The organism is Yersinia nurmii (assembly GCF_001112925.1).
Classification (GTDB): domain Bacteria; phylum Pseudomonadota; class Gammaproteobacteria; order Enterobacterales; family Enterobacteriaceae; genus Yersinia; species Yersinia nurmii.
Window position 1 is genome coordinate 345,722 of the sequence record NZ_CPYD01000002.1, and the last position, 57,671, is coordinate 403,392.

The following is a 57,671-nucleotide window of genomic DNA, read 5'->3' on the forward strand; positions in this document are numbered from 1 at the left end:
GCTGCCAAAGACGACTTTGCCTTCGCTTTGTCGTTGCTGTAAACCTGCGGCAAAAATATCGGCATCCAGACCGTAAGCACAATATTTAGCGTGGTTTTGTGCCACCAGCTCTTTAACGTGAGCCAGTACCAATACTCGCCCACGAGCCAGTTTAGCCAGTTCGGCAATGACCAGACTTTTACCCGCGCCGGTGGGCAGCACAATCAGAGCCGGTTCCGGGTGGCGACGAAAGTGAGCAATAGTGGCGTCAACCGCTTCTTGTTGATAGGGGCGGAGTGTAAAAGCCATAGCTTAGGCTACCCCAAGCGGAACGGTGGTCATTTGCAACATATCCTTAAGATTTTTAGCGAAATCGATCCGGTTAAACTCGAAATTATTTTCTATTATTATGCCTATTCGGTGCCATAGGTGCGAGAACCTCTCGGTCGAGCGTAACTGTTCCTAGGATGATAGGACAACCCCCGTTATACTGATGTGTCTCATAGGCAGCAAATGATGTTCCTCCTACACGATTTTTACTGCTTCATTTAATTTCCTGCGTTGCTACCCCTCAAAGTGGCAAGGCAACGTGTTGATTGGCAACACGACCAGACAAACAGGCAAAGTAGATTCAATGCGATTGGACAAGTTTTTATCTCAGCAATTAGGGGTTAGCCGTGCGTTGGTTGCGCGCGAGCTACGGGCAAAACGTGTGACCGTGGACGGCGAGATCGTCAAAACCGGCGCGATGAAGCTGACGCCAGAACAGGAAGTGATGTTCGATGGCAATCTGCTGCAGCAGCAGGTCGGGCCGCGTTACTTTATGCTGAATAAGCCCCAGGGCTATGTATGCTCCACTGACGATCCCGACCATCCAACCGTGCTGTATTTCCTCGATGAGCCGGTTGCCTATAAATTGCATGCGGCGGGGCGTTTGGATATCGACACCACAGGTCTGGTTTTGATGACTGACGATGGCCAATGGTCACATCGTATTACTTCACCAAAGCACCACTGCGAGAAAACCTATCTGGTGACGCTGGAGCATCCGGTTGCCGAAGATACCGCCGAGCAGTTTGCCGCAGGCGTACAATTGCATAACGAGGCTACCTTGACCAAACCGGCGCAGCTGGAAGTGATAGAGCCGCAATTAGTTCGTTTAACGATCAGTGAAGGTCGTTACCATCAGGTAAAACGCATGTTTGGTGCGGTAGGTAATCGCGTAGTCGAGTTACACCGCGAACGTATTGGTGCCATTGTGATGGATGAAGATCTGGCACCTGGCGAATACCGCCCGTTAACCGAAGAAGAAATTGCCAGCGTTGGCGCTCCGCATCTGAGTTAATCGCGCCATCGTTTATCAAGGCGGTTATGCGTGATTCCAAGAGAGGAACTCCCAGGTTTTAGGGGGAGGCCTGCGTCTTGGGCGTTGCCAAAACAAATCATTTTTCCCGCCATCGTGGTACGACTGTCCTGTTCGATCTGAATAATTCATTTGGATCGAACGGCTATTGAAGGAGTTGCAAAGCGTGCAAGAAAAACGAACATCCCATATTGGTTTGATCTTAATTCTGGGTTTGCTTTCCATGCTGATGCCGTTGGCCATCGATATGTATTTGCCCAGCATGCCGATTATCGCCAGAGAGTTTGGCGTGGAGGATGGTCGCGTACAAATGACACTGAGCGCTTATGTGCTCGGGTTTGCTATTGGTCAAATGTTCTATGGCCCGATGGCAGACAGTATTGGCCGTAAGCCGGTTATCCTGTGGGGAACGGTAATTTTTGCTCTGGCAGGCGTAGCCTGCGCCATGGCGCAATCGGTGGAGCAACTGGTCAATATGCGCTTCCTGCACGGTTTATCCGCCGCTGCGGCCAGCGTTGTGATCAACGCATTGATGCGAGATATGTTCACGAAAGATGAATTCTCTAGAATGATGTCATTTGTGGTGCTGGTGATGACCATTGCGCCACTGTTGGCACCCATTATTGGTGGCGCTTTGCTGGTGTGGTTCAGCTGGCATGCTATTTTCTGGAGTATGGCCGGCGCAGCGCTGGTTGGTGCGGTGCTGGTAGCGTTCTTTATTAAAGAAACGCTACCGCGAGAACGGAGACAAAAATTCCACCTTCGCACCACAATTGGCAACTTTGGTTCACTGTTCCGTCATAAACGCGTGCTCAGCTATATGCTGGCCAGCGGATTCTCCTTCGCCGGTATGTTCTCTTTCCTCAGCGCTGGGCCTTTTGTATACATCGATCTTAACGGTGTGTCCCCGCAAAACTTCGGTTATTACTTTGCGCTGAATATTGTCTTCCTGTTCCTGATGACGTTGATCAATAGCCGGAATGTGCGCCGCGTTGGAGCCATTAAGATGTTCCGTTTTGGCCTATTGGTGCAGTTGGTTATGGGCATCGGTCTGGTGGCAGTTTCAGCTTTGGGACTGGGGTTCTGGGCGTTGGTGTTGTGCGTGGCGGCCTACGTGGGCTGTATCGCTATGATTACATCCAACGCCATGGCGGTCATTCTGGATGATTTCCCGCACATGGCGGGGACGGCTTCATCTCTGGCTGGTACCTTGCGTTTTGGTATCGGCGCGTTGGTCGGAACCATTTTATCATTAGCTCCTTCCCGCAGTGCCTGGCCAATGGTTAGCTCAATGGCTTTCTGTATCATTGCCGCTGTATTCTTCTATTTATACGCCAGTCGTCCGGGCAAAAAGACGGCCTGATTTGGTTTATCGCGCTGCCGGTTGTTTCGCTGGCAGCGCAATGACCCACTTTATCTCAATGATATTTCCCCGCTCTACCTTCCCTTTCTTGTTCTTCTGCACTGAATATCGCTGTTTCCGAGAGTTAATCATTGGCTGAAATAGCCCAATAAGAAGCAAGGTGATATTAGTAAGCACGCTTATTATCATGTTGATTACTTGTTAAGGCTGGCTTGAAATAAGTCAAAATAAGGAAAATAACATCCCGAAGAATATGAAGTTTTCGCGATTATTTTGTATACATTAAATCTTCACTTAATAATATATTTATCAATGAGATGTCGTTGTTTTCTTCCTGGCTTTCGGTGAAGGAATGTTCCTTATTTGTAAAATATTAACGAAAAGTAGGTAACCGACTTGCAAGAAAAATGGTTGAGAAGACACGCAGAAAGGTATACATATAACGAAAAAATGAGATCTAAATCTCAAACTCGCTTTTTTGGTTAGTGTAAGGAAGCGGGGAAAACGTCAGAAATGGCCAAATAAACAACCTTGTTAGTGATAAGTTTATGTATTGTTATAAATTTACACTTTGATGAGATTCTAATCAGGCATAATGGCGCTTTAGCGGCTATAACTTAGTTAGCATGTGACTTTGTTGTGCTTTTGTAATAGTTATTGTTAATTTTTTTACTAGGAAAGACGCGTGAATAATATTCAACTTTCGGTGGTTCATCGCCTGCCGCAAAGTTACCGCTGGCTGTCAGGCTTTACCGGTGTCAAGGTTGAACCGATTCCGTTAGCGACGATAGATGAAAAGAACAACCTGATGGGGTTGAAATTACTGAGCCATGACGGTAGCGCCGCCAGGCAGGTAATGCAGCGCCTGCACCTTTCGTTACAAGAAATTCAGGTTGATTCTGCTATTGTCGAGTGGGAAGGAGAGCCTTGTCTGTTTGTCCACTGCCATGATGAAAGCGCCGCTATGTGCCGCTTGAAAAATGTCGGTGTGGCCATCGCAGAGAAAATGACGGCTTTCTATCCTTTCTAATCCTCCGCGGCAGAGCTGTCTCTGAGGAACTTTTGCATGTGCAAAGTTCCCGTGGCTTTTAATCGGCCAGTTGCAATAACTGTCGGGTATAAGGCTGCGCCGGTGCGGTGAGCACCCGTTGGCAATCACCTTGTTCTATCACTTCTCCCTGTTTCAGTACGATCAACTGGTGGCACAGTGATTTCACTACCTGCAAATCGTGGCTGATAAACAGATAGCTTAATTGATACCGTTGCTGAAGCGATTTGAGCAGTGTCAGAATCTGTGCCTGCACCGATTTGTCCAGCGATGAGGTCGGTTCATCGAGAATCAATAGCTGAGGTTGCAATATCAGCGCCCTGGCAATGGCAATGCGCTGACGTTGTCCCCCGGAAAACTCGGTGGGATAGCGGTGGCGGGTGGCAGGGTCTAATCCCACTTCTTCCATGGCGGCAATCACACGCTGTTGCCGATCGGCGGCGCTGAGCTTCTGATGAACCTCCAGCCCTTCAGCGATAATTTGCCAGACCGCCAAACGTGGATTGAGCGCCGAGTAGGGATCCTGAAATACCACCTGAATGCGGTTGCGGAAAGGCAACATCTGTTTGTTATTAAAGCGATGAAGTGGTTGACCGTCGAAACAGATCTCCCCGCTGGAGGGTAATAAACGCAGCAATGCTAGCCCGGTAGTGCTTTTTCCCGATCCTGACTCCCCGACCAAACCGAGACTTTCCCCCGGACGTAAATCAAAGCTGATACCTTTCACCGCGTAGTGATGACCAACCGTTCGGCGCAGTAACCCTTTTTTGATAGGAAAACCTACCTGAAGATTTTTGACTCGCAGCAGTGGTGCGGTCATCGGCGGTAGCGGCATGGGATCGCCCTGAGGCTCGGCGTCGAGCAATTGCCGTGTGTACGGGTGCTTAGGGTGGCTAAACAGCGTCTGGCGGTCACTCAGCTCCACTCTGCGCCCTTCGCGCATCACCGCCACGTTATCGGCTAGGCGGCGCACGATATTCAGGTTATGAGTGATAAACAGCAAACTCATTCCCATTTCTTGTTTTAACTCTTTCAGCAAACTCAAAATCTGTGCCTGTACCGACACGTCGAGGGCGGTAGTGGGTTCATCGGCAATCAACAGTTTAGGCTGAGTGAGTACCGCCATAGCGATCATCACTCGTTGCTGTTCTCCCCCGGAAAGCTGATGAGGGAAATCTCCGAGCCGCCCTTTGGCATTGCGAATACCGACGCGATCCAGGCAACTGATAATCTCGGCACGTGCGCTTTCCCGCCCCATTCCACGGTGGAGGGACAACACTTCCGCCAGCTGTTTTTCGATAGTATGCAGCGGATTAAGCGAGACCATGGGCTCCTGAAAAATCATAGCGATCTGGTTACCGCGAATTTTGCGCAACGTATTTTCATTGGCATGGAGCAGAGATTGACCGGAAAATAGAATGTCTCCGCTCGGATAAATCACCGGCGGTGAAGGGAGTAAACGAAGTACCGACAGGGCGGTGACGCTCTTGCCCGAACCGGATTCGCCGACCAGTGCCAGAGTTTCACCCGCTTCTACCTGTAGGGAAAGCTGGCTGACAACCTGACGTTCCTGTTGGTTCTGGCGGAAAGCAATACTGAGATCCTGAATATCCAGCAGAGGAGTCGCCATATCAATACGCCTTACTTGGGTCGAAAGCGTCACGCACCGCTTCGCCGATGAAAATCAATAGGGAAAGCAGCATCGCTAGGGCGATAAATGCGGTTAATCCTAACCAAGGCGCTTGCAGATTATTTTTCCCTTCCAACAACAGTCCTCCCAATGATGGCGAGCCGATCGGTAGGCCAAATCCGAGAAAATCTAGTGAGGTTAGCGTGGTAATAGACCCACAAAGAATAAACGGCAGGAATGTCAGCGTTGCCACCATCGCATTTGGTAGCATATGGCGCGACATAATCACCCGATCGCGCACGCCCATCGCGCGGGCTGCCCGAATATAATCGTAGTTGCGGGTACGTAAAAACTCGGCGCGCACCACGCCAACCAGCGCCATCCAGCCGAATAAAACGGTAATCGCCAGCAGCCACCAGAAATTGGGCTGAATAATGCTGGACAGCAGAATCACCAAAAATAACGTTGGCATACCTGACCAAACTTCAATAAAGCGTTGCCCCCATAGATCGATTTTTCCACCGTAATAGCCCTGTACCGCCCCGACGCAAATGCCTATCAGGCTGGAAAATAGCGTCAGGGTTATGCCAAACAGCATGGAAATACGAAAGCCATAAATAACCTTAGCCAATACGTCACCGCCGTTGCTGTCCGTGCCTAACAAATTGTGGCGGTCGGGCGGGGAAGGGAAGGGAACCTGCGTGGAGAAGTTTATGGTGTTATTACCAAAGCGAATCGGCGCCCATATTGCCCAGCCGTGGTCTTCGATACGGCCTATTACGTAAGGATCTTGATAGTCGGCGGCGGTAGTCAGAATACCGCCAAAGGCTGTTTCATCATAGTTCACCATAAAGGGCATATAGAATTTGCCCTGATAGCTGACCAGCAGGGGCTTATCGTTGGCAATAAGTTCGGCGAATAAACTGATGATAAACAGTGTGAGAAAAATCCACAGTGACCAATAACCGCGTCGGTTGTGTTTGAATCGCGCCCAACGGGCACGATTGATGGTGCTGAGTGGTTTCATTGGCGGCCCTCGAAATCAATGCGTGGGTCAACCAGCGTGTAAGTAATGTCACTGATAATATTCAGTAATAAGCCAATCAGTGTGAAAATATACAGAGTGCCAAACATGACCGGATAATCTCGTTGCAGCGTGGCGTCGTAGCCCAGCAGGCCCAGACCATTCAGAGAAAACATCACTTCGATCAACAGTGAACCGGTGAAGAACATACTGATAAATGTGGCGGGGAAACCGGCGATAACTAATAACATCGCATTGCGAAACACGTGACGATACAGAATTTTATCTTCGCTCAAACCTTTGGCGCGAGCGGTTACCACGTATTGCTTCCGAATTTCATCCAGAAAGGAATTCTTGGTCAACATGGTCAGGGTCGCAAAGCCGCCGATCACGGTAGCCAATACTGGCAGCGTGATGTGCCACAGATAATCAGTAACCTTCCCGTACCAAGGGAGGGTATCAAAATTACTGGATACCAGGCCGCGCAGCGGGAACCAATCGAGATAACTACCGCCGGCAAATACTACGATCAGCAAAATAGCGAACAGAAAGGAGGGAATGGCATAACCGATAATAATTAGCGTGCTGCTCCAAGTATCGAAGGCCGACCCGCTGCGCACCGCTTTTTTAATTCCCAGCGGAATGGATACCAGGTAAATAATCAGAGTGCTCCATAACCCCAGGGTTATGGACACGGGCAGGCTGCTTTTTATCAACCCCATCACGGTTTCGCCGCGAAACAGACTGTCGCCAAAATCAAAGCGGGCATAGCGCCAGAGCATATCGAAATAACGTTGATGTAGAGGTTTATCGAAACCGAAGCGCTGTTTAATTTCGGCTATGACTTCTGGGTCGAGTCCCCGTGAGCCGCGGTATTGTCCTTCCCCTAACGGCCCGGCGCTTACACCGACTTTCGCACCGCCCAGATTCCCGTCTGAAGCCGTGTTTAAACCGCTGTGCTGGCCAAATTCGATATTAGCAATGGCCTGATCCACCGGCCCGCCGGGAGCGATTTGCACAATAAAAAAATTGATAGTGATGATCGCCCATAGCGTTGGGATAACCAATAATAAACGACGTAATAAATAAGCGCCCATATGTTGCCCCTTAGCGCCGTTCAGCCGGCAAATGAGCCGCTTTATTTACGTCGAACCACCAGCTATCGAAGCCCAGAGAGTAGGTTGGGCGCACCGAAGGCATAGAGAACTTATCCCAATAAGCAAAACGGGTGTGATTGGAATACCACATGGGAATCATAAAGTTATTCCATGTCAGCACCCGATCCAGCGCGCGGCCAAGGGAGATGAGGGCTTCCGGTTGCCCCTGATGGCTAATAATTTGCTGAATCAGAGAGTCAATTGCCGGGTCGCTGACGCCGGGGCGGTTATACGTAGAATCAATATACTCTGAGCTCCAATATAGCCGCAGATAAGTGCTTGGGTAAGTGAAGGCTGGATAAACTGCCGGGAGCATATCGAAATCGCGGCTACGCAAGCGGCTAAGGTACTGTGAACTATCCACCTCACGAATATTCATGGTGATGCCCAAACGTTGCAGGTTATGTTTAAACGGCTGCACGTATTGGAAATTACTGCCGCTGAGCAACAGCATTTCGAAGACAAAAGGTTGCCCCGTTTTGCTGTTAACCAACTGCTGATTTTTCACTTCCCAGCCTGCCTGCTGCAAGAGTTCGCGCGCTTTCAGCAGGTTATCCCGATCGTTGCCGCTACCGTCGCTGGAAGGCGGTTGATAGATTTTGCTGAAAACTTCGTCAGGTATCTTGCCTTTTAGCGGTGCTAGCCAGGCTAATTCCGCGCTATCGGGATAACCGGTAGCCGCATAGTCGGTATTTTGAAAGAAACTGTTGGTGCGCTGATAACTGTTGAAATAGAAAGCTTTATTCATCCAGTCGAAATCAAAGGCTAGGGTGAGCGCTTGACGTACGCGCCGATCGCTGAACAGCGGACGTTGGATATTAAAAGCCATCCAGCGGGTGTTTTGCGCCGATTTGTCCTCTAAATCCTGCTTAATGATGTAGTTTTTGGCGAAATTGCCACCAACATACTGCGACGCCCAACTTTTGGGCGACGTTTCTTCCTGCAGGTCAAAGGCACCGGATTTAAAGGCTTCCAGTGCGACTTTATCGTCTAAATAATAATCGTAGCGAATGGAGTCAAAATTATACATTCCGCGATTGACGGGCAAATTGGCGGCCCAATAGTCCCGCACGCGTTGATAGGTAATATATTGACCAATACGGTAATCGCCAATGCGGTAAGGGCCACTGCCTAGCGGCGGCTTGCTCAACGGCTCTCCCAGTTTACGGTTCTGCCAGTCGTGCGCGGGTAAAACCGGCAGCCCCAACATACTCAGCAACTTATCTTTTCCCGGCTCAGGGAATTCAATACGCACTGTCAGGCGGGAAATAGCTTTAACCGTCACGCCTTTATAAGCGATGCGAAATTGAGGCACGCCTTCGGTCATTAACTTATTAAAGGTAAATTCCACATCGTTGGCGGTAATAGGAACATTGTCGTGAAAGCGAGCGTGAGGGTTGATATCAATTTCAACCCAGCGCATATCCGCAGGGTAGCGGGCCGATTCGGCAATCAGCGGATAATAGCTGCCGATTTCATCGTCAGAGCTGGCAAATAGGCTATCATACAGGCGTTCGGAGCCAACCGCAGGAACGCCGCGTAGGGCAAAGCGGTTGAAGTTATCAAAGGTGCCAATGGCGGATAGAGTAACATTACCACCTTTGGGCGCCGCCGGATTAACATAATCAAAATGAGTGAAATCGGCGGAATATTTTGGCTCGCCCAAAATTGAGAATGCTACGCCTTCGTTTAGCGTTTCTGCATGCAATCCTAGACTGAAAGTAGCAAATATTAGTGCGGTGAATGCCCGTAATAGCATGATAACGGTGAACCCCTGCGACAAACCTACATAGCAACTATTTCAAGTAAAACTACCAGTTGTCCGGGTACGAAGGCAAATATTAAAGAAATTAGTTTCCATTACAAAACTTCAGCAATTTATCCAGCGTTAACGGCTTACTGAGTAAATAACCTTGCATGAAGTGAACGCCGTGAGCAATCAGATATTGTGCCTGTTGCTCGGTCTCAACCCCTTCGGCCACAGTTTCAATTTTCAAATTCTTCGCCAGTATCAATACGGAGTCTAAAACGGGTGCGGTAATGGTTTCAAATCCAATACTATTGATAAATGCTCGGTCGATCTTAATATAGTCGAGCGTGAAGCGTTCCAGATAAATTAGCGCGCTGTGTCCGGTACCAAAATCATCAACGGCAATTTTTACGCCGTGCTCACGCAGCCAGGCGAATTGGGAGATAGCCTGTTCTTCTTCTACCATCCCACGTTCAGTTATTTCAAATATAGGATCGAAGGTATCTAAGGGTAACCGCGCCAACAAACTTAAAACATCTTCGCGGAATGTCGGTTCACCTAAATGAAGTGGTGAAATATTAAACGCTAGTTTGGTGCCAGTGGGAATGGAACCAACCATTCTTGTCGCATCGGCAATAATTAAATCAAACAAATGCTGGGTTAGTGGTTGTATCAAACCCTGAGCTTCGGCAAAGGGAATAAACAAATCTGGCGGAATACGACCTTCAGTTGGGTGCTCCCAACGCACCAGCGCTTCCAGCCCGGACATTTTTCGGCTGGTTGCTTCGAATACCGGTTGATATTCGATAAAGAACTCACCGCGCTTCATACCGCGCAGAATCTCGTCTTCTGGGCGTTGGCGGTTGGACATAATGTAATAGGCAGAAATTCCGACAAAGGCAGATAATAATAATCCGCCAAGTAGAATTATCCGAATGTCACTGGCCGTGAAATTGACGCTATACAATAGTAACTTGATGGGATAACCCGGAATCTGGATCTCGCGAGAGGCCGTATTGGGCAGTTGTTCAATGGGAATGACTTTGGCATTAAAGGTTGTCATGGCCTGGTCGCCAATAACAATCGCCATACCGTTGACGCCCTTATCATTAAAGTTGAGCAATAAATAAGGACGCAGGTTTAACTCTAAAGTTGTTAATACGCCGGTATTTCCACGTCCAGGCTGACGAAGCCAAACGGCGACCGCCGGTTTATCTGGCAGAATTGGCGTACCCTGCTGAAGCTTGAAATCCAGAGTCTGGTATAAATTAAGTTTTGGGTAAATAGCGTTACTGCTGACATGCATTTCGCCGGTAGCCGACGAGCAATAAGTGAAACCATCCCGTACCAGTAAGAATGCCCGTACGCCGTTCGTAAACGCTGCCTTATATTGCAGTACAGGTTCCGCTAACTTGCAGGATTTCTCCGTTAATGGAATCAGCTGGGACATGGTGGTGGTCAAGTCATTTAAGAAACGCGAGGAGTAAGCGACTATTTGCTCGCTCTGTGCAGATAATCTTTTCTCACTGCTACGATAAAGAAAAGACAGCGTAACGGTAACGAAACAAATAAAGAATATCAGAGAAATAATGGCACTTTTTTTTATCAGGCGGCGCGGGGATACAATATTGCGAAAGAACGCATTTTTTGAACCCATGATAACGCGACTCCCTGACCCGATGAAAAAAAGTAATTATTAGTATAAGTATCTTAGCGGTGAAGCGCTACTGGTTTGGTATTAGCCACGATGCTTCAGAGCAGATATTAAACTGATAAATAAAATGTAATATTTTAAACTGACTTAATGACAAAAACGTATTAAATAGACTTAATAATGTCTAACTTTAATTATTAATGTGATTTTTACCTGAGCTATGTTGGAACAATATGCTGCGGTTGGTTTAATCAAAATCAAATAAGGAAACAGAGTCAGCCCTAGCTGTTTCTTGTTGGCGATTCTACAAGAGAATGAGCGATTGTGAACCCCGTTGAGTAGAAAAAGGACGTTTCCTACAACCTAAGGGCGCTAGTCTGAAGGTGTCGCAGGTTCAACAACAAAAAACGCTGCGGCAAGGGCAGCGTTTTATCACTTCGTTTGGCATTTCTGAACCAGCAGGGAACTGTCTCAATTAGCTTTGCGTTCGGTTACTCAGTACGCGACGGCCATCTTGATAACGCTTATTCCAGTAAGTATCGGTCAGGTTCGAAATTGTCACACCGACGCTGGTCGAAGCGTGGACAAACTTATCGTTACCCAGATAAATACCTACATGACGTCCTGTCGAACCTGCGCGGAACAGCACAAGATCACCGGGGCGCAGTTTTGTACGCTGGATTTTTTTACCAATATCCTGCTGCTCTGAGGTTGAGCGCGGTAAATCCATGCCAAATTGTTCGCGGAAAGTCAGTTGTACAAAAGCAGAACAATCAATGCCGCGTTTACTGCTGCCGCCTAAGCGATAGCGAACCCCTTTCCAACCTGCGTACTGTTCTAAAATCTTTGACTTGATGTCAACGTTGCGAACCATTGCTTCGAATTCATCCTGAGAGGCTTGCAGTAAAAGCCCGTTTTTATCATTAACTGCACGCATCTCAGTTTGCGTATTGTGTAGATTCGAAGCGTTGTTCGAGCTGCACGCGGATAACATGACCGCCGCAGCTACTGCGGGTATTAACCGCAGAATGTATCTCATAATAGGTTGAGACTTGACCATTGTTATTGTTTTCCCTTGCTGTCCTTACGACGGATATCGCCACTAAAAAATGCCAAACGAAGTGAGACTAGGGTTCACACATCGATCAGACAATAACTTAAACGAATAAATGTGCAGAGCCGCACAATTTTTATTGGATTAAGCGCAAAATACTGATATTCGAGCGCAAACTTTTTCGAGGTTACCGGATTGACTTATAAAAGGCGAGTGTTTTTGCATAGATTCTTATAAGAAATCCTGATGTAACATAATGTTATATTTTCTTCCTTCCTCGATTAGCAATCAGGTACATCAAAAATAAATTTAACCTATTGTTTTAAAAGAAAATAATCGGATTGTCATCGGTGTCTTCGTCATGATGAACTTTTGTACGCTAATATAGCTCGCTGAAAATTATGCATGAATATGTGCCAAAACAATTTGGGTAAGGGAAAAGTAAATCATGACCAACCAGGCATTTAATGTGTAAACAAAAGTAGATATTTTTGGGAGTATTCCTAATTTATTGCCTCTGAACGTATTTGACGAATCTTCTATATTGCGCATTGTGTGCATTGTTTATCCTGATATAGATAAATTGCGTTGAGTCTCATTGGAAGGAGATGCGCGATCTAAGGGCTAATTAGGCTATCAGTAAAAGTGTCATGTGATTTATGTCGCATTTTCTGGGTTTAATAACGACTTAATTAACTTCAGTCATCACTGTGACTAGCCAGCAGGCGCAGTACGCGGCAGAGAAAGATGAGGCTGTAATTTACTTTATCGACGTCAATCCAATCATCACTCATCAGGACTATATGGATAATTGTCTTAACGGCATATTACCCATATTACGCTATGGGCGAAATTGTATTATTCAATCAGCTCGGTTGAATTGCGATCGATGATCACGCCCCATCTTGATAACGTAAGAATCAAACAGCAGGTAATGCTCTGTTCAGAAAGAGTTATTTGATTGCAGAAGGGATTAAGTTCAATAAGTTCTCGTACCATAAAGTGGTCAATTTGACGCAGTTTGACGACGTGATAACCGATGGCGCTATTCCGGAAAAGACGATTGATATGTTGATTAGCAAAAATACAAAAATGATTTAATCGAGATTTTAACGGGGAGTGGCGACTCCCCGTGGCGTGGGAATACGTATCAGGACCGTGGACGGCGTGCGCTTGGCAGACGTTGATTTATCCAGTCAATGATCCGATCGCTGGCTGGCGTGAGTAATATCCAACTGGCACCGACTAATACAACCGAAAGCGCACCGATGGCAATATCAGTAAACCAATGGGCGCCGATCATTATTCTTGGCAGTGAGAACACGATGGCGATAACCAATGCAATAGCAAAAGCCCCGCGTGAGAAATAACGTAGCATAAAGCAGGCGAATATTATTAACATCATGCCATGGTCGCCCGGGAAGCTATCGCTGGAGGCGTCTTTGGTTGGGATACCAATAAGCTCGCTAACGCGGTTGATATTCTCAAATACTAGCGTCGGGCTAGGGCGTTTAACCGGTAATAGATGTCCGAGCTGGTTAAGAAATACGGCCGTCAGCAACATCACAAAACCCATCACGATTAAACGACGTCGTCCTGCAGGGTTTTCTTTTAAGAAAAAATACAAGTAGAGCGCGCCCATACATAGCAGGGAAATAACGTCGAAGGCACGGTTATTGGTAACCGCCACCACATGCAGGAAGGTTGGGCTGGAAAGCAGATGCTTATTGAAGTAATGGAAAATGGCCGAATCGGGCCCGAACCACCAACCATGATTTTCAGGTAAGTACCAAGATAGGAACAGGGCAATACCCAATAGGTTGAGCATCAAGATTGTCGGTAAATTGCGGCGGGTCATGCGAAGGCCTATATATAATTAGATGTTTAAAACAGTAACGCAGATAAAATACGTCGGGCATTATACCTATTTATGTAAACGAATATTCAACAAATTGCCCTGTAGCGTATTCCAGTCGCTGTCTCCGGAAGAAATCACTTCAATTCGGCTGTCTGGCGGCGGAGTTGGACGAGTCTCAATCTGTAAATCATTTCCCTGCCGATTCACCACCAATGCGCCTTCGGGAATACGCATTACGCCTTTAACACGTTCTACCGGACTCAAACGAACCCATTCAAGCAACGGCACGGTGTCAAATATGGTCTCGCTGTTAAATATCCAACCGCAGCTAGTATAACCTTGCCCTTGGTTAAGCGCCCTGCGCCAAGGCTCGCCACTGTTTAGGTTTAATGCCGCCAGGCCTTTTTTTGGGGATGCTTCTCCGTGATGGTGGCGCGCATCCGGCAGTTGGGCCGTATTGGTATGCAGAATATCCAATACGGAAATATCTATTTTCCCCAAACAGGAGAAATACAGTGGACGCTGTGAGTTCTGAACTTGCTGCCATTCTGCCAATGCCTGACGGTCGGTATCGATATAAGTATCTTGCTTACTGGCAATAATGACATCCGCTGCGGCTAGCTGGTCGCGAAAATTCTCATTTTCAGTGTAGCGTTTATCCTGTAATTGGCGGGCGTCCAGCAAGCATAGCGTGGCGCTAAGACTAATCCAAGGCTGATAAATATCGGCGGTTAATAGAGACAGAATTTGCTTTGGATGACCCAACCCCGTGGGTTCGATTAATAACCGATCCGGTTTGGCCTGCTGTAGCAGCATATTCAGTCCCACTTGCATAGGTAAACCATTCACGCAGCACATACAGCCGCCGGGTATTTCTTTTAGTACCGCCCCGCTATCGGCTAATAACGCACCATCGATACCAATTTCTCCAAACTCATTGACTAACACCGCCCATTTTTCATGTTCGGGTTTTTGCGCCAATAACTGGCGAATAAGGGTGGTTTTACCGCTACCAAGAAAACCGGTAATCAGATTGGTTTTTGTCACCCACGTGCTCCCAGTAAAAAAACGTTGTGTTAAGCATACCGAAAAATAAAGGTTGTGAAACTTTCACATCAGACACTTAGATTATAATTTATTAATTAGCTTAATAATCAATCGGTTATTGAGAAAAGTCGCAAAGCAGAGTCTGAATAAGATAACGACTAACGTCGATAATTTAACTATTTTAATGGGTTATGCACCGATTAAGGTGGTAAAAAATGCCTTATCAACGCCATTGTTTTGAGCGAAATCCTCTACTCTTTAATTGAGTCTTAGCGGATTTTGAGGTGAACATGGGTCAATATCGAGTACTCAGCGTCGCACTGGTTTTATTTTCATGGACCGCATTGGCTAACGGAGCAGCCACCAGCGGAATCGTTCGCTTTACTGGCTCCATTGTAGATGCACCCTGCCAGATTGATTTTTCTGCACAAACTCTGGCAACCCGATGTTATAGCAACGGAAAAAACCTTTCTCAACGTCAGGTTATTACGGCGGGTATGGACACAACGTCCAACTTACCGGGGAATCTGGGCACTTCAGAAATTCAATGGCTGAATAAAGAACGTAATCTGGCCATTGTCACCATTAATTATCGCTAAAAGGATAGCTATTGCTAAAAGAACAGCTTAGCTAAAAAATAATTATCTCTGATAAACCAACGCTTATAAATTCAATGCTCGCAGCCCGATTTAATTAAATCGGGCTAATCTGTAGCATAATTATGTGCCTTTCTGTGAGCCATTGCGCAGCTCTGCCGATTTTTCTATCGGACCACATGTTATACTTCCAGTCATATATAGGGATATTATCCGTTAACTCCCCTTTTTGGTCAGACCAATTCAGCTTGGTACTGTTAAACAGGCCAGATTCAGGTAATAAAATAATGCGTTTATACCAAGAAGTCGGCGGGAAACTGCGCGATGCACTGAATGCGGGTGAATATAGCGTTGGCGATCGCCTGCCGCCAGAGCGTGATATTGCGGAAACATTTCAGGTCAGCCGCAGTGTGGTGCGGGAAGCGCTCATTATGCTAGAGCTTGAAAAACGGGTAGAAGTCCGGAAAGGTTCGGGCGTGTACGTGCTTAGCAGATCAGAAAATAATGTTGATGATGAGCAGCCCGTAATTATTGATAGCGGATATGGTCCGTTTGAATTGCTACAGGCTAGGCAATTGCTGGAAAGTGAAGTTGCCGCTTTTGCTGCATTGCAGGCGACCAAGGCCGATATTATCAAAATGCGGCAGGCGATAGAGCAGGAGAGGCTGTCGCTAGAAGCCGGACAAATAGATGAAACTGCCGACGAGCTTTTTCATTCTCTTCTGGCTCAATCGACGCAAAATAGCGTGTTGGCCAGTATGGTTCGGGAAGCTTGGCGGGCGCGGAATACCAGCGTGATGTGGCAGGGCGTTCACCTGCACGTTGCCGATTTCAGCTACCGTTGGCAATGGCTGGAAGATCATCAGAAGATCTTACAGGCGGTGCTCCGGCGAGACAGCAAGGCGGCCAAACAGGCTATGTGGCAGCATTTGGAAAACGTGAAGAATATACTGTTGGAAGTTTCCGATGCCGATCATCCCGATTTTGACGGTTTCTTGTTTGAATCGGTGCCGACATTATCAGATAACAGATAAATAGCGGATAGATAGTGTGAATAGAATAAATAGTGCGGCGAAATAAAAATGGGAATGCTTTGAGGCAATACCACCGATCGCATTAGACGGCCAGTGGCATTGGATTTATCAGGCTTTCTCTAACAGTAAACGCACCGTTTCTTTGGCGCCATGTTGTTGTAACTGAGCATAAGCCTGAGTGACGGCAGCGACAAATTCAGCCTGCTGGGGTAATTCTTCGCCGAAGAGGCTTTTTAGTGCCAGTAAAGCCTGCACTCGTTCTGCGCCGTCTTTGGTTTCCGCAACGCAGGCTTTAAAACTTTCCAGCATTGGATCGCGAATATCAATTTCCTGACCTGCATCGTCAATACCGCCGACATAACGCATCCAGCCTGCAATGCCCAGCGCCAGACAGGCGTAAGGGCCGCCGTTTTTCAGATGCCAACGCACGGAATCCAGCATGCGCTGCGGCAGTTTTTGGCTGCCGTCCATTGCGATTTGCCAAGTGCGGTGTTTCAGCGAAGGATTGCGGTAACGCTCGATAAGGCTATCTGCATATGCATCTAGATCGGTATTTTCGACGTTAAGCGTTGGCGCCTGTTCAGCCATCATCAGTTGGCGAGCGGCACGCACATAGTTGGCATCGGTCATACAATCGCTAATATGTTGATAACCTGCCAGATAACCTAAGTAAGCCAAGAAAGAATGGCTGCCGTTCAGCATGCGCAATTTCATTTCTTCGAAAGGCAATACATCAGCCACTAACTGAGCACCGACGGCTTGCCAGTCCGGATGTCCGGCAATAAATTTATCTTCGATAACCCATTGAATAAATGGTTCGCAGGCTATGCCGCAGGGATCGGCTACGCCCAATTCGGCGGCTATTTCATGCAGCGTTTCATGGGTTGCGGCCGGTACGATGCGATCCACCATGGTATTAGGAAAAGTGACGTTTTGGCGGATCCATTCGGCCAGTTCCGGATCGCGCGCGGCGGCGAGGCTCAGTACCGTACTGCGAGCCACATCGCCATTTTCTGGAATGTTATCGCAAGACAGAACCGTGAAAGGCGACAAACCGTGTAAACGACGCAGGCGCAGCGCTTCGACCAACACGCCGGGTGCAGAGGTTGGCGCTTCCGGTACGGCCAAATCGGCCTGAACCATCGGATGATTGAGGTCTAACTGACCGCTGCCTGGTTCAATGCAGTAGCCTTTTTCAGTAATAGTCAGGGAAACAATGGCGACCTGTGGCTCAACCAATTTATCTAGCACCTTCATGATACCGTCTAAACGGGCATGCAGAGATTCACGTACCGCGCCAATCACGATGGCCTGATTGCCTTCGGCGCCTTTTTCCAGCACCGAATACAGATGATCTTGCTTACGTAAGTCCTGAATCAGGGTATCTCCGCCGAAAAGACTGACTTCACAAATCCCCCAGTCACCGCCCAGCTGATTCAGCACTCGGTCGGCCAATAACGCTTGATGAGCACGATGGAAGGCTCCGAAACCCAGGTGAACGATGCGGCTTTTCAACTGACTGCGATCGTAAGTCGGACGGCGGACGGCGGCGGGAAGCGGGCTATTGGCAAGGGTTTTCATACATAAACTCCAGAATGGTTTAGCTTCCCAAATGTTCGCCTGAGCGTCTGGGAACCGGTATCAAATGTAGGCAAGCTGGAAAGGTGTTGGACCAGTTTGGTGGGTCTGTCTCTCTGGGTTAACCCTCTCTATCAGGGAGAGGTTTCCGCTGCTTGTCATGATTAGCGGCTTGCAGTGTAAAGCGATATGATAGAAATTAAAATTGGTTAGTCCAAAATTGGTCATATTCGTGAGGTGGATCAACCAATGTACTTTTGCTTTTTGACACTTCCTCAGTAAAGAGTAAGGTTAAAGCTGAGTGATATCTATTGATAATCGGTATAACAACATTTCGGTATAAGGTCTGATACGTGAAAATATGACCCTTGGGATACCGAATGAGCTTGAGATGATGAGTAACCGCTAAAAAGAAGGCAATTTGACTCCCGCATCGCAGTTATTGCCGATGGCGCAGTAACACGGGGTAATTCAATGATAATGACGCAGGTGAGAAGGTAAAGCAGATGGAACAAACATGGCGTTGGTATGGCCCGAATGACCCGGTTTCGCTGGATGATATCCGTCAGGCTGGGGCAACAGGCGTAGTAACTGCACTGCACCATATTCCAAACGGCGAAGTGTGGCCGGTGGAAGAAATTAAAAAACGTCAGGCAGAACTGGCGGCGAAAGGTCTGGTGTGGTCGGTAGTAGAAAGTGTGCCGGTACATGAAGAGATCAAAACCCATTCGGGTGATGTCGATCAGCACATTGCCAACTACCAGCAGACGCTGCGCAATCTGGCGGCCTGCGGTATCGATACCGTGTGTTACAACTTCATGCCGGTGCTGGACTGGACGCGTACCGATCTGGAATACACTCTCCCAGACGGTTCCAAAGCGCTGCGTTTTGACCAGATTGCCTTTGCGACCTTCGAGCTACACATACTGAAACGTCCGGGCGCGGCTAAAGACTATACGGCGGAAGAACAGGCACAGGCAGCGGATTATTTCGATTCGATGACCGAGGCGGAAATGGCCAAACTGACCGGCAATATTATTGCGGGTCTACCGGGAGCCGAAGAAGGCTATACTCTGGACCAGTTCCGCGCTCGTCTGGCTGAATACGACGGCATCGATAAAGCCAAACTGCGTGAGAATATGGCCTATTTCCTGCGTGCAATTGTGCCGGTTGCGGAGCAGGTGGGTTTACGTATGGCGGTGCATCCAGATGATCCTCCGCGTCCGATTCTTGGCCTGCCTCGCATTGTTTCCACCCTTGAAGATATGCAGTGGCTGAAAGAGACCGTAGACAGTATTTACAACGGTTTTACCATGTGCACGGGCTCCTACGGCGTGCGGGCGGATAACGATCTGGTCAAGATGATCGAAACCTTCGGCGATCGTATTCATTTCACGCATTTACGTTCAACCTGTCGTGAAGGCAATCCGAAAACCTTCCACGAAGGCGGACATTTGCAGGGCGACGTAGATATGTATGAAGTCGTGAAGGCGATTCTGACGGAAGAACAGCGCCGTCAGCGAGCGGGGGATAGCCGTCCTATTCCGATGCGTCCGGATCACGGCCACCAAATGCTGGATGATTTGCACAAGAAAACCAATCCCGGCTACTCGGCAATTGGGCGTCTGAAAGGTTTGGCTGAAGTGCGCGGCGTAGAGTTAGCCCTGAAGCGAGCGTTTTTCCCTGAGTTACGTTAATTCAGTGAAATGATGGTTTGTGGGATAATGATGGTTAAGGGCCGGTTTTGCCGGCTCTTAACGTTGAATCAGCAAAGATTAATCTGCGCGACCCATATAACGGCGTTCTGCGATATGAATACGGATTTTCTCTCCTGGGCTGATGTACTCGGGCACCTGAATTGATAGGCCGGTACTCATGATTGCCGGTTTGTTACGAGCACTGGCTGAAGCGCCCTTGATGCTCGGTGCAGTTTCCACAATTTCCATATCGACCGTTTGCGGCAATTCGAGCGCCAGCAACTGGCCTTCCATCGTTAATACCTGCATTCCCGGCATACCACCTTCAGGAATAAACAGCAGTTCTTCTTCGATCTGCTCTTTTTTGAAGTTGTACGGCGTATAGTCTTCTTCATCCATAAAGACGTATTCGTCGCCATCAATATAAGAGAAGTTGACCGCGCGGCGGGTTAGCGTGATGGTATCGAGAATATCATCGCCTTTAAAACGCTCTTCCACTTTCAAACCGGTACGCACGTCTGAAAAACGCATTTTGTATAAAGTGCTGGCGCCACGGGCGCTTGGACTTTGTACATCAATATCTTTCACCAACAGCAATTTGCCGTTGTAGTTGACCGCCATACCGCGCTTAATTTCGTTAGCTCTTGCCATAAAAATAACCCGCCAATCAGGATTGAAGATAAGTTGCGACAAATTACCCGTGCTGCGGGCTACAGGCAAGCAGATAGCGTAAAAAGAATGAGGAAAAAGCGCGAAAACCTGGCCTGGAACAAGCAATGATTCGATGGCGGATTATTGCGGGAAAAAGAATGTGCCGCCGGAGAGGAATTGGCCCGGCGGCGCAGAAGATTGGAACCTATTGATAGACTGGCAGTAAGCCCATTAATGCACAGATATGCGCCACGGCGTTAATCAGGCCAAAGGCGATGATAAAGCCGATCATCAGGCTGCCGCCAGGAGCCCGGTAAGTGGCCTGCGGGAAGCGTCGGCGCGTCGCGCGCGCCATCAGTGCCGGAACAATAACGGCCCAAATAGTGGCTGCCAGACCGGCAAAACCAATAGCGTACAGGAAACCATTCGGAAACAGTAAGGCGCCGATCGTGGGTGGCACAAAGGTCACTAATGCTGATTTAGCCCGGCCAATGCCGTCATCGGCGAATTTAAAGAAATCGGCGATATAGTCGAACAGTCCCAATGATACCCCGAGGAAGGAGCTGGCCAACGCCATATAGGAGAAGGCATTCAGCAATTGACCGGTCAATGGGCCTGCGGATACCGTATCCATCTGTTTTAGCAGGCTGCCAATGTTGCCGCCGTCGGCAATCACCAGTTTGAAAGCATCGCGCGCGATGTTGCCCTGAATCACATACTGCCACAGGATATAAATCGCCAGAGCAATCAGCGTGCCGAATAACAGGCTGCGCACCACGGATTTACTGTCTTTGCGATAATACTTCACCAAACCGGGCACGTTGCCGTGATAGCCAAATGAGGTCAGCAGGTAAGGCAGAGCCGCGAGCGCGTAGGGCAGATAGCTGGCGTCGCTTTGGCTATGGTTAAACAATACGTCGGCTTTTACGTGTGTGTACATATCACCTACGGACATAACAAAGGTGATTACCATTCCGCCAATCAATATTGTGCTCAAACGGTCTACCGCACGGGTAGATAACCAAACGATAAAGGCCACCAGTACCGCGAATACTAGGCCTGACGTGGTTTGCCCCACGCCGACAATGCCGTCTAGGGTGTGGGCGATAATGGAGCCGCCCGCCGAGATGTAGGCGTAAGTCAGGATATACAGCACAAAGGTAATGGACAGTCCGTTGATTGAGCTCCACATGCGCCCCAGCAAGTCCTGCACCACCGTATGGAAACTGGCGCCGGTCGGGTAATTGAGGTTAGCTTCCAGAATCATCAGGCCGGAAATCAGCATACATGCCCAAGTGTAGATCAGCAGCGCAACAGAACCGCTAAACCAAACGCCGGCGGTCACGATAGGAATAGAGAACATTCCCGCGCCGACGGCGGTACCTGCTACGATCATCGCGCCGCCGAGAACTGACGGGCGGGATAGGGACTGAGTAGAGTCCATTGACATGCATTGCTCCTGAAAAACCCGCTGAGGGTAAGGTTCTTTTGTACTAGCTCAATGGTACAGTGGCGGCGGGTCGCTGTAAATAGCTGAATATACTTAGACTGAATAATTAGCTGGTTAATACTTCGGTCATCAGCCTCATGACTATCGCTATATAATGCTTATAGTTTAGACTTTGGTTAAATAATCGACAGATCGATTGAGTGATTCATCCCAGTTATTGATGCGGAATAATCCGGGGGAAGGATAGTGCTGGTAGTTATTGACGGCGATTGCTATTGTCCGCCATCTACTCTGTCAGCCCACCGGAGAATCACTGATGGACTGTCGCTCAGATTGCGGTGCGTGTTGTATTGCCCCCTCGATTTCCAGCCCCATTCCAGGTATGCCTTTCGGCAAACCTGCCAATACCCGCTGTATTCATTTAGCCATTGATATGCGTTGCGCTATTTTCCACTCCCCGCAGCGACCAACAGTGTGTGCCAGCCTGCAGGCTCGACGGGATATGTGTTTTACCCATCGCGATGAGGCTTTGGTGTATCTGATTCAGTTGGAAGCAGCCACCGCGCCATAATTGGCAATAGCGGCAGGTTTTGGGCGTGAAAAAGGCGATATTGAATATCGCCTTTCAGTTTTGTCTGTAGAGCCAGAGGTACGTCTTCTGGCTCTATGTTGTCACGGTTAAGCGCCTTCTGGCACCGCATGAGCGGTATTTTTCAACACCTGACCAGTATATTTCTCAATCTCCAACTGCGCCATCTGGCCACAGTTACCCTGAGCCAGACTGGATGAGCCGATATCGAAAGTCAGGCAGTTGATATTGCCGTTTTTACAGATAGAGCCCGGTTCCGCCGGTTCTGCCGGATCGAACCACGCTCCCTCACTGACACGAACTACGCCCGGACGAACGTCTTCGGTTACCACTGCCCCCACCATGATCTGACCGCGATCGTTAAAGGCACGAACCAGATCGCCGTTGGTAATACCGCGCGCGCTGGCATCCTGCGGGTTGATCAGAATCGCTTCACGATCGGCCACCGCATATTTTTTCCGCAACGGGGTATTATCCAATTGGGAGTGCAACCGGTTGATCGGATGAGCGGTGTTGAGCGACAACGGGTATTTTTTCGCTTCCGGCCCGCGATACCATTCGTAGGGTGGCATCCAGGTAGGAATTCCCCGACAATCGGCATAACCCATTTTGGCAATAGTATCTGAATAAATCTCGATCTTGCCGGATGGCGTCCCGAGCGGGTTTAACAGCGGATTTTCCCGATAATCGGCAAAACGAATCCATTGCTTATTGGCTTCTGGAATCGGGAATCGAACGTAGTTATTCGACTGCCAGAACATATCAAACGGTGGCAGAGCGACTCGCGCCGTTCTGGCCTGAGATTTCATATCGTCGTACATGGATTTCAGCCACTGGGTTTCATCTTTGCCGTCGGTAAAGGCATCAAGAACGCCCAATTTGGCCGCCATTGCAGCGAAGATATCAAAATCGTTACGAGATTCATGCTGCGGCGGTACACATTGATGCATTGGGAAAACATACAGTTGCGAGTAATCGCCGCCCATTTCCAGATCGTTACGCTCGTAGCTGGTGGTGGCAGGTAGCACGATGTCGGCGTACTTGGCGGTTGCGGTCCAGTAAGGTTCGTTTACCACGATGGTTTCCGGGTGCTGCCAGGCTTTGATCAGGTTATTGGTATCCTGATGCTGGTGGAAGGTGTTACCGCCCGCCACGTAGACCATTTTTATATCGGGATAAGTCACCTTAGTGCCATTAAAATCAATGGTTTTACCCGGATTAGCCAGACATTCCGCAATACGTGCCACTGGAATCGGAGCCGGTGAGTTCTTCGGTGCATTACCGGCGGAAATCCCCGGTAAAATGCCGCCTTTGGCCGTTGGGCTACCGCCGGAAGAGTAGTGATAGCTGAAACCGAAACCGCCGCCCGGCAGGCCGATTTGGCCAAGCATGGCCGCCACGGTCACCAGCAACCAGTGCTGTTGTTCCCCGTGATGCTGACGCTGAATGCCCCAGCCGCCCATAATCATGGTGCGCTGTTTCGCCATATCCCGCGCGAGCTGACGCAGAACTTCAGCATCTACGCCGCTGATATCGGCGGCCCACTCGGCATTTTTCGGCTGACCGTCATCGTCACCTAACAGGTAGGACTGGAATTTATCAAAGCCGACGGTGTAGGTTTTAACGAAGTCCGGGTCATACAGTTTTTCAGTCAATAAAGTATGGGCGATACCGATAAGCATCGCGCTATCAGTATAAGGGCGCGGGGCGATCCATTGAGCGTTAGTGAATTTGGCGCTGTCGTTATACACCGGATCGATACTGATAACTTTGGTGCCTTTTTTCTTCAGCGCTTCAAAACCGGTCTGGCCCACGTGATCTGGAATGTTCCAGCTATTTTTTAAAGTGATCATCGGGTTACAACCCCATAAGATCACCAGCTCGCTGTTTTCTATCACGTTTGGCCAGGCAGTTTGCTGCTCGTAAACCTCCATAGAGCCGACGACGTGGGACATAATCACCTGCGCAGCACCGGTAGAATAGTCACCGGCATAACCGAGGAAACCGCCGGTCAGGTTCATCAGACGCTGTAACAGGGTGCGGCTGTTGTGCAGCATTCCCACGCTTTTCCAGCCGTAAGAACCGGCGTACAGTGCTTGCGGGCCGTGATCTTTCTGTACGCGGGTAATTTCTCCACACACCAGTTCAATCGCTTTATCCCAACTGACACGAACCCACTCATCGCGGCCACGTAGCTCAGTACGGCTCCCCGGCCCGCCTTCCAGCCAGCTTTTGCGCACCATAGGATATTTGATGCGGTTTTCCGCGTGTACCTGATAAGGCGCCATGGTGATCAGATCGTTAGGGTAGGGATCGTCTTTTACAGGCTGAACGGCGACCATACGGCCATTTTCGACGATAGCTTCAAACGCGCCCCAGTGAGCGCCGGTCAGAATGCCTTTCTGTGCCTGACGCAATGCTAAAAACTGAGGTAACGCTTGGCTAATGGCCTCTGCCAGCGCCGATTTAGGCCACAGGCCAGCCACTAAAGGTAACGCCGCTAACGCGCTGGTGCCCATCAGGAAACGGCGGCGGCTCATGTGTAACGGTTTTTGTTCGTATTTGCTCATTTTCGCCTCTCGTTTACGACTTGGCCGGCATATCACTGGCATGTTTTTGTACGTATTGTGTCAGTACGCGTAGCTGTTCCTGTGTCAGGGAAGTACGCGGTGCCATGCCTTTAATCACCCCAATCCATTGGTTGGCATTGAAACGATCCAGTGCGGTCAAACCGTGGCAACCGGTGCAGTTGGCGGACATCATATCGGCGGCGTAGCGCCAGATTTTCTGTTGATCGTCAACCAGTTGTTTCTTCGGTAACCAGACTTGTAGCGCCACCTGATGCCAGATTAGACCGGTTTCAGCATCGGTTTGAGAGGACGTAGTTTTCAGCGCTTTCTGCGCCTCTTCGCCCAGTAATACGCTGAGGATGCGTTTACCTTGCGCAGCGTAGAAGACTTCCGCCACACCATCTTGCTGCCAGCCCTCCACGTCGACTAGTACCTGATCGCCTTCCTGTTTCACTACCTTAACTTCGGTAGATGGCATCAGATTACCGGCGTTATGGCTGTCATCTGCCTGCATAAAGAAAGGTTCGGTGGCAATGGTATATAACGTGGTTGCGTCAGCTGGCGTTTGTGCTGCGGCGGTGGCTAGCTCGGCAGCCCCAGCTTGAGTCAGCTCGCTCATATCCGGAAGGATGTGGGCCACGCCTTTGTGGCAATCAATACAGGTTTCCCCGTTTTTGATCGCGACCGGATGCTGAACGCGGGCTTCAGCACTTTGTGCGGTGATGTCCATAGCGTCATAGCTATGGCAGGAACGGCAGGTGGCGGAATCGTTCTCTTTGAGGGTTTTCCACACCGATTGCGCCATCGCCAGCTTATGCGCTTCGTATTTCTCTGGCGTGCTGATGGTTCCGACCATTTCGCCGTAGATATCTTTCACCGCCCGGACTTTAGTCCACAAGTAGTCCAATGGCTCATGGGGAACGTGGCAATCAGCACATTCGGCGCGGATGCCTTTTGGGTTCTGGAAGTGGATGCTGCCCTGATACTCGGCCAAAGGCTGTTGCATGGTATGACAGGAAACGCAGAAGGTAGTATCACTGGTTTTATGGAAAACGGTGGCAGTGCCAGCCAGAAGCGCAGCGCCAAGAATGATGCCGATCAGTAATAGCCATAGCCATCCCCACCGACGTCGCTTACCGAGTTCAGTCTGTTTTTTGCTCATATTACACCCATGTTATGTGTCTAATTGTTTTGGTAACGCTAGATTGTCGAACGTTGGGCAAGACAAAATCCGTTGCCCATAAAAATAGTGCGTCTATTGTAAAGGGATTTTTTGCTGAAAACTAACCAGATAGAGGTATTTGCAAGATTAGATCAAATTTGCTGAGTATAAATACAGGAAACGCACAATTTTCTACCAAGCATAGATAATAAATACTTGAAATACTTGGTTATGTAGTTGTTTATATAGCGCTGTTTTTTAGTTGGATGGGGTATAAAAACGACGATTTAGCCAGAGATGAATGGCATTTTTGCTTGCCTCAAAGTGTGGTTCGGGCAGGTCATCGGGGGAGCACCAAATCCATTGGCTGCATTTCTCCGGCTCTTTATTTTCCACCTCGCCGCCGGGATGATCGGCCAGTAAACATACCGAAACCGTATGTTTACCTTCTGCCTGCCAGGTGGCGATATTATTAGTCAGAGCAATAACTTGCGGGTGCTGAATCAGCAGGCCGGTTTCTTCAGCCACTTCCCGCTGCGCACACTGTTCAAAGGATTCTCCAGACTCTACATGCCCGCCGGGAATTGACCAGTAAGGCGCATGCTGACCGCAGCGTTTTCCCAGTAATACCAAACCTTGAGGGTTCACTATGATGACGCCAACGCCTACTACCACAGCCATATTTTTTCTCCATCAGCAAATCGTCAGCAAAGTATGCCATTTTGCCTTAAACCACTACCAGTGAAAGCGTCTCCAAGGGTAAAATGTGCGTGACCTCAAAAATCTGCTATGGCAATTCGAAGAAAACTTGCATAAACCCTAATGTAGAAACACACTATTGAAACGTTTCAGCGTTATCTGCTTCACTGGGTGATAAAGGGTAACGCTCCTTTTTCTCATAAAAGCTGAAACGATTCAATTTCAGTAAGAGAGGAGACTTATGTTCCAGTTGTCACTGAAGGATATCCATTTGGCCGCCAACGCGGCCGATAAAAACGAAGCTATCAAGCAGGTTGCCGCAGCGCTGACCGACGCCGGTTGTGTCGATGCCGCCTATGTTGATGGCATGCTACAGCGTGAGCTGCAAACTTCGACCTATTTGGGTAACGGTATCGCCATTCCTCACGGCACCACCGATACCCGCGATCTGGTGCGCAACACTGGCGTACAGGTATTTCAGTTTCCGCAGGGTATCGCTTGGGGCGAAGATCAAACCGCTTATATCGTAATAGGTATCGCGGCGCGCTCCGATGAGCATCTGGCGTTGCTGCGCCAGTTGACTCACGTACTGAGCGACGATGCGGTAGCGGCTCAACTGGCGAAAACAACCTCGCCGGATGAATTGCGCAGTTTGCTGATGGGCGAGAAAAAAGCGGCTGAATTCCTTTTCGATACTTCATTAATCGCCCTGGACATAGCGGCAGATAACCTGATGACCCTTCAGGCGCTGAACGCCGGCCGTTTACAGCAAATTGGTGCAGTTGATGCCAGTTTCGTTAGCGATGTGATTACTCGTTCCCCGCTGAATCTGGGGCAGGGAATCTGGCTGAGCGACAGTAGCGAAGGCAATCTGGTCAGTGCGGCAACCCTCAGCCGTCCGGCGGTGCCTTTTGAGCACAACGGTGAAGAAGTGGCGCTGTTGTTGACACTGTCCGTAGCCGACCAACAGCCGCTGAGCGTGCTGAATTATTTAAGTGATTTGCTGTTGGCGAAAAAAGCTGACGCTCTGCTGAACGCCGATGCCGCCACCGTGCTGGCATTGCTAACCAGCGAATATGTAGAACAGAGTCAGGTGTTAAGCGCGGAGTTTGTCATCCGCAACGAACATGGGCTGCATGCACGCCCAGGGACAATGTTAGTGAATACAATCAAACAGTTTACCAGTGAAATTACCGTTACCAATCTGGACGGCACAGGCAAACCAGCAAATGGACGTAGTCTGATGAAAGTTGTGGCTCTGGGTGTGAAAAAAGGGAATCGTCTGCGCTTTACCGCCAGCGGTGAAGATGCGCAGGCTGCGCTGGATGCCATTGGTGCCGCGATCTCTGCCGGTCTTGGGGAGGGCGCAGCATGAGCAGAAGAGTTGCGACTATCACCCTAAACCCAGCCTATGACCTGGTCGGTTTTTGCCCGGAAATTGAACGTGGCGAAGTGAATCTGGTGAAAACTGCCGGTCTGCACGCCGCCGGTAAAGGTATCAACGTTGCCAAGGTACTGAAAGATTTAGGTATTGACGTTACCGTGGGCGGTTTCCTCGGTAAAGACAATCAGGATGGATTCCAGCATTTATTCAGCAATTTAGGTATCGCTAACCGTTTTCAGGTCGTGCCGGGGCGTACCCGTATTAATGTAAAACTGACCGAAAAAGACGGCGAAGTGACAGATTTCAACTTCTCCGGTTTCGACGTTAGCAAGCAGGATTGGGATCGTTTTGTGGTGGATTCCCTGAGCTGGCTAGGTCAGTTCGATATGGTTGCCGTTAGCGGTAGCCTGCCAGCAGGCGTTAATCCGGATGATTTTACCGATTGGATGTCGCGCCTGCGCAGCCAGTGTCCGTGCATTATTTTTGATAGCAGCCGCGAAGCGCTGGTGGCCGGTTTGAAAGCGTCGCCGTGGTTGGTGAAACCTAACCGCCGCGAGTTGGAAATCTGGGCCGGTCGTCCGTTGCCCACTTTATCTGACGTCGTCGAAGCCGCACATGCCTTGCGCGATCAGGGGATTGCTCACGTGGTGATTTCTCTGGGTGCGGAAGGAGCGCTGTGGGTGAACGCTTCCGGAGCCTGGTTGGCCAAGCCGCCAGCCTGTGAAGTGGTTAGCACTGTGGGTGCCGGTGACTCTATGGTGGGCGGTTTGATTTATGGACTGCTGATGCGCGAATCCAGTGAACATACGCTGAGATTGGCAACGGCAGTTGCTGCTTTGGCTGTCAGCCAGAGCAACGTTGGCGTTACCGATCGTCCGCAGTTGGCCGCAATGATGGCTCGTGTGGATCTGAAACCTTTTAATTGATATTCGGAGGCGAAATGAAAACGCTACTGATACTAGACAGCGCGCATGGGCAGGCCAGCGGCCATCTGGCGACGTTAATGCTGGGCGCTGCGTCCAGCAAAGCCGGTCTGACATGGGTTGATAAAGCGGAAGACGCAGAGCTGGTGATTGTTACCGGTTCGGCAATACCGGCCGACAGCGCATTAAACGGCAAAAAAGTGTATCTCGGCGATCTGGCTAAAGCGGTTCGCGATCCGGATGCTTTTCTGGCTGATGCCATGGCAAAAGCGCAACCTTATCAGGCCTGCGTGGAAGCTCCTGCGGCAGCATCGGCCAAAGGGCCAAAACGTATTGTGGCGGTAACTGCCTGTCCAACCGGCGTGGCGCACACTTTTATGGCTGCTGAAGCTATTGAAAGTGAAGCCAAAAAACGCGGCTGGTGGGTGAAGGTCGAAACCCGTGGCTCTGTGGGCGCGGGCAATGCGATTACGCCGGAAGAAGTGGCGGCGGCGGATTTAGTGATCGTGGCAGCCGATATTGAAGTGGATCTGGATAAATTTGCCGGTAAACCGATGTATCGCACTTCTACCGGTCTGGCGTTGAAGAAAACCGTGCAGGAATTGGATAAAGCCTTGGTTGAGGCTGAAGTGTATCAGCCGAAATCTGCCGGTGGTGCCAATACCGGCGTGAAAAAATCTGAAGGCGGTGGTGCTTATCGCCACCTGTTGACCGGTGTTTCTTATATGCTGCCGATGGTGGTTGCCGGTGGTTTGTGTATCGCGCTGTCCTTCGTATTCGGTATTAAAGCCTTTGAAGAAAAAGGTACCTTGGCTGCGGCACTGATGCAAATCGGTGGCGGTTCAGCTTTTGCCTTGATGGTGCCGGTATTGGCCGGTTTTATTGCCTTCTCCATCGCTGACCGCCCAGGCTTAACGCCGGGTCTGATCGGTGGGATGCTGGCCGTCAGCACCGGTGCCGGTTTCCTCGGTGGGATTATCGCCGGTTTCCTTGCCGGTTATGTGGCTAAAGCCATCAGTACCAAGTTGCGTTTGCCGCAAAGTATGGAAGCGCTTAAGCCGATACTGATTATCCCGCTGGTGGCCAGCCTGATAGTGGGTTTGGTGATGATTTATGTGGTCGGTACGCCGGTGGCAAAAATCATGAGTGGCCTGACTGACTGGCTGCAATCCATGGGGACTGCCAATGCGGTGCTGCTGGGAGCCATTCTGGGTGCCATGATGTGTACCGATATGGGGGGGCCGGTGAACAAAGCCGCTTACGCCTTTGGTGTGGCACTGCTGAGTTCGTCAGTTTATGCGCCAATGGCTGCCATCATGGCGGCGGGAATGGTGCCACCACTGGCAATGGGTTTGGCAACGCTGCTGGCACGCCATAAGTTCGACAAAGGCGAGCAGGAAGGGGGCAAAGCGGCGCTGGTACTGGGCCTGTGCTTTATCTCTGAAGGTGCGATTCCCTTTGCAGCTCGCGACCCAATGCGTGTCTTGCCGTGCTGTATCGCTGGTGGCGCGCTGACCGGTGCACTCTCGATGGCATTCGGCGCACAACTGATGGCACCTCACGGTGGTCTGTTCGTGCTGCTGATCCCAGGGGCAATTCATCCGGTACTGCTGTATCTGGTGGCGATCATCGCCGGTACCGTTTTGGCCGGTGGCTTGTACGCGATGCTGAAACGTCCTGATGCGGCATCGGTGAAAGTGGCTTAGTGCATTATTAGCAACACTTAAATACTATTAATGTTAGTTATCGATACCAGTCAGTTAACCCTGACTGGTATTTTTATATTAGGATTGTAAAACCTTATATTTCAAATGATTAAATCGCACCTGACCTTTTTTATTAACTGGCTGTATGTATTATTAATAGAATAATAAATCTGGTTTTGTTTAGTCTTCGCTAACGTTTAATCTGAATGATCTCTGCCCAATTCATTATGTCTCATCACTTATTTTGCCACCCTACGAGGTTTTTTTAATAAGGAGGTTGGGGTGAATGGCCCTCGTGCGTTAGATAAACGTCAGAATTAGCTGATTATTAATAATGCATTACACGTTTTATCAAAAAATGAAGTGTTATTACTGAAGCCTTTGTATTACCGCACCGGTGAAGTGATTTCCGGCAATACTCTGCTCATTACCTGCTGGCCGAATCGCGCGGTTTCACCGGTATCTTTGCCGGTTGTCATCAAACATACGTGTTCGGTGGGACGATTTTTCATCGCTATGGATTACCTTAGGGCCGCAAATCAGTGACACAGCCGCGCCGGTGGAGGTGCTGGGGATGGGGGTGTTGCTACCAACGATGATAAGCGGCTGAAAACGGATTTTCGTGGTTACAGTACCATTGTGTTAGGTCTTTCCCCTTATGAGGAAAATGATATCTCGCGGGATACCACCGAGTTACCGCTGGATGCCGAGGTGGCAAAAACCGATGTCAGGGGTTGCCGACGGAAGGGGCCATTGTTCGCGCCCGCTTTAGCTCGCCAATTGGCGCACACGTTGATGATTATCAGCCGTACCAACGGTGAAACCGTCCTCTTTGGTGACATGGCTAGTTTGGTCAATCAACCGGAGAAGGCGGCAATCGTTGATGAGGGAGGCGAAATCTATTTGAGTCAATGATCGAATAGTGGGCAGATATTGGAGCAATGAGGTAAGGATTTCCGCCGGCAGTGTTGGGAGGGGGATTGGCTCTTAACGGCGAAAAAAGGCGCTGCTGGGCTGTATAGAGTAACGAGCTGTATATGCTAAGTGGAGTTTGCCACTAAAGTATGCCCGTCGGGGTTAAACCCGCGGGCATACTTTAGATAACGGTGATGACTAGATTGCTTCCTGCGATTTCAACCAGGCGATTTCTTCCGGCCAGATATCCGGATTAACGGTTTCCAGAATCAAAGGAATATTGTCAAAACGCGGATCGCGCATAATGTAGCTGAAGACGGTTTTCCCGATGTTACCTTCGCCCAGACTGTGGTGGCGGTCGACCCGACTGTTAAATTCGCTTTTGGCATCATTCAAATGCATTCCACGTAAATATTCGAAACCGACGATCTCACCCAGTGCGGCAAAAGTATTCTGGCAGTCTTCTTCTGTGCGCAAATCATAGCCAGCGGCAAAGGCGTGGCAGGTATCAATACATACGCCGACGCGGCTTTTATCTTCTACACCGTCGATAATGGCGGCCAGATGTTCAAATTTGAATCCCAGATTACTGCCCTGGCCCGCGGTGTTCTCAATGACGGCGGTTACGCCCTGAGTTGCATCCAGCGCGATATTGATCGATTCGGCAATGCGCGCCAGACAGCGGCCTTCATCGATTTGCATTAAATGGCTACCGGGGTGGAAGTTCAGCAAGGTCAGCCCCAGTTGCTGACAGCGCGTCAGTTCGTCGATGAAGGCTTCGCGGGATTTCTCCAGCGCTTCCGTGACCGGATGGCCAAGGTTAATTAGGTAACTGTCGTGAGGCAGAATATGGGCGGGGCTGTAGTTAAATTTCTCACAGGCTCGTTTGAATTTTTCAATCACATCTTCGGGAAGCGGAGCTGCACGCCATTGGCGCTGATTTTTAGTAAACAAGGCAAATGCGGTAGCCCCGATTTCGTTCGCCCGAATGACGGCTTGATCTACGCCGCCCGCCGCGCTGACATGTGCACCGACAAATTTCATTCAATTCTCCTTTAATCTTCCACTCATTATGACATTGATAACGACTTGATTGAATGGTTGAAGGCAGATTGCGGAGAAGGGAATAAAAAACCCTCTGCCGAAGACCGGCAGAGGGTAGGATGTGGCTTGAGTAGGGAAATCAGCCGAGCCAATGTTGAACCAACAGATTAATGCCGCCGCCGCCGATAATCAGCCAGACAAACAGCATGAGCGCCAGTAATAATGGTTTCATCCCAGCCTGACGAATCGAGCCGATATGCGTGGTCAACCCCAGCGCGGCCATTGCCATTGCCAGCAAAATGGTGTCCAGCGTTATCAAATGGTTAACGACGGTTTCCGGCAGTAAATGCAACGAATTGAAACCGGCCATGGCGATAAAAATCACCGCAAACCACGGAATGGTAATGGCGTTTTTTTGATTCTGCGAACGGGACCCCTGCGGGTGACTGCGGCTGAGATAGGCTGACAGCACGAGTAGGAAAGGAGCCAGCATCATAACGCGAATCATTTTGGTGATGACGGCGGCATTTTCCGCATCTGGGCCGATAGCATGGCCAGCCGCGACGACTTGAGCCACTTCATGAATAGTCGAACCGGCAAAAATCCCAAAGGTTTCCTGATTGAGCGGTAGCCATTGGTAGTGCAGATTTAGCTGATAAAACCACGGATAAATGAAAATGCACAGAGTACCGAAGATCACCACGGTTGCGACCGCCACCGCCACTTTACTGGCATCGGCTTTTAGCACCGGTTCGGTTGCCATGACCGCCGCAGCGCCGCAAATACTGCTACCGGCACCAATCAGCATCACGGTTTGCTGATCTAGCCCGAAGACTTTACGACCCAGCCAACAAGCCAGCAGGAAGGTGGAGCTTAATGTCATCAGATCGATAAGCATGCCGGTTGCCCCTACGTCAGCAACTTGCTGGAAGGTCAGACGAAAGCCATACAAAATGATACCCAAACGTAAAAGTTGTTGTTTTGCCAACAGCACGCCGGGTGAACAAGAAGGTTGTAGCCAGGGATACAGGGTATTGCCCACTAAAATACCGAACAATATGGCTAACGTAAGCGCCCCTAATCCCAGATTGATAAACCATGGCATATCGCCCACGTAAATCGCTGCGGCGGTCAGTGCTCCGGTTAATACTAATCCGGGAACAAAGCGCATCAGTGACGCGGGCTGTTGCCGTTGTAGAGTCTGAATCTGGTGAGTTGCCATCGTTATCTCCTACATCCTGTAAACACAGCGTGATATTACAGGATGCAAGAAAATTAGATAAATTGATTATATGGTTATAACTTATTTGTATAAGTGGTAAGACGCACGTTTTTCAACCGGAAAATGGATAGGGCTAAACGGGCTAGCGCAGTTTGAGCGCTTTCGTTGATTAATTATCCCATTTATAGTGTTTCAACGGCGGCTCGGGAGTGATCCGTATGCCTTTGGTCGAATTTTATCGGTTCAGACTTTTCCTGAATAAATAATCTCAGGAAATAGTGGCGACCTACTAACGCCTTACTGTTTATGCGTGAAAATAAATTCGCTGGTATACTGAGCATTGTAATCAGAGGCTTAACGTTTGAATGAAAAACACCAAAAAATATGAAAAATCACTGCTGGCAATTATGTTGTTCACGGCAGTGTTATATCTTCTTGCCCCTCCCGCGCTGATTGCCTATTTTTTCGGGCTCTATAATCTGAATCCTTTTTCAATTGGCAACCTGCCGTATTTCAATCCGTTTAGTACCGGTCGTGGATTGCCGTTGCACCAAATCTACTGGTATCTACTGCTAGCTTGGCTGTTTCTGAATGGTCTGATAGTTTTGGTTATCAACTTAATTTATCTGGTATTTTTTCGTTCAAATGATGATGAATAACCACTGTATTGGTATTTTTCAGTATTTTATTCGGCAATACCCGGCGCTTTTCTATAAAAGTGTTACCCTTAATACGATAATTCAGCGGTAATACGACTCTAACTCGTAGCCACGCATCTTTATAACCTTGTAAATTATATGGTTATGCTAAAACGCGGCGTTCAAAGCCAGCGTATTGAGGGCAGGGCTGCCAATTCAATTACAGAGACTGTTATGCATATCACCTTGCGTCAGCTTGAAGTATTTACTGAGGTATTGAAAAGTGGTTCTACGACCCAGGCTTCGGTGGTTTTGGCATTGTCACAATCTGCCGTTAGCGCTGCGTTAGCTGATTTAGAAGGCCAATTAGGCGTGCAATTGTTCGATAGGGTGGGGAAACGCCTGGTGATAAACGAGCATGGACGCCTGCTCTATCCTAAGGCGGTAGCCTTATTAGAGCAGACCAGTGAGATAGAAGAACTCTTCCGACAGGATGTTGGGTCACTCCGTATCGCGGCCAGTAGCACCATTGGCAATTACATGCTGCCCGCCATGTTGGCGCGCTATCGCCATGATTTTCCAGCGACCCCGTTAGAACTGAATATTGGCAATAGCCTAGATGTCATTACCGGCGTGGCTGATTTCCGGAGCGACCTCGGACTGATCGAAGGGCCGTGCCATATGCCTGAATTGGTCACTCAAACTTGGCTCAGTGACGAGCTGGTGGTGTTTGCTTCTCCAGATAACCCATTGTGCCATAAGCCGATTACGTTGGAGCAATTGGCTGATGCCGTCTGGATTTTGCGTGAGCGAGGTTCGGGAACACGTGAGGTGTTGGATCATTTGTTACTGACCCATTTGCCACACTTCACCTTACTGATGGAATTGGGCAACTCGGAGGCGATAAAACACGCGGTGCGCTATGGCATGGGCATTAGCTGTCTTTCCCGACGAGTCATCGCCGAGCAGCTAGCTAACGGCAGTTTGGTGGAGATAAAACTGCCGCTACCGCCGTTGGTGCGGACGTTATATCTGGTTCATCATCGGCAAAAGCATTTGTCCAACGCGCTGCAACGCTTCCTGAGTTACTGTACTGAAGTAGCGTAATGCGGATTTCGGGTCATGGAGATTCAGGCGGTTCCCCGTGATTGTGTTGATATTTTAGACAAAACCACCGTTTTCATTAGGATTTCACTAATAATCTGATGGCGATCATGAAGGTATCTTATATCAGCGCATTCAGACTACCCACGCTGGCGGGATTTGTTACAATTCCGCCTCGTTTTTTTCAGGGCAGATTAGGTAAGAATGGCTCAGACAGATAATAAAATCCCCGTGCAGCATGGCGCGCAGAGATTACGCCGCGAGCTGAAATCGCGGCATTTAGCCATGATCGCTATCGGTGGCTCTATTGGTACCGGCCTGTTTGTCGCCTCGGGCGCTACGGTTTCGCAGGCAGGGCCAGGCGGAGCATTGCTCTCGTACGCACTGATCGGCTTGATGGTGTATTTCCTGATGACCAGCCTGGGCGAATTAGCTGCCTTTATGCCGGTTTCAGGCTCATTTTCCACCTACGGTTCCAAGTATGTAGAAGAAGGTTTCGGCTTCGCGCTGGGCTGGAACTATTGGTACAACTGGGCGGTCACTATCGCTGTGGACTTGGTCGCGGCGCAACTAGTCATGAACTATTGGTTCCCGGAAACTCCCGGATGGATCTGGAGCGCACTGTTCCTAGGGCTAATGTTCCTGCTGAACTACATTTCCGTTAAAGGTTTTGGCGAAGCGGAATATTGGTTCTCACTGATTAAAGTCACTACGGTTATCGTGTTTATCATCATCGGCGTACTGATGATTGTGGGCATCATGAAAGGGGGTGAAAGCGCGGGTTGGCACAACTGGACGATTGGTGATGCGCCGTTTGCCGGTGGCTTCTCTGCGATGATTGGTGTGGCGATGATTGTCGGTTTCTCTTTCCAAGGCACCGAATTGATCGGTATTGCTGCGGGTGAATCGAAAGATCCGGGTAAAAATATCCCGAGAGCCATTCGCAAAGTGTTCTGGCGTATTCTGCTGTTCTATATTCTGGCGATTCTGATTATCAGCCTGATTATTCCTTATACTGACCCGAGCCTGTTGCGCAACGACGTCAAAGATATCAGCGTCAGTCCGTTCACCTTGGTATTCCAAAATGCCGGCCTGCTATCTGCTGCGGCGGTGATGAATGCGGTTATCCTGACGGCGGTATTGTCTGCGGGTAACTCGGGTATGTACGCTTCGACCCGTATGCTGTTCACGTTGGCCTCGGAAGGTAAAGCGCCGCGTATCTTCGCCAAGCTGTCCAAAGGCGGCGTGCCGCGTAACGCACTGTATGCCACCACTGTGGTCGCGGGTCTGTGCTTCCTAAGCTCAATGTTTGGTAACCAAACGGTTTATCTGTGGTTGCTGAATACTTCAGGTATGACCGGCTTTATCGCTTGGTTGGGGATTGCTATCAGTCATTACCGTTTCCGTCGCGGTTATATGAAGCAGGGGCGTGATCTTAACGATTTGCCATACCAGTCCGGGTTCTTCCCGCTGGGGCCTATTTTCGCCTTCGTGCTGTGCCTGATCATTACTTTGGGCCAGAACTATCAGGCGTTCCTGCAAGATCGCATCGACTGGTACGGCGTGACCGCAACCTATATCGGCATTCCACTGTTCTTGGTTATCTGGTTTGGCTACAAGCTGACGCGTGGAACCAAAGTAGTGCAATACGATGAAATGGAATTCCCGAAATGGAAAGATGAGCATTAAGGTTAATTGTTTGCTTCGCTGAAAGCGTTCGGCAATATAAATTAATGTAATAGAAGGGCGATTATTCAATCGCCCTTTTTTAATGGGAATAATTCTCACCTTATTGTTTTTATGGAATCTAAGGCAAAAAAATTCGTGAAGATTGGTCGGATTTGTTTATTTAAACTAACGGAAATGAAACCGGTAGGTTAATTATATTTTATAAAAGAGGTATTTACAAAAGATTACATTCAATAACCTTTAGTAATCTTATTGATAAGTATTATCGTTTGTTTTATTGTTAGCGCCATCTTATAAAGACGACCAAGGATATCTGCGTGAAATCTGTATCACGGAAAATGGCTAAAGGTATAAGTATCAGTCTTTTGATGGGCAGCACATTAATGGCGGGTTTTAGCGCCTGGGCTGAAAATATCACTGATATGGCAGGGCGTTCGGTAGAAATACCGGCCAAAGTCGACCGCATTTTATTGGGTGAAGGACGCTTATTCTACGCGGTCTCTCTGCTGGAAGGCAAAAAGCCCTTCGACCGAATTGTCGGCTGGCAGGGTGATTTCCGTAAACTGGATACCCAAACCTACGCTGTTTATAAAGCCAAATTCCCGCAGGTTGATAATATTCCGTTGATAGGCAATACCACAGCCGACAGTATCAGCCCGGAAAAAGTCCTGACGTTGAATCCCGATATCGCTATTTTTGGTTTATCTGGTCACGGTCCGGGTAAAAACAGTGAGTTGGTCAACCAGTTAGAGAAAGCCGGTGTGCCGGTGGTTTTCGTTGATTTCCGCACTTCTCCGCTGAAAAATACCCTGCCAAGTATGCGTGTGTTGGGTAAAGTGTTGCACCGCGAACAGCAAGCCAATGATTACATCAAATTCTACGAAGATAATGTCCGTAAAGTGACTGACATTACCAACAAAGTTCCCGCCGATAAAAAACCAAGCGTGTTCATCGAGCTGCGTGCTGGTGCGATGGAAGAGTGCTGTGGCACTGCCGGTAAAGGTAACATGGGTGACTTTATCGATCAGGCCGGTGGTAATAATATCGCTAAAAACCTGCTGCCGGGAGCGCTGGGTACGGTAAATCTGGAGAAAGTGCTTTCGGCTAATCCTGATATCTATATTGCCAGTGGCGGTAAAGCGCCGGACAATAATGCACCGGGTGTATCTTTAGGGGCGCAAGTAACCAAAGAGCAGGCTCAGGCAAGTCTGCAAAAGATTCTGGATCGTAAAGGCATCAATACCCTAAGTGCGGTAAAAGAGGGGCGTAGCTACGGTATTTGGCACAATTTTTACAACTCTCCTTATAACGTTTTAGCGATTCAGAGCTTTGCTAAATGGTTCTATCCGGAACAATTTGCTGACCTCGATCCAAATAAAACCATGGATAGCCTGTATTCTCAGTTCCTGGCCATTGAGCCAACCGGGACATATTGGGTTGATTCAAAGAAATAGTCTGTAACAGGTAACTGAAACAATGAGTGTAACTGCGGAACCCGTACCAAAAGTGAAAAGTCAGACTGATACCGGCGTCATGGGGCGCTATCAAAACATAGTGCGCCATCGGTTGTTAATTTTGGCGGTATTGGCTGTGGCCATTCTCGGCTGCCTGCTGTTGGATTTCACTATGGGACCTTCCGGGTTATCGCTCTCCTCCCTGTGGCAGACGCTGGTTGATCCTGCCAGCGCCGATGCGGGCACTCGAGTTATCGTGTGGGATATTCGTTTGCCTTATGCATTGATGGCGGTAGTGATCGGGCTTTCCCTCGGTCTGGCTGGTGCTGAAATGCAAACCATCCTGAATAACCCGCTAGCGAGTCCCTTTACTCTTGGGGTTTCCTCGGCGGCGGCTTTCGGTGCTGCGCTGGCGATAGTCTCCGGTATTGGCATTCCGGGGGTTCCGGACCAGTGGTTTATCTCGGTTAACGCCTTTATCTTTGCGTTGTTCGCGGCGTTGATGCTGGACGGTATTACGCGCTGGACGCGGGTGGCGACCTCCGGCGTGGTGTTATTTGGTATTGCGTTGGTATTCACCTTTAACGCATTGGTATCCATGATGCAGTTCATCGCCAGCGAAGATACGCTTCAAGGGCTGGTATTCTGGACCATGGGCAGTCTGGCGCGAGCCTCTTGGACCAAACTGGGCATTATGCTCGGCATTTTTGCTCTAATGTTGCCTCTTTCCATGATGAGTTCATGGAAATTGACCGCGCTACGTTTGGGCGAAGATCGCGCCATTAGCTTTGGTATTGATGTGCGTCGCCTCCGTTTAGGTACTTTGTTGCGCATCAGTATGTTATCCGCTCTGGCGGTGGCATTCGTCGGCCCGATTGGCTTTATCGGTCTGGTTGCACCACACATTGCCCGTATGATTTTCGGTGAAGATCACCGCTTTTATCTGCCAGCCAGCGCCCTAATTGGCGCATTGGTATTGTCTATGGCTTCCGTCGCGTCGAAAAACTTGATTCCGGGCGTTATTATTCCCGTGGGCATCGTTACATCGCTGGTGGGCGTGCCGTTCTTCCTGAGTATTATTCTGCGCCATCGGGGGAATGTATGAATTCAGGTTTACGTATTGAGCATTTTAATGCTGGCTATCCAAAGCGTCCGGTTATTCAGAATCTGAGCGTACCTTTGCTGCCGCGTGGCAAGATCACTGTGCTGCTGGGGCCTAACGGCAGCGGGAAGTCCACGTTATTGCGTTCTTTAGCCGGTTTGAACCGCGCGGAAGGGCAGCTATGGCTGGATGGTAAAGATTTGATGCAAATGCCTTTTGCGCAACGAGCCGAACAAGTGGTGTACTTGCCGCAGTCGTTACCGGCTGGTGTGCATTTGCACGTATTGGAATCGATCATTGTAGCGCAGCGGGCGTCCGGTGGTCGGAGTAATGCGAGCAGCGAAGCGGAAGTCATGGCGTTGCTGGAGCAACTGGGTATTTCCCATTTGGCATTGAGTTATCTGGATCAACTTTCCGGCGGTCAGAAGCAGTTAGTTGGTTTGGCGCAGTCATTGATTCGCCAGCCATCGCTGTTATTGCTGGATGAACCGCTGAGCGCCTTAGATCTTAACTACCAATTCCACGTGATGGATCTGGTGCGGCAGGAAACCCAAAAGCGCAACATTATTACCGTTGTGGTGGTTCACGATATCAATATTGCTTTGCGTCACGGTGACCACGTTTTGATGTTGCAAAACGGTAATCTGATTGCCGATGGCGTACCGGAAGAAGTGATTACGCCAGCTAGCTTGGCGAAGGTGTATGGCGTTAAAGGGCGAATTGAACGCTGTTCCCAAGGCACACCTCAAGTATTAATTGATGGATTAGTCACAGAACCGACAATTTAATTCTATATTCCACCGCCTTATTAATTTATTCCACATAAATAAGGCGGTGATATGAAGCCGTGCCCCGTAGTTATTATAAAAATAAAGTTTAAGCAGAAATGCCGGAAGCAATATTTCTGTTTTAGTGAGCAATGACTCTAAATATATAAAAATAATATTTAAGCATTTCAATACCTCATGGAGAATGGTAATGGCAGTCTTTAGCAAAACGAAAACAGCGGTATTTATTACTGCTGCGATATTATCTGCCCAATCGCAGGCAGATAATAAAAATACCACACCAGCAGATACTATGGTTGTTACCGCGACCGGTTTCCAGCAACGTATTCAGGATTCAGCCGCGTCTATCTCTGTTGTCACGCGTCAACAGATTGAGAATAAAGCCTATCGTGATGTGACCGATGCGTTGAAAGACGTTCCTGGCGTAGTTGTCACCGGCGGCGGCAGTAAAAGCGATATCAGCATTCGTGGTATGGCGGCGAAATATACCCTGATTCTGGTGAACGGCAAACGGGTGGATACTCGAAGTACGCGCCCGAACAGCGATGGATCTGGTATTGAGCAAGGCTGGTTACCGCCGCTGGCTGCCATTGAGCGTATTGAGGTAGTGCGCGGGCCGATGTCTTCTCTGTATGGCTCCGATGCCATGGGTGGGGTTATCAACATCATCACCCGTAAAGTAGGCAAAGAGTGGTCCGGCTCCCTGCGTGCTGATGCCACCTTGCAGGAAGATTCTAAATCCGGCGATATGTTCCAGACTAACGCTTATGCCTCTGGTCCGTTAATCGACGGTTTATTAGGATTAAAAGTCAGTGGTCTGCTTTCACATCGCAGCGAAGATAAAATCATTAATGGTTATAATGAACAGAGAATGCGTAACGGTGCTGCGACATTTAGTTTAACACCGGATGATAAAAACGAATTTGATTTTGAACTGGGTCATTATGTTCAAGATAGAAATGTGACACCGGGTTATTCCGTCAAGAAGACAGATAAAAATAGCGACGTTCAATATGACCGAAATAACTATTCTATTACACATAATGGTTATTATGATTTCGGTAATTCAACCAGCTATATTCAACGTGATGAAACGCGTAATCCATCGCGGAAAATGAAAAGCGTCGATAATATTTTTAATACCCAAACTTCTTTCCTGTTAGATAATCACACATTAATTCTGGGCGGCCAATATCGCTTTGAAGAGTTGTATGATGACAATAATCAGCTCAGCACGGCTAAAGATCTCAAGAAATTAACCCGCTGGAGTTGGGCGCTGTTTGTCGAAGACGAATGGCAGATGACCAACGATTTCGCTCTGACCGGCGGTATTCGTATGGATCAGGATCAGAACTACGGGACTCACTGGACGCCGCGCTTGTACGGTGTATGGCATCTGGCTGAAGAATGGACGCTGAAAGGCGGCGTTTCTGCTGGCTATCGTTCACCTGATTTACGTCAGGCAACGGATAATTGGGGACAATTAACTGGCGGTGGTAATGGTGCTCCGGCAATAATCATGGGGAATTCCAGCTTAAAACCTGAAAAAAGCGTTAGTGAAGAGATTGGCGTCCTTTGGGATAACCAAGATGATCTCAATGCCGGTATTACCGTCTTTAATACCAATTTCCGCGATAAAATAACGGAAATTAGACAGTGTACTGATGTTGATGCAAGTGGCAAACCGAGTGGTGCTGCTTCTGGCCAGTGTATGGTAAATGGTGAAAGCTTCCAGTATATCAATGAGCGCATTAACGTTGATGAAGCAACCATGCGCGGCGTTGAGGCGACATTCAACTGGGATATCAACAAGGATTGGACTTTAGGTTCTAGCTATACATTTACTCAGTCTAAGCAAAAAAGCGGCAAATTCTCTGGCCAACCGTTAAACCAAATGCCTAAGCATATGTTAAACGCTACGCTGGACTGGAAAACGACTGAAGACTTAGCGACCTGGATTCGGGCTAATTATCGTAGTAAAACCTCTGAATATCTGGATCGTACCAACCTGAAGGGCAGTACGCCGTCTTATACCTTTGTAGATCTAGGTGCTAACTATAAGCTCACTAAAGAACTCCGTTTAATGGGCGGTGTATACAACGTATTGGATAAGCGCGTTGATACCACGGTCAGCGACAAAGTGCTGGACGGCCGTCGTTATATGGTTGGTTTTAATTACGATTTTTGATTTTTTCTTAATTAAAGCGATTGATGAAGCCACTGAAAAGTGGCTTTTTTTATTCAATCTTGCCGTGGGGCATGGGTTCCCTCACTCATCGTTTCGGCTAACGGAAGCCTTCACGGCAAGTGAGGAGGCCGTGAACTGCAGGACTTTCAAAATATGTCCTGCCTGCATTATCGAAATCATCACCGCTTTTGTATATACGTTAACGCCAACGCTAGCGCCAAAACCAACCCTTTAATAATATCCATTGCATAATAAGGCACTGAAAGCATTACCAAACCATTTTGCAGCACGCCGAGAATCACCGCGCCAATCAGGGTGCCAAAAGCGTTTGGTTTGCCTGAGCCTGCCAGTGAAAAACCGATATAGGCTGCTGCCACCGCGTCCATCAGGTAACCGCTACCGGCGTTAACCTGCGAAGAGCCAATGCGGGAAGCGAGTAAAATGCCGCCCAACGCTGCCAGCTGTGAGGAAAGCACATAGGCCAAAACTCGGTAACGAACCGTGCGAATACCGGACAGCCGCGCCGCTTCAGGATTGCCGCCAATGGCATACATACGACGACCATGCTTGGTTAGTGATAGATAAAGCTGCACCACTAACGTCACGGTTAGCATGATAATCACGATGACAGGGACTTGCCCCAACGCCGAAAACATCTCCGGAATCAGCCCTTCGGCCATATCACCACTTGGCAACAGCATATTCTGAGTGATAGAACCGCCGTAGCTGTAGGTCATTGCTACGCCTTGAATGACAAATAAGCTGGCTAGCGTCGCCAACATGTCGGGGATCTTCAATACCACAATCAGGAAAGCGTTAAACAGCCCGACCAAACTGCACACCAGCAAAGTCACAATGATCGCGCCGGTTGTACCGAAGCCGTACCAGACAAACAGTGACACCACTACTGCGTTGGCCAGTGAAGCGGTAGAACCCACGGAAAGATCGAAACCGCCGATAGATAGTGATATCGATACCCCAATGGCGATCACCGTGACAATAGCGATAGATCGTAAAATATTGATGATGTTGTTCGGATCAAGGAAGTGATCCGAAGCCAGACCAAACAGAGCGATCAACGCAACAACGGTAAGTAACATCCCCCATTTATACAGAAAATCGAATAGCTGATGACGCCAGGGCTGCACAGTAGGCAGGGGCAGATCTTTACTCACGCGGGTGTTCCTCCGGTTGAAAATAGTAATAGCGTTTCTTCGTCAATTTCTGCAGCGTTCAGCTCGGCTACGATACGGCCATCCCACAGTACACAAACTCGGTCACATAGGCCTACCAGTTCGGAGAATTCACCCGAGGCATAGATAATGCCTTTGCCCTGACGTGCCAAATCGTCGATCAGACGGAATAGATCCTGTTTAGCTTTGATATCAACGCCTTTGGTCGGTTCATCAAAAATCAGTACCTGTGCATCTCCCCGCAGCCATTTACCGATCGCCACTTTTTGTTGATTACCTCCGGATAGCCGAGCCAATTTTTGCTGCGGCGCGGAGGTACGTACACCTAAGCGCTGAATCAGTGTTTTAGCCCAGGCTAATTCCTGTCGGCGGCTGAAAATGCTCCAGCGGGAGAAACTGTCGTCGGCGCATACGCTTAGATTCATAGGAATGCCTTCGTGGATGAAAATGCCTTCTTTGCGCCGTTCTTCCGGCACCATCGCCAATCCTTGCGTCACCGAACGATACGGGGAATGCGGTTGCCAGTGCTGGCCGCGTAATTCCCCCTGTTCAACCGTACAGGGCATCGCGCCAAACAGCGCTTTGCACAACTCGGTTTTTCCCGCGCCCGCCAAACCGGCAATGCCTAAAATTTCCCCTTGATTGAGCCGGAGGCTGATATCGCGCAGTTTATGTGGATCATGCAATCCATTGACGCTCAGTAGCGTTTTATTGCTAAAGGGCGGGCGTCGGGGAGGGAATATATCGTCTAGTTGATGGCCCAGCATTTTCTCGACGATCTGCTCGCTACTCAGGCCGACCATAGCGTCGTGGCTGATAAATCGCCCGTCTCGCAACACGGTAATCTGATCGCAAATCTCGCGTAATTCATGGATGCGATGAGAAATGAATACAATAGCAATACCTTCCGATTGCAGGCGGCGTACCACGGTAAACAGACGGCGGCTTTCTTCCTGATCCAGCGGAGCCGTTGGCTCATCCAGAATCAAAAAACGACATTGATGGGAAAGGGCGCGCGCTAGTAGCACCTGCTGTTTTTCTGCCAGCGTGCAGGATTCCAGGCGCTGGCGAACGTTCAGCGGTAAACCCAATTGTTCGAGCAACTGTTCAGCCTGATGATAAAGCCGCGGCCAGTTAAACAGGTGGCCCGATTCTGCCAGCTGATCCAGCATAATATTCTCTGCTACCGACAAACTGGGCACCAAAGCAACATCAACCTCTTGTTGTACTACATGAATTCCGAGCTGTTTAGCCTGAAGCGGCGAATGAATATCTACCCGCTGTCCGTCGATAAAAATTTCACCGCTGTAGTGACCGTGCGCACCCGAAAGGATCGCCATGAGCGTTGATTTTCCCGCTCCATTGGCTCCTACCAGTGCATGGGTCGATCCGCCTTCCAGTGTGAAATCGACCTGCTGTAAGGCATGAAAACCGGAAAACGAGATTGAAATATTGCGCATTTCCAGGCGAGAGGGGGAGAGGGTAGACATAATTTTCTGCAACGGCCCCGCTAAATAGGTGAATACCGCCCAATAGCTAGCTGTATCGGTGGGGTAATAAAAACGTTTCGTCAGGCGAAAATCGTAAAAAAACGTTAAAAAAAGCGGCTCTTATCGGTGTTTTTTAACATGTTTTAAATCATTAGCAATGAACTAATAGGGTTAAGCTATAGCAAATAATTATTAAACATCTTTGGCTTAGCCATTAAGATGAATCAGACCGCACAGGATTTAGACAGGTTAGAAAGTAATAATAATCGCCGTTGATAACAACTGAAAAAAATTCATAACATCTAACATCAGCAAGGAAATGGCATGAGTGCGAACACAATCCGCGTGCAGGTAGGGCCTGCCAATTATTATTCTTTTACCGGTGCTATCGATAAGCTGAGTGAATTCTACCCGCAGTCCGTATTGGAAAAAGCGCTGTGGATTTATGGTGAACGAGCATTGAACGCCGCGCAGGATTATCTGCCAGCAGAATTTCACTCCGCCAATGCTATTAAGACGCGCTTTAACAGCCATTGTAGTGAATCCACCGTGGCAGAACTGGTCAGGGTGGCCGGTTTCGATCGCCAGGTGGTGATTGGCGTTGGCGGCGGGGCCGTACTGGATACCGCTAAGGTGGTAGCACGACGTTTGAGCCTACCGCTGGTGGCCATTCCTACCATTGCCGCGACCTGTGCCGCTTGGACGCCGCTGTCAGTGTGGTATACCGAGCAGGGGCAGGCGCTGAATTTTGAAATTTTCAATGATGCTAACCATTTGGTTTTGGTTGAACCGCGCATTATTTTGCAGGCTCCGCTGGCCTATCTGCTAGCTGGTATCGGCGATACCTTGGCTAAATGGTACGAAGCCGTTGTATTAAGCAGCGATCCTAAATCCTTGCCGTTGACGGTGCGTCTGGGCTTACAGGCGGCGCTGGATGTGCGTAATGTTCTATTGGAACAGAGCGAGGCGGCATTGCAGGCAGTAGCGCGGGGCGAATTAACGCAGGATTTCCTTGATGTAGTTGACGCAATTATTGCCGGTGGTGGCATGGTGGGGGGATTAGGCGAGCGTTTCACACGCGTGGCGGCGGCCCATGCGGTACACAACGGATTGACGGTATTGCCGCAAACCGAACATTTCTTGCATGGAACAAAGGTGGCCTACGGAATTCTGGTACAAACCGCGTTGCTGGAGCAGGAGCAGGCGTTGAAAGACCTGATTTCTGCCTTCAAAGTCTGGGGCTTACCGACCCATCTGGCCGCGTTAGACGTCAATATTCGCGATCGTGATGCCATTGAACAAGTTATTACCCGAATTCTCAAGCCGGGAGAGTCCATCCACGCACTGCCAATTAGCCTGAATAAACAGAAAATATGGGCGGCAATTGAGCAGGTAGAAATCGCTGCGCAGGCCTTATAAGGCGCGGTAAGGACGTTTTTTCTTCGCAGAGCGAAATAAACTTGTTTTGGATGGTTTTAACGTCTTGTCTTTTTATCTCGGATTAGGGCAGAATACGCGCCAAGAAATAGCCGACGTTTTAAATAACTCGTCGGTTATTTTTTTGCATTCGTGTTTTCACAAATCAAGAGGCCGGGCATCGATCCGGATAGATAAATAGGTCCGCGTGCGATTATTCACACCATGAAATCGCCGCTATGAGGAAAGAAAGATGGGGCAATTGTTCATTTTAGCGCCGGTGCCTACCGGCATGCGCTGCACACGCAGCGATTATGGGGCAGCAGGTATTTTTTCAACCCGCTATTCCGCTTTCATTACCCCACTTGCGTATCCCAGGCAGATACGAAGTTTCCCCGTCACCTCTCGACTTTGTGGTACAAACACAAATCTGGTCGAAGGTATGGGGAGGCTGAATCATGTCGCTTAATACAACTGTTCAGGTCGGCACCAATCAGACAGGCACCAACAATCGCGTCCAACTCAGAAAAACACTGACGTTGGTTCAAGTGGTTATGATGGGTCTTGCTTATCTGCAGCCGATGACCATTTTTGATACTTTTGGTATTGTTTCAGGCTTGACCGATGGTCACGTCGCGACTTCTTACGCCATCGCTTTGATCGCGGTTCTCTTTACCGCCGTTAGCTATGGCAAATTGGTGAAACGCTTCCCGTCCGCGGGCTCGGCCTACACCTACGCGCAGAAATCCATTAGCCCGCACGTTGGCTTTATGGTGGGTTGGTCGTCATTGCTGGACTATCTGTTCATGCCCATGATCAACATTCTGCTGGCAAAAATTTATCTGGAAGCTATCTTCCCTGGCGTGCCTTCGTGGATCTTCGTGGGGGCGTTGGTCAGCCTGATGACCTTGTTCAACCTGCGTGGTATCAACGTGGTTGCTAACCTGAACTCCATTATTGTGGTGGTACAGGTAGCGATTATGGTGGTATTCGTCGGGCTATTGGTTCATGGCGTTTATCAGGGTGAAGGCGCGGGTACATTAGTTAGCACCAAGCCGTTCTATTCAGAGAACGCCCATTTGGTGCCGATGATAACCGGTGCGACGATACTCTGTTTCTCATTCCTTGGGTTTGACGGTATCAGCTCATTGTCTGAAGAAACGCCCAATGCCGGTAAAGTGATTCCGAAAGCTATTTTCCTGACGGCGTTAATCGGCGGCATTATCTTTATCGCGGTATCTTATTTCTTGCAGTTATATTTCCCGGACATCTCGCGCTTCAGCGATCCTGATGCGTCACAGCCGGAAATCATGCTGTTCGTCGCCGGTAAGTTCTTCCAGTCTGTGATTCTGTGCTTCTCTTGCGTCACGGTACTGGCTTCAGGCATGGCGGCGCACGCTGGGGTTTCCCGACTGCTTTACGTCATGGGCCGCGATGGTGTGTTCCCGGAAAAAGTGTTCGGCTACGTGCACCCGAAATGGCGTACTCCGGCTATCAACGTGCTGTTGGTTGGCGGGGTAGCGTTGTCTGCGGTGTCTTTCGACCTGGTTACCGCAACGGCGTTGATTAACTTTGGTGCGCTGGTGGCGTTTACCTTTGTTAACCTGTCGGTTATCTCCCAGTTCTATATTCGGGAGCGCCTGAACCGTACCCTTAAGGATCATATCAACTACCTGATTCTGCCGGTAATTGGTGCAGGGACTGTAGGCGTGCTGTGGATGAACCTAGAAAGTAGCTCAATGACTTTAGGTCTGGTTTGGGGGGCTATTGGTCTGGCGTATATGCTGTGGAAAACCCGAGTTTTCCGTCAGGCATTACCGCAGTTCAATGAAGAACTTGCACGATAATAAAAACTTGATTGATTTGTGATGAAAAGCGGAGCCGATTGGCTCCGCTTTTTTGTCCGCAATCTGGGCGCAGACAGAATTGACCGTTGGAATAGGGCGAAATACGCTGTTTTATTATCAGTGCTGATCTGCCCGATTCGTTAAGCTGATGTTCAGTATTGGTGGTATCGGCAGACTGAATAGCACCGTCGGGTTATCATTTGGGTGAGATGTTAACTCACTAGTTCGCGTGCATAATCGTACAAGGATTTTAACAGTTCCAGCTTCTCTTTATCACTTTCATACAAATTGTAGAATTGCTCCAATTGCTGCACATATTCTTGTACCCGCTCAGGGCTTAGCACTTCGCGGCGGTGGTTAAGCCAGCGTTGCTGCTCACTGTCATCCAGAGTATTGGGGTAGTTTCTGGCACGAAAACGGAACAGCAACTCTTCCAAACGTCGATCCTGAAAACTCAGATCCAGCGCAGGCAGATTTTGCGGCGCAGTTTGCTGAATAATCTTCATTGTCGCTCGATCGGCGTCACTAAAGAAGCCGTCATAAAGCTGGGCATCCACATCGGTGGATGCGGCAAAAGGCGGTGCCTCAGCAAACAGGGCGACGACTTTTTCGCGTATCTGCGGATTTTGTCGCAATAATTGCAAATTTTGCAGGCAATGTTGGCGATCGATACCTAAACGTTCGGCATTCTCTGCCAGCAGAGTTTTCGCCGGAGCCAGCACCGGGCACTTATTGATATGCACCAGTTTGATTGGCACAGAGGATTGATTGGCGGAAAGCTGGTCTCGACGAGTATATAAGCGTTCACGCAAGGCGTCGGCATCCAGTTCCAGCAGCGGCGACATATCACCGGCCAGATCGCACATGATGACGGCGTTTTTGTTATCCGGGTGCCAAGCCAGAGGTGCAACCCAACTGGTGTTACCCCGCGCGGCACCAAACATGCCGGAAACGTGCACCAGCGGAGTCATCTCGGCAATGTCGATTAACGAATTGATTTTGTGCTTATTACGATGTTGATAGAGATAATCAAACAAACGAGGCTGTGCCTGCTTAACCCGTTTTGCCATCGCAATGGTGGCGTGTACGTCAGACATCGCGTCATGAGCCTGTAAATGTTCTACGCCATTGGCTTTGGTCAGATGTTCCAGTTTAAAGCTCGGCAGGCCATCGTCATTTTCAGGCCAGATAATACCTTCTGGACGCAAGGCATAACATGCGCGCATAACATCCAGCAAATCCCAGCGAGAATTACCATTTTGCCAGCTGTAGGCGTAAGGATCGTAGAAGTTGCGATAAAAGATATTACGGCTGACTTCATCATCAAATCGAATATTGTTGTAACCCAAAATGCAGGTTCCGGGCACGCTAAAAGCCTGATGAATTCGCTGGGCAAACTCGGCTTCGTTCACGCCTTTGGCCAGCGCGGTTTGTGGCGTAATGCCGGTAATCATCACCGCTTCTGGTTGCGGCAGATAATCGTCCGCCGGAGTGCAATACACCACCAAAGGCTCTTCGATAATATTGAAATCTAGATCGGTTCGCACACCAGCAAATTGCGCTGGACGATCCAGCGCTGGATGTTGACCAAAGGTCTCGTAATCATGGACGTAAAACGTCGGTGATGAGGTTGGTTTTGACATTCTTTTGTTTGACCTTTATTGACGCTGGCTCAGGGGCTGAGATTTACCCACGGCCGCCACTCACTTTGTAACAAGAATATCATCTCAGCATAGTTTTCACGTCAGTTTTATCATCACTAGAACCGAGGGATCTCGAGTTACCCTAGTTAGATAAGACGAGAACGGCATCGCATGTGAATCGGAACATAATGATATTTATACTTAAAAAAATATTTAATCATTTATAAATTAAATAACTTTGACTTTAATGATTCATTAAACGAGTTATTTAACTTCCGTTTACTCAGCCCTTTATACAATGCTCGACATAAAATACTTAACGGGGTTTGAAACGGTGAAAACACTTTTATTGACCGGGGCAACTGGCTTTCTGGGCGGAGCAGTGCTGGAAAAGCTGCTGATAGAAAATTCGGATTTTAATTATTTATTACTGGTCCGGGCTAATACACCAGAACAAGGCTTAGCCCGTATCAAACATAATTTAGAGAAATTTTATCTTTCGCCCCAGAATCTGAATAAAGTTACAGAAAGACATATATTGTTAGGTGATTTGGCTGAGCCAGAAAGTTTTATTTCCGATCCTCGGTTGGATGAGGTCACTCATGTTATCAACTGTGCGGCGGTAGCCTCTTTTGGCAATAATCCGTTAATCTGGAAGGTTAACGTTGAAGGCACACTGACCTTTGCCAAACGTATGGCTCAGGTGACAGGTTTAAAACGCTTTGTACACGTTGGTACGGCGATGTCTTGTACGCCGGATGCAGGAAGTCTGGTTGATGAGGAGGTCTTATCTCCGGCCAGTGAAGCGCATTTGGTCGAATACACTAAATCCAAATCGACCATTGAAAATCTTCTTTCAGAACAATGCCCTGATTTACCGTTGGTGTTCGCGCGACCTTCTATTGTTGTCGGCCATACTCGCTTAGGTTGTCAGCCATCCAGCAGCATTTTCTGGGTATTCCGCATGGCATTAATGATGCGGAAGTTTATGTGTTCTCTGGACGATCATATTGACGTTATTCCTGTCGATTACTGCGCAGATGCATTGGTCTGCTTATTATTACATCCGAAGTTGACTGACTATATTTATCATATTTCTGCCGGTGAAGAAAATAGCGTTAGTTTTGCCGAAATAGATAATGCCATGTCTTTGGCGGCGAAACAAAAACCCGTGGGAATAAATTATATGCAGGTTGATTACGGTGCTTTGGTGCAAATGCGTAATCAGCTGAAAAATATATTTGGACCTTGTAATGAACGCTTGATGCTAAAAGCTATGCGATTATATGGCTCATTTGCCATGCTAAATGTACGCTTTAATAATCAGCGACTATTGAGTTTGGGAATGGCAAAACCCCCGCGCTTTACGGATTATGTCGCCTGTTGCGTCGAGTCCAGCCGTGGTTTAACCATTCAGGAACAAATGGCCATCGATTTTAAATAAAATTAGTACTCTTCCTTACCTGGCAATAACAATTGCCAAGATTGTCATATTTTATCATGTTTGGCGGAGTGCCAGATGCTGGTTACTCCGCTAGAATTAGCCCTTTCCTGACGAATAGGGTGAGTGTGCTGTGCGCCTTGATAAAGAAATTACGCCGCTGGATAATTTGATTTATAGCCATTACCGTATTGCCCACGCTTTACGAATTAGCGTGGCCTTTGTCCTAACCTTTCTTATCCTGCGTTTGCTTGCCTTCCCTGATGCCACTTGGGCGCTAATTACTTTGGTCGTCGTGATGGGGCCGCTCTCCTATTGGGGAAATGTCTTTTCTCGCGCTATTCAACGTATTGGCGGAACCCTTTGCGGGGCGGCTTCGGGCCTGGTCGCGCTGTATCTTCAACAATATTCTCTAACCGCTATGCTTGCCTGGTGCTTTGTGGTGATGTTTGTCTGTGGTTATTTAACCTTGGGCAACCGGCCTTATATGGCTTTATTGATCGGTGTGACCTTGGCATTAGTTTGCGGTTCCGGCTCGGTCGATATGAGTACAGCTCTGTGGCGCAGCGCCGATGTTATTTTGGGTTCTATACTCGCGTTGTTATTCACTAGCATTTATCCGCAGCGGGCTTTTACCCATTGGCGTATGCAATTAAGCGCCAGTCTGCACGCCATCAGCACTATCTATGCCGCTTATTTATCGCCTAATGTGGTCGACCGTCCCCGTTTAGAGGACAAAATAAAAAGCGAGTTAGCGCGATTGGTCAAAATGCGCGGTTATATTGCTTCGGCGACTAAAGAATCTGGCATTGATAAAGAGGTATTTAACGCGATTCAAACGCTGTATCGCAATGTGGTTTCTACGCTGGAGCTGTTAGCCGATGCCTATTGGTCGTCTCGCGAAAGCCATTTTTTACTGCTGAATGTCCAAACTCTGCGCCATACTCAGTTGCTAACGATTCGTACTCTGGATAATTTATGCCAGTGTCTGCTCAGCGGCCAGCCTGAGTATGAAGAGGCCGCCGCCAGCGAATTGAGTGAGATCAGCGTAGAGCTGGAAAAACTGCTTGAAGTTGCTACCAAAAATCAGCAAATCGAGGCGCCTATTTATGGCTATGTATGGTTGAGCATAGAAATTACCCGACAATTGAAAGAGCTGGGCGATTTGATTGAGATGACTATGCGACGCTAGCCGATTATTTGGACGCGCAAGGCGATGAAATTTCTGTCTGACGGGTAAAAAAGGTAAGATAAGTCAATGAATCTTGTCTCTGGTGGCTGCTACCCTGTATTGTTAAGATCGCGTGTTGTAACGACGTGATGGTGTACAGACAACCGGCCGTCAGCAATTGAATTTGTGTAAAACTTAGCTAAGGTGTGAAAATGGAAAATGTAAGCAAGCCAACTTTCCAGGACGTTTTGGAGTTCGTGCGTATGTTTCGTCGCAAAAATAAATTGCAGCGTGAAATTGTCGATAACGAAAAGAAAATTCGTGATAACCAAAAACGCGTTCTGTTGCTCGATAATCTGAGCGAATACATCAAACCTGGCATGAGTATTGAAGACGTGCAGGGCATCATCGCTAACATGCGCAGCGACTATGAAGATCGTGTTGATGATTACATCATCAAAAATGCCGATCTGTCGAAAGAACGTCGTGAACTGTCGAAAAAACTGAAAGCAATGGGTGAAGTTAAGTAACCCGAGCGATTTAGTTTAAAGGATGGAGGGCCAGATTGATGTCTGGCTCTTTTTTTATCTATTGAAAGTGAATATCCAAAGCCGCGAGTTAGAAAAACCTCCGATTTAGAGTCATCATGGGCATAAATAATCGTCATTTAGCACAGTTGAGCTATGGCGTTGTTGGGAGTGCTGCCGGATAATCACATTATTTGCAATAGCAAAAAGCCCGACTAAGTTTCCTTAATCAGGCTTCTTTAATATGGCTCCTCTGACTGGACTCGAACCAGTGACATACGGATTAACAGTCCGCCGTTCTACCGACTGAACTACAGAGGAATCGTGTGAACGAGGCGAATAATAGCGAGGGTGGACGGGTTTGTCAAAGTAGAAAACCATTAAAAACGTGCGTTTGCTGAGAGATTGAGCTTATTGTCTTGTTTTTCAGCGAAATCAGCTCGTTATGGTGCAAGATTATGCTGTTTTATTTCATTTCCCCTTTGCCTGAAACAAAGGGGAATGGGTGAGATGAGGAAAAATAAGGAAGAACAACGTTTAGGCTTTACTGCTACGCAGCAATATTTGTGGGAAAAGATTATCTAAAACCCTGTTGCCACTGAGAGTGAAGACTGAAAGCAGGGTAAAACTTAGGGCAAAATACCAGAATAAATGCCCGCATTTGCGTGCCAGACCGCAGGGAAATAAGCGGTAATCACTGTGTATTACCGCTTCAAGAGTGGAAATAAACCCTGTGGGTTGCCGTTTAAAGCGATTGAGTCTGGCTAATTTGAGCGCCGCTATCGTCAAAATAACTGTATGTCAGCGTAGCTCCGTGAGAATTGGCGGGTAGGGGGTTTTCGGTGCTGTACTCACGTTCGCTGAATGGCGGAGTCATCATATCCATTTCCTGCAGGATATTAACTTTCTTCCCTTGGAGATTCAGCGTCATTTGCCCGAAAGAGACATGATACGGCGTGGGATTGTGGCTCCGCAGCAGTGTCTTACCCGCGTTCTGTATCAGTGTGAAATTCACTTTCTTCATCGCAGCTTCGGGGGAGAGAGTCAGTTCTTTTGGGCGATAAAACACTTTCATTTGGGTGTTCATCGCCATGGCGACCTGCGGATTATCGTGATTATTGGAACGATCTTTCGGCGGAATTTCATACAAATTCAACCAATAAACGGATTCTCGATCGCTGGTGGGTTGATTGCCTTTGCTAATGATACGCAGGCTTTGTATTGAGCCCGGCTGCATTTTAAAAACCGCAGGCAGCGGCAGGAAAGGGGCTTTGGCCTGATCCGGCGTATTGTCTACGTCACCATCATCAATCCAGCTTTGTACTACTACGGGATATTCATTGGTATTAGCCAGCATTAGGGTATTTTCTCTGTCTCCCTGGAGAAAGATTATTCTGGTAGAGGAGGCCACAATACCGGCATCCGCACTGATACTGATGATAAATAGCAGCAGCATGGTTAGCGCGGACAACAGGTTTTTCCGCGTGCAGAGCGTATGAAGTCGGATCATTGTACTTTCACCAAAACGTATGCGGTGGCATCGATTTTACCGGCGGTTGGTGCGCTCCCCGGCAGTTTTTTCAGCGTAGCGGTAAACTGGGTGGTGTAATTGTTATAACCGGCGGCGCTGCTGCCGTTGGCATTGGCACCTGCGAGAATGGGATACCACCCAGCGTTAGCGGCGGAGGTACAGTTACCACTGCATCCTCCCCAGCCGACAAAATTCATCGGCGTACCGCTGCTGTCTTCCAGCGTGATACCGACGCCAGTGGCAATGCGGCTATCGGTACCGTACAGATCGGAAAGCAAATAGCTCACGCCACCCGCCGTATTCACCAACCCTAATCCCTGCGCTTTCAAATACCCCGGTAAAGAGGTTTGGATGCCGATTGAGGTTTGGCCGCTATTGATACCGGAAAGGGTTCCAGTCTGGCATTCCACATCCACATTGATGCTGGCACTGCGGGTTTGGTCTTGCGCCAGCTCGCTAACGGTAATCGTGGGAAAAACCACATAAGGGGTGACATTGCGCACTGCACAGGTGTTTTTACGGCTCAGAGATGAGACCGGCGCGGTATTCATGCCAAAAGCCATATAACGACCGGAACCCCAAGTATCGAAGCGGGTTGAGGAGTCATAGCCAGTTTCCGGCACATCGGCTCCCGGCCCTTTGAATACTACATAGCCATTTGGCTGATTACAGGTGTAATTACCGGAATATGTATCTGCTGCTGGGCCGGGGCAGCCCCAGGTGGAGGTGCCGGGCGTGCGATCCACCGTCGCGACTTTTTTTAGCTCTGCGCGTATCTGGCTGAAATGTTTTCCTTTTATTTGAATTTTATTACCGAGTGTATCGTATTTAGTCAGACGAACCTGCTGCCAGATTCGGGTGAATTCCATGCCGGAATCCACGTGAATCAGTTTCAGCGCGGTATAAGGGAAAAAGGTTTGGAAATAGTTATCCCCCATATTGGTATAGCCGCCGACGTTACTGTCGCCATTGGTTGCAAAAACCTCGTAAAGACTGTCTTTATCCGCCAGATCGCACTCATACAGCACCGTTTCCGGATTGGCTAACGCTCGCGCCGGAACCAGACTGATAATGCTGGAAGCCAGAATAGAATCTACGGGCTGAATGTAATTACTGGTCATATTGATATTGCCAAAGCGTAGGGGCGCGCCGTTGCTATCGCCGCCCAAGTTGTATCCTTTCCAGACGCATTTGGCATAGCTGGGCAAGCTCAGTGTGAGCGAGACGGAAAATAGCGCCAGCGGGAGAAAATAGCGTTTAAGCGGCAATTTTCGGCAATACGAGGTTGATGACATCATATAACTTCCTGAGTTAGTGCATATCGTTGGCACAAAGTGCGTCAAAAGCGATCAGCGGCTGTTTATCATCAACGCCGTCCAAATCGTAAGGCAGAATGCAGCGTTGGTGGTCGCCATCGCCCCATTTAATCGTGAGTTTTCCCTGTCGTTCATCGGCCCGCAGATAAGCCTGGCTGGCCTGTCCTACCATACCCAACACGATATTTTCTCGGTTATAGACGTTGGCTCCCATCGGAACGATGCTGTTATCCGGACGCTTGATGGTAATGAGTAACGGATAACCGTTTAGGGTACGGAAAGTGACTTTAACCGCGGAACCGGCATAAGGTGCAATGCGGCGTTCGCCGTCCTGTAACTCGGTATTGAAATCCATTCCCTGCGGATCCAGGGAAATGGTGTTGTAGCGATAAGGGGTTAAAGTAGGCACCAAGGCGTAGCCGAAACGATCGATACTGGCACCTTGCCCGTACATCACTTTGGCGCCTTCGGCGCCTTTGGCTTCCACTAACGCAAAGGTTTCGCTGAGATAGGGGCCTAAGGTGACGCCACCGCCGTGAACGGCGACAGCCCCGCGCGCGCTACCAGAAGCCTGCCAGTAACCGGTGCTGAGAGAGGCGCTGCCGCTCAGACTGGTGACCGGCAGCCGTTTTTGCAGGCTGCCGCTCCAAGTGTTTTCTTTATTGCTTTGGCTGCGCGAGAAATCCAGGCTGTAACTGGCAGACTGATCTTCACCGGTGACGCCGGAAAGAGAGGTTTGATAGTTGGTACCGCTGCTATTGCTGTGAATAGCGCCGATGGAAACATAAGGTGCGCGCGGGCTGCTTCCCAGAGGGAATGACAGAGACAGCTGTGCCAGCGTTTCTTTTCCGGCGGGTGTTTGTAAGCCGCTTTCGATCGGCATACCGGTTACCGGATCTTCAAAATTGCTGCTGCTGGACGAGCCGCCGGTCGTCTGGCGTGAAACGGAGAGATTCACATTGACCTGATTCCACAGCAGCGTGGCA

47 protein-coding genes and 1 tRNA gene (2 of these 48 running past the window's edge) are annotated in these 57,671 nt (G+C 48.9%); 23 read left to right on the top strand and 25 right to left on the bottom strand.

The annotated features are described in order from the left end of the window. Positions 1-288: the start of a DEAD/DEAH box helicase gene (locus tag AD970_RS04290; protein WP_049597089.1), read on the bottom strand. 1,470 nt of this gene lie to the left of the window's left edge; only the first 288 of its 1,758 coding nucleotides appear in the window; it begins with the start codon at positions 286-288; its stop codon lies beyond the left edge, outside the window. 325 nt (positions 289-613) lie between these two features. On the opposite strand from AD970_RS04290, the gene rsuA reads away from it, so the two are divergent. The 3 genes from rsuA (at position 614) to AD970_RS04310 (ending at position 3,735) form a co-directional block, all read left to right on the top strand. Next, entirely contained in the window at positions 614-1,324 is a 711-nt protein-coding gene (gene rsuA, locus AD970_RS04295) for a 16S rRNA pseudouridine(516) synthase RsuA (protein ID WP_049597090.1), read from the top strand. Positions 1,325-1,508: 184 nt separating this feature from the next. After that, positions 1,509-2,705 carry a Bcr/CflA family multidrug efflux MFS transporter gene (locus tag AD970_RS04300; protein WP_049597091.1) on the top strand — a complete coding sequence of 399 codons (1,197 nt, stop codon included), beginning with the start codon at positions 1,509-1,511 and terminating at the stop codon, positions 2,703-2,705. 685 nt (positions 2,706-3,390) lie between these two features. Continuing rightward, complete coding sequence (locus AD970_RS04310; protein WP_049597093.1) at positions 3,391-3,735, top strand: YejG family protein; 345 nt, start codon at positions 3,391-3,393, stop codon at positions 3,733-3,735. Positions 3,736-3,793: 58 nt separating this feature from the next. On the opposite strand, the gene yejF is transcribed toward AD970_RS04310, so the two are convergent. From yejF to AD970_RS04350, 8 genes are all read right to left on the bottom strand, one after another. Continuing rightward, positions 3,794-5,383 (bottom strand): microcin C ABC transporter ATP-binding protein YejF, encoded by a 1,590-nt coding sequence (yejF, locus tag AD970_RS04315; RefSeq protein ID WP_049597094.1) that lies wholly within the window; start codon positions 5,381-5,383, stop codon positions 3,794-3,796. Position 5,384: 1 nt separating this feature from the next. Beyond that, positions 5,385-6,410 (bottom strand): ABC transporter permease, encoded by a 1,026-nt coding sequence (locus AD970_RS04320; RefSeq protein ID WP_049597095.1) that lies wholly within the window; start codon positions 6,408-6,410, stop codon positions 5,385-5,387. Further along, entirely contained in the window at positions 6,407-7,504 is a 1,098-nt protein-coding gene (locus tag AD970_RS04325; RefSeq protein ID WP_049597096.1) for a microcin C ABC transporter permease YejB, read from the bottom strand. Before AD970_RS04325 ends, AD970_RS04320 begins: the two co-directional genes overlap by 4 nt. 10 nt (positions 7,505-7,514) lie before the next feature. Next, positions 7,515-9,323, bottom strand: coding sequence for an extracellular solute-binding protein (locus AD970_RS04330; RefSeq protein ID WP_049597097.1), 1,809 nt, complete (start codon positions 9,321-9,323; stop codon positions 7,515-7,517). A 91-nt stretch (positions 9,324-9,414) separates the two neighbouring features. Then, positions 9,415-10,971 (bottom strand): cyclic di-GMP phosphodiesterase, encoded by a 1,557-nt coding sequence (locus tag AD970_RS04335; protein ID WP_049597098.1) that lies wholly within the window; start codon positions 10,969-10,971, stop codon positions 9,415-9,417. A gap of 472 nt (positions 10,972-11,443) precedes the next feature. Beyond that, positions 11,444-12,028 carry a bifunctional murein DD-endopeptidase/murein LD-carboxypeptidase gene (gene mepS, locus AD970_RS04340; protein WP_049597099.1) on the bottom strand — a complete coding sequence of 195 codons (585 nt, stop codon included), beginning with the start codon at positions 12,026-12,028 and terminating at the stop codon, positions 11,444-11,446. Positions 12,029-13,172: 1,144 nt separating this feature from the next. Then, positions 13,173-13,880: a phosphatase PAP2 family protein gene (locus tag AD970_RS04345; protein WP_049597100.1), complete on the bottom strand. Its 708-nt coding sequence runs from the start codon at positions 13,878-13,880 to the stop codon at positions 13,173-13,175. Positions 13,881-13,946: 66 nt separating this feature from the next. Beyond that, positions 13,947-14,927, bottom strand: a complete 981-nt coding sequence (locus tag AD970_RS04350; protein ID WP_049597101.1) for a CobW family GTP-binding protein — start codon at positions 14,925-14,927, stop codon at positions 13,947-13,949. Between the two features lie 290 nt (positions 14,928-15,217). On the opposite strand from AD970_RS04350, the gene AD970_RS04355 reads away from it, so the two are divergent. Next, entirely contained in the window at positions 15,218-15,526 is a 309-nt protein-coding gene (locus AD970_RS04355; RefSeq protein ID WP_049597102.1) for a fimbrial protein, read from the top strand. 284 nt (positions 15,527-15,810) lie between these two features. Continuing rightward, positions 15,811-16,557 (top strand): FCD domain-containing protein, encoded by a 747-nt coding sequence (locus AD970_RS04360; protein ID WP_049597103.1) that lies wholly within the window; start codon positions 15,811-15,813, stop codon positions 16,555-16,557. Between the two features lie 108 nt (positions 16,558-16,665). Here AD970_RS04360 and AD970_RS04365 read toward each other — a convergent pair whose 3' ends face one another. Beyond that, on the bottom strand, positions 16,666-18,138 hold the full coding sequence (locus AD970_RS04365; RefSeq protein WP_049597104.1) for a mannitol dehydrogenase family protein: 1,473 nt from the start codon (positions 18,136-18,138) through the stop codon (positions 16,666-16,668). A gap of 503 nt (positions 18,139-18,641) precedes the next feature. Here AD970_RS04365 and uxuA point away from each other — a divergent pair. Beyond that, positions 18,642-19,832 carry a mannonate dehydratase gene (gene uxuA, locus AD970_RS04370; RefSeq protein WP_049597105.1) on the top strand — a complete coding sequence of 397 codons (1,191 nt, stop codon included), beginning with the start codon at positions 18,642-18,644 and terminating at the stop codon, positions 19,830-19,832. A 78-nt stretch (positions 19,833-19,910) separates the two neighbouring features. Here uxuA and yeiP read toward each other — a convergent pair whose 3' ends face one another. Together yeiP and mtr are read right to left on the bottom strand one after the other, a co-directional pair. Next, positions 19,911-20,483, bottom strand: coding sequence for an elongation factor P-like protein YeiP (gene yeiP, locus AD970_RS04375; protein ID WP_049597106.1), 573 nt, complete (start codon positions 20,481-20,483; stop codon positions 19,911-19,913). Positions 20,484-20,688: 205 nt separating this feature from the next. After that, entirely contained in the window at positions 20,689-21,933 is a 1,245-nt protein-coding gene (mtr, locus tag AD970_RS04380) for a tryptophan permease (RefSeq protein ID WP_049597107.1), read from the bottom strand. Positions 21,934-22,249: 316 nt separating this feature from the next. Here mtr and AD970_RS04385 point away from each other — a divergent pair, with 316 nt between their 5' ends. Continuing rightward, on the top strand, positions 22,250-22,504 hold the full coding sequence (locus AD970_RS04385; RefSeq protein WP_049597108.1) for a YkgJ family cysteine cluster protein: 255 nt from the start codon (positions 22,250-22,252) through the stop codon (positions 22,502-22,504). Between the two features lie 107 nt (positions 22,505-22,611). Here AD970_RS04385 and torA read toward each other — a convergent pair whose 3' ends face one another. From torA to AD970_RS04400, 3 genes are all read right to left on the bottom strand, one after another. Then, complete coding sequence (gene torA, locus AD970_RS04390; RefSeq protein WP_049597109.1) at positions 22,612-25,092, bottom strand: trimethylamine-N-oxide reductase TorA; 2,481 nt, start codon at positions 25,090-25,092, stop codon at positions 22,612-22,614. A 13-nt stretch (positions 25,093-25,105) separates the two neighbouring features. Further along, positions 25,106-26,254, bottom strand: a complete 1,149-nt coding sequence (locus AD970_RS04395; protein WP_049597110.1) for a NapC/NirT family cytochrome c — start codon at positions 26,252-26,254, stop codon at positions 25,106-25,108. 258 nt (positions 26,255-26,512) lie between these two features. Beyond that, positions 26,513-26,935 (bottom strand): nucleotide triphosphate diphosphatase NUDT15, encoded by a 423-nt coding sequence (locus AD970_RS04400; protein WP_049597111.1) that lies wholly within the window; start codon positions 26,933-26,935, stop codon positions 26,513-26,515. A gap of 259 nt (positions 26,936-27,194) precedes the next feature. Between AD970_RS04400 and fruB the strand changes: the two genes are divergently transcribed. Genes fruB through fruA form a run of 3 tightly spaced genes read left to right on the top strand, consistent with a single transcriptional unit; the run spans position 27,195 to position 30,966 of the window. After that, positions 27,195-28,328: a fused PTS fructose transporter subunit IIA/HPr protein gene (gene fruB, locus AD970_RS04405; protein ID WP_049597112.1), complete on the top strand. Its 1,134-nt coding sequence runs from the start codon at positions 27,195-27,197 to the stop codon at positions 28,326-28,328. Next, positions 28,325-29,263 carry a 1-phosphofructokinase gene (fruK, locus tag AD970_RS04410; protein WP_049597113.1) on the top strand — a complete coding sequence of 313 codons (939 nt, stop codon included), beginning with the start codon at positions 28,325-28,327 and terminating at the stop codon, positions 29,261-29,263. The genes fruB and fruK overlap by 4 nt, the downstream gene beginning before the upstream one ends. A gap of 14 nt (positions 29,264-29,277) precedes the next feature. After that, positions 29,278-30,966, top strand: a complete 1,689-nt coding sequence (fruA, locus tag AD970_RS04415; RefSeq protein ID WP_049597114.1) for a PTS fructose transporter subunit IIBC — start codon at positions 29,278-29,280, stop codon at positions 30,964-30,966. A gap of 386 nt (positions 30,967-31,352) precedes the next feature. On the opposite strand, the gene AD970_RS20505 is transcribed toward fruA, so the two are convergent. Beyond that, positions 31,353-31,478 (bottom strand): hypothetical protein, encoded by a 126-nt coding sequence (locus tag AD970_RS20505; protein ID WP_268872134.1) that lies wholly within the window; start codon positions 31,476-31,478, stop codon positions 31,353-31,355. Between the two features lie 124 nt (positions 31,479-31,602). Here AD970_RS20505 and AD970_RS20425 point away from each other — a divergent pair, with 124 nt between their 5' ends. Beyond that, entirely contained in the window at positions 31,603-31,881 is a 279-nt protein-coding gene (locus AD970_RS20425) for a hypothetical protein (RefSeq protein ID WP_328286828.1), read from the top strand. A 198-nt stretch (positions 31,882-32,079) separates the two neighbouring features. Here the strand turns inward: AD970_RS20425 and nfo are convergent, their stop codons facing one another. Both nfo and AD970_RS04430 read right to left on the bottom strand, forming a co-directional pair. Next, complete coding sequence (gene nfo / locus AD970_RS04425) at positions 32,080-32,925, bottom strand: deoxyribonuclease IV (protein ID WP_049597115.1); 846 nt, start codon at positions 32,923-32,925, stop codon at positions 32,080-32,082. Between the two features lie 139 nt (positions 32,926-33,064). After that, a complete protein-coding gene (locus AD970_RS04430; protein ID WP_049597116.1) occupies positions 33,065-34,147 on the bottom strand; it encodes a YeiH family protein in 1,083 nt (360 codons plus the stop codon). A gap of 365 nt (positions 34,148-34,512) precedes the next feature. Between AD970_RS04430 and AD970_RS04435 the strand changes: the two genes are divergently transcribed. The 7 genes from AD970_RS04435 to AD970_RS04465 all read left to right on the top strand — a co-directional run bounded on the left by AD970_RS04435 (position 34,513) and on the right by AD970_RS04465 (position 43,110). Then, positions 34,513-34,806, top strand: coding sequence for a hypothetical protein (locus AD970_RS04435; RefSeq protein ID WP_049597117.1), 294 nt, complete (start codon positions 34,513-34,515; stop codon positions 34,804-34,806). Between the two features lie 213 nt (positions 34,807-35,019). Continuing rightward, on the top strand, positions 35,020-35,892 hold the full coding sequence (gene yieE / locus AD970_RS04440) for a DNA-binding transcriptional regulator YeiE (RefSeq protein ID WP_049597186.1): 873 nt from the start codon (positions 35,020-35,022) through the stop codon (positions 35,890-35,892). A 201-nt stretch (positions 35,893-36,093) separates the two neighbouring features. Further along, on the top strand, positions 36,094-37,578 hold the full coding sequence (locus tag AD970_RS04445; protein WP_049597118.1) for an amino acid permease: 1,485 nt from the start codon (positions 36,094-36,096) through the stop codon (positions 37,576-37,578). Positions 37,579-37,895: 317 nt separating this feature from the next. Beyond that, complete coding sequence (locus AD970_RS04450) at positions 37,896-39,032, top strand: ABC transporter substrate-binding protein (RefSeq protein ID WP_049597119.1); 1,137 nt, start codon at positions 37,896-37,898, stop codon at positions 39,030-39,032. Positions 39,033-39,054: 22 nt separating this feature from the next. Next, entirely contained in the window at positions 39,055-40,137 is a 1,083-nt protein-coding gene (locus AD970_RS04455; RefSeq protein WP_049597120.1) for a FecCD family ABC transporter permease, read from the top strand. Next, positions 40,134-40,922 (top strand): ABC transporter ATP-binding protein, encoded by a 789-nt coding sequence (locus AD970_RS04460; protein WP_049597121.1) that lies wholly within the window; start codon positions 40,134-40,136, stop codon positions 40,920-40,922. Before AD970_RS04455 ends, AD970_RS04460 begins: the two co-directional genes overlap by 4 nt. 190 nt (positions 40,923-41,112) lie before the next feature. Then, positions 41,113-43,110 (top strand): ligand-gated channel protein, encoded by a 1,998-nt coding sequence (locus AD970_RS04465; RefSeq protein WP_408068302.1) that lies wholly within the window; start codon positions 41,113-41,115, stop codon positions 43,108-43,110. Positions 43,111-43,289: 179 nt separating this feature from the next. Here the strand turns inward: AD970_RS04465 and AD970_RS04470 are convergent, their stop codons facing one another. Next, positions 43,290-44,210 carry an ABC transporter permease gene (locus tag AD970_RS04470; protein WP_408068304.1) on the bottom strand — a complete coding sequence of 307 codons (921 nt, stop codon included), beginning with the start codon at positions 44,208-44,210 and terminating at the stop codon, positions 43,290-43,292. Between the two features lie 71 nt (positions 44,211-44,281). Continuing rightward, a complete protein-coding gene (locus tag AD970_RS04475; protein WP_049597124.1) occupies positions 44,282-45,793 on the bottom strand; it encodes a sugar ABC transporter ATP-binding protein in 1,512 nt (503 codons plus the stop codon). A gap of 324 nt (positions 45,794-46,117) precedes the next feature. Between AD970_RS04475 and AD970_RS04480 the strand changes: the two genes are divergently transcribed. Both AD970_RS04480 and AD970_RS04485 read left to right on the top strand, forming a co-directional pair. Beyond that, positions 46,118-47,212, top strand: coding sequence for an oxidoreductase (locus tag AD970_RS04480; protein WP_049597125.1), 1,095 nt, complete (start codon positions 46,118-46,120; stop codon positions 47,210-47,212). A 455-nt stretch (positions 47,213-47,667) separates the two neighbouring features. Beyond that, positions 47,668-49,056 (top strand): APC family permease, encoded by a 1,389-nt coding sequence (locus AD970_RS04485; protein WP_049597126.1) that lies wholly within the window; start codon positions 47,668-47,670, stop codon positions 49,054-49,056. Positions 49,057-49,268: 212 nt separating this feature from the next. Here the strand turns inward: AD970_RS04485 and sbcB are convergent, their stop codons facing one another. After that, entirely contained in the window at positions 49,269-50,699 is a 1,431-nt protein-coding gene (gene sbcB, locus AD970_RS04490; protein WP_049597127.1) for an exodeoxyribonuclease I, read from the bottom strand. 334 nt (positions 50,700-51,033) lie between these two features. Here sbcB and AD970_RS04495 point away from each other — a divergent pair, with 334 nt between their 5' ends. The 3 genes from AD970_RS04495 to tmaR all read left to right on the top strand — a co-directional run bounded on the left by AD970_RS04495 (position 51,034) and on the right by tmaR (position 53,841). Beyond that, on the top strand, positions 51,034-52,143 hold the full coding sequence (locus AD970_RS04495) for an SDR family oxidoreductase (protein WP_049597128.1): 1,110 nt from the start codon (positions 51,034-51,036) through the stop codon (positions 52,141-52,143). Positions 52,144-52,273: 130 nt separating this feature from the next. Continuing rightward, positions 52,274-53,332, top strand: coding sequence for an FUSC family protein (locus AD970_RS04500; RefSeq protein ID WP_049597129.1), 1,059 nt, complete (start codon positions 52,274-52,276; stop codon positions 53,330-53,332). A gap of 191 nt (positions 53,333-53,523) precedes the next feature. Further along, on the top strand, positions 53,524-53,841 hold the full coding sequence (tmaR, locus tag AD970_RS04505) for a PTS system regulator TmaR (protein WP_049597130.1): 318 nt from the start codon (positions 53,524-53,526) through the stop codon (positions 53,839-53,841). Positions 53,842-54,083: 242 nt separating this feature from the next. Here the strand turns inward: tmaR and AD970_RS04510 are convergent. The 4 genes from AD970_RS04510 to AD970_RS04525 all read right to left on the bottom strand — a co-directional run. Continuing rightward, positions 54,084-54,159, bottom strand: a tRNA-Asn gene (locus AD970_RS04510). A 424-nt stretch (positions 54,160-54,583) separates the two neighbouring features. After that, positions 54,584-55,348, bottom strand: a complete 765-nt coding sequence (locus AD970_RS04515) for a fimbrial biogenesis chaperone (protein ID WP_084728112.1) — start codon at positions 55,346-55,348, stop codon at positions 54,584-54,586. Continuing rightward, positions 55,345-56,664 (bottom strand): fimbrial protein, encoded by a 1,320-nt coding sequence (locus tag AD970_RS04520; RefSeq protein WP_084728114.1) that lies wholly within the window; start codon positions 56,662-56,664, stop codon positions 55,345-55,347. The genes AD970_RS04515 and AD970_RS04520 overlap by 4 nt, the downstream gene beginning before the upstream one ends. Positions 56,665-56,680: 16 nt before the next feature. Then, positions 56,681-57,671: the 3' portion of a fimbria/pilus outer membrane usher protein gene (locus AD970_RS04525; RefSeq protein WP_049597131.1), read on the bottom strand. 1,586 nt of this gene lie beyond the right edge of the window; 991 of the gene's 2,577 nt are visible here — the last part of the coding sequence; its start codon lies off the right edge, out of view; its stop codon occupies positions 56,681-56,683.

Excerpts from the sequence above, each read along its gene's own strand:
- rsuA (WP_049597090.1), top strand. The coding sequence starts at position 614 with ATGCGATTGGACAAGTTTTTATCTCAGCAATTAGGGGTTAGCCGTGCG.
- yejF (WP_049597094.1), bottom strand. The coding sequence starts at position 5,383 with ATGGCGACTCCTCTGCTGGATATTCAGGATCTCAGTATTGCTTTCCGC.
- AD970_RS04320 (WP_049597095.1), bottom strand. The coding sequence starts at position 6,410 with ATGAAACCACTCAGCACCATCAATCGTGCCCGTTGGGCGCGATTCAAA.
- AD970_RS04325 (WP_049597096.1), bottom strand. The coding sequence starts at position 7,504 with ATGGGCGCTTATTTATTACGTCGTTTATTATTGGTTATCCCAACGCTA.
- AD970_RS04330 (WP_049597097.1), bottom strand. The coding sequence starts at position 9,323 with ATGCTATTACGGGCATTCACCGCACTAATATTTGCTACTTTCAGTCTA.
- AD970_RS04335 (WP_049597098.1), bottom strand. The coding sequence starts at position 10,971 with ATGGGTTCAAAAAATGCGTTCTTTCGCAATATTGTATCCCCGCGCCGC.
- mepS (WP_049597099.1), bottom strand. The coding sequence starts at position 12,028 with ATGGTCAAGTCTCAACCTATTATGAGATACATTCTGCGGTTAATACCC.
- AD970_RS04345 (WP_049597100.1), bottom strand. The coding sequence starts at position 13,880 with ATGACCCGCCGCAATTTACCGACAATCTTGATGCTCAACCTATTGGGT.
- AD970_RS04355 (WP_049597102.1), top strand. The coding sequence starts at position 15,218 with ATGGGTCAATATCGAGTACTCAGCGTCGCACTGGTTTTATTTTCATGG.
- AD970_RS04360 (WP_049597103.1), top strand. The coding sequence starts at position 15,811 with ATGCGTTTATACCAAGAAGTCGGCGGGAAACTGCGCGATGCACTGAAT.
- AD970_RS04365 (WP_049597104.1), bottom strand. The coding sequence starts at position 18,138 with ATGAAAACCCTTGCCAATAGCCCGCTTCCCGCCGCCGTCCGCCGTCCG.
- uxuA (WP_049597105.1), top strand. The coding sequence starts at position 18,642 with ATGGAACAAACATGGCGTTGGTATGGCCCGAATGACCCGGTTTCGCTG.
- yeiP (WP_049597106.1), bottom strand. The coding sequence starts at position 20,483 with ATGGCAAGAGCTAACGAAATTAAGCGCGGTATGGCGGTCAACTACAAC.
- mtr (WP_049597107.1), bottom strand. The coding sequence starts at position 21,933 with ATGTCAATGGACTCTACTCAGTCCCTATCCCGCCCGTCAGTTCTCGGC.
- AD970_RS04385 (WP_049597108.1), top strand. The coding sequence starts at position 22,250 with ATGGACTGTCGCTCAGATTGCGGTGCGTGTTGTATTGCCCCCTCGATT.
- torA (WP_049597109.1), bottom strand. The coding sequence starts at position 25,092 with ATGAGCAAATACGAACAAAAACCGTTACACATGAGCCGCCGCCGTTTC.
- AD970_RS04395 (WP_049597110.1), bottom strand. The coding sequence starts at position 26,254 with ATGAGCAAAAAACAGACTGAACTCGGTAAGCGACGTCGGTGGGGATGG.
- AD970_RS04400 (WP_049597111.1), bottom strand. The coding sequence starts at position 26,935 with ATGGCTGTGGTAGTAGGCGTTGGCGTCATCATAGTGAACCCTCAAGGT.
- fruB (WP_049597112.1), top strand. The coding sequence starts at position 27,195 with ATGTTCCAGTTGTCACTGAAGGATATCCATTTGGCCGCCAACGCGGCC.
- fruK (WP_049597113.1), top strand. The coding sequence starts at position 28,325 with ATGAGCAGAAGAGTTGCGACTATCACCCTAAACCCAGCCTATGACCTG.
- fruA (WP_049597114.1), top strand. The coding sequence starts at position 29,278 with ATGAAAACGCTACTGATACTAGACAGCGCGCATGGGCAGGCCAGCGGC.
- AD970_RS20505 (WP_268872134.1), bottom strand. The coding sequence starts at position 31,478 with ATGAAAAATCGTCCCACCGAACACGTATGTTTGATGACAACCGGCAAA.
- nfo (WP_049597115.1), bottom strand. The coding sequence starts at position 32,925 with ATGAAATTTGTCGGTGCACATGTCAGCGCGGCGGGCGGCGTAGATCAA.
- AD970_RS04430 (WP_049597116.1), bottom strand. The coding sequence starts at position 34,147 with ATGGCAACTCACCAGATTCAGACTCTACAACGGCAACAGCCCGCGTCA.
- AD970_RS04435 (WP_049597117.1), top strand. The coding sequence starts at position 34,513 with ATGAAAAACACCAAAAAATATGAAAAATCACTGCTGGCAATTATGTTG.
- yieE (WP_049597186.1), top strand. The coding sequence starts at position 35,020 with ATGCATATCACCTTGCGTCAGCTTGAAGTATTTACTGAGGTATTGAAA.
- AD970_RS04445 (WP_049597118.1), top strand. The coding sequence starts at position 36,094 with ATGGCTCAGACAGATAATAAAATCCCCGTGCAGCATGGCGCGCAGAGA.
- AD970_RS04455 (WP_049597120.1), top strand. The coding sequence starts at position 39,055 with ATGAGTGTAACTGCGGAACCCGTACCAAAAGTGAAAAGTCAGACTGAT.
- AD970_RS04460 (WP_049597121.1), top strand. The coding sequence starts at position 40,134 with ATGAATTCAGGTTTACGTATTGAGCATTTTAATGCTGGCTATCCAAAG.
- AD970_RS04465 (WP_408068302.1), top strand. The coding sequence starts at position 41,113 with ATGGCAGTCTTTAGCAAAACGAAAACAGCGGTATTTATTACTGCTGCG.
- AD970_RS04470 (WP_408068304.1), bottom strand. The coding sequence starts at position 44,210 with ATGTTACTTACCGTTGTTGCGTTGATCGCTCTGTTTGGTCTGGCTTCG.
- AD970_RS04475 (WP_049597124.1), bottom strand. The coding sequence starts at position 45,793 with ATGTCTACCCTCTCCCCCTCTCGCCTGGAAATGCGCAATATTTCAATC.
- AD970_RS04480 (WP_049597125.1), top strand. The coding sequence starts at position 46,118 with ATGAGTGCGAACACAATCCGCGTGCAGGTAGGGCCTGCCAATTATTAT.
- AD970_RS04485 (WP_049597126.1), top strand. The coding sequence starts at position 47,668 with ATGTCGCTTAATACAACTGTTCAGGTCGGCACCAATCAGACAGGCACC.
- sbcB (WP_049597127.1), bottom strand. The coding sequence starts at position 50,699 with ATGTCAAAACCAACCTCATCACCGACGTTTTACGTCCATGATTACGAG.
- tmaR (WP_049597130.1), top strand. The coding sequence starts at position 53,524 with ATGGAAAATGTAAGCAAGCCAACTTTCCAGGACGTTTTGGAGTTCGTG.
- AD970_RS04515 (WP_084728112.1), bottom strand. The coding sequence starts at position 55,348 with ATGATCCGACTTCATACGCTCTGCACGCGGAAAAACCTGTTGTCCGCG.
- AD970_RS04520 (WP_084728114.1), bottom strand. The coding sequence starts at position 56,664 with ATGTCATCAACCTCGTATTGCCGAAAATTGCCGCTTAAACGCTATTTT.